This is a genomic window from Pseudomonas fulva, from assembly GCF_023517795.1.
Classification (GTDB): domain Bacteria; phylum Pseudomonadota; class Gammaproteobacteria; order Pseudomonadales; family Pseudomonadaceae; genus Aquipseudomonas; species Aquipseudomonas fulva_D.
In genome coordinates, this window is sequence record NZ_CP082928.1 from 2,962,101 (window position 1) to 3,019,262 (window position 57,162).

The following is a 57,162-nucleotide window of genomic DNA, read 5'->3' on the forward strand; positions in this document are numbered from 1 at the left end:
ACAGGACGACGGAGATCGACTGGATCGTCAGCAAGCACCTGTCCCCGGAGCAGCGGCAGGTCATCATCGCGCAGTATTGCAGCGACGAGCCCCAGCGCGAGAAATGGACGGCCTGCGGGTGCAGTCGGGCGCAGTTCTATCGACGGCTGGGGCAGGCCCGCCGGGCCATCGAATCACAACTCCTGAAGCGCGCTGCCTGAGCGCGCTTTTCATTTCTGCCGGCGGCGATTCTCGTCAATGGCTTGTTTCCTTCCCTGATAACACCGGGTTCCTGGATCGTCTTCCGGGCACTTCTATGGGCGTGTATCTGCGGTACTGCGCAGCCTGAAGCGGCTACGTGTCCGTTGTTTTCCCGGTGCGTTGCCGCTGATTACCGGGGTGCCCTTGAGAGGGTGAGAATCGGGGGTTATACATTCATCACCGTCACAGAGGTGGGCGAGCAGTCAGCCAGCCTCGTGACTTCATCCATTGATACCGAATGCGCTCAACGGCGCGCTGCAACAACCGACCTTCCTTTAACAGAGCCCCGCCACCTGCGGGGCTCTGTCGTTTCAGGGGGCGGCATAACCTCATGTCGTCGGGGCCATCGGCCTCGGGGAGTACGATAACAATGACTGAACTCAGCAGCGCCGTGCTGTTCGGCGTGCTCGGCGAGCATCTCGCCGCGCTGATCGCTCCAATCAATGGCGAGGCTGCACTCGGCGCCTTGTGCGGGGCCCTGGTGTATTTCACCACTACGCAGAACCTGCCCATGTGGAATCGGCTGGCGTTCTTTCTGACGTCGGCGGTGATGGGGTACCTCTGTGCCCCGGCCATCACCGACTTCCAGTTTCACGGCATCCACCCCTTCGCCTATCCGGGGCCTGCCGGTTTCGCCGGTGCCGGCCTGGTGGTGACGCTGATGCTGGCCGCCATTCGCCGCCGCGGCGGCAGCCTGAACGACAAGCCGCCAGGCGACCGGGATGTATGACCCGACGCGGCGCCTGACAACAACCGCTAACTGAACCCGTATGACGGCGCACTCCGCGCCGCCGTACTCACCCTGGCCCGCCGCTGCGCGGGCTTTTTCATGTCTGGAGGAAACACCATGGCTATCAAGACCTTTGACCAAATGGCCGCTGCCGGCGAATTCCCGCTGATCGGTTTCAACGCCGCGGGGCTCGGCAACAACCCCTACGTCGACGCCATCGCCACGGCGCGGCTGGACACCCACTACTTCACCGTTGCGCCGCGCGGCCATCAGCCGGACTACATCAAGTCCTACGCCGGCAGCCTGGGCGGCAAGCCCTTCGCCGTGCGCTTGCCGTTCGCCGGCGAGCGCATCGCCATCCTCGATGGTGCTGGCGGTTTCACGCTGCGGCAGAGCTACGTGGAGGAGATTCGCCGCGCCATCCGCCACATCCACAGCTGGGGCGGCTTCTCGCTGCTCGACATGCACAACTATTGCCGTTGGTACGTGCGCGCCAACGGGCCGGTCAGTGGCCGGGTGGTGCAGGCGTGGAACGGCGGCTTCGCCCTGTGGACGGCCATCGGCGCGCCGGATTGCCCGGTCAACTACCCGTTGCTGGCACGCATCTGGGCGGCCATCGCCCGTGAACTGCGCGACGAGCCCGGGCTGTTCGGCTACGGCCTGATGAACGAGCCGCACAACATGGGCAGCGTGCCCGATGGCGGCGTCAACGTCGAAACCCTGTGGAGCAACAACGTGCAGCGCCTGATCACCGCCGTGCGTGAGGTCGACCCGCGGCATTTCATCACCGTGGCCGGCAATGCGTTCGCCTCGGCCCTGTATTGGCCGCGCAGCTCCGACATGCTCAAGAATCTGCAGGATCCTGGGGGCCGTCTGCTCTACGAGGCGCACCAATACCCGGACAAGGACGGGCAGGGTGGCGGCAAGTGGAACCAGGCCGCCGATTCGATCACCTATCGCGACCGGGTGGCCGACTGGTACCCCTTCATCGACTGGCTCAAGGCCAATGGCAAGCGTGGCATCGCCGGTGAGTTCGGCGGGCCGGATCACGTGCCGGGCATGCGCACCTACTTCACCGAGTTGCACAAGTATTTCGATGCCAACCACATCCTGCGTTTCCAGTGGCTGGCCGGCCCCGGCGATGACGACGACAACCCGAACGGCATGGACCGCGACGACGGCACGCTGAAACCCAACACGCGTTCGCTGATGGCCCGCATCGGCAACACCACCACGGCCTACGGGCCCCGCTGAGCCACCCCAATGACCCGCTTCGGCGGGTCATTCCTTTCATGTGCTTGGAGAATTCCCATGGCCCGACTTACTGCCACCCAGGCGGGTGGCCACAACGTACTCGCCTTTCTCGACATGCTCGCCTGGAGCGAAGGCACCTCCACCGTCGCCAACAGCGACGACGGCTACAACGTGCTGGTGGGCGGCAGCCTGTTCGACGACTACAGCGCTCATCCGCGCCAGCTGGTCGAACTGCCGCGCCACGACATCCAGTCCACGGCGGCTGGCCGCTACCAGTTCCTGGCCCGTACCTGGGACGCCATCGTCGAGCTCTACAACTTTCGTGGCCGCTTCACGCCAGAGGCCCAGGACCTGGCCGCCGTGAAGCTGCTCGAAGAATGCGGTGCCCTCGCGCCCATTCAGGCCGGCCAGGTGGCCGAAGCGATCAGGGCGGCAGCGCCTATCTGGGCCAGCCTGCCGGGCGCCGGCTACGGCCAGCGCGAGCATGATCTTGGCGCGCTGCTGCGCATCTACCGCCAGGAGCTGGCAGCCCAGGCGCGCGATCAGGATGACCTGCTCGCCATGTTCATCGCCTGCGGCGGACAGGTGGCGGCATGAGCCTGCTCGCGCTGATTCCGGCCCGCTATCGCTGGCTGGCCGGCGGCAGCCTGGTCCTGACGCTAGTGCTCGGCGCCGCCAGCTTCGGTTGGGTGGTGCAGGGCTGGCGCCTGGGCCAGGCGCTGGCCGAACGTGACCAGGCCCATGCCGCCACCCTGGCTCGCCTGCATCACGCGGCCGCCCGTGAAACCCGCCGCGCCCAGGACAAGCGCCTGGCGCTCGAGCAGCGCTTGCAGGCGTCTTCCCAAACCCAATACAGGAGACTTGGCGATGCTGAACAAAAGGCTGCGCGCCTGCGCGATCGTCTTGCCACTGCTGAGCTACGGCTGTCAGTCCTTACCGCCGAGCCCGGAGCTGACAGCGCCGGTCATGACGTCCAACTGCCCACCGCCGCCCGTACCGGACGCCTGGTGGATGGCACCGGACGTGCCGACATTGACCGAAGAGTTGCTCAACGACTTGTCGCCATCACCCAGCGCGGTGACCGCGCCATAGTTGCCCTGGGTATGTGTCAGGACTATGTGCGAACCATCGGTGAAACGCTCTAGCGCAGGGCATGCAGCGTTGACAGTGGCAACCCTGTGGCGGAGAGTGCCCGCTCTCCGGCTCATTCACGTCGCCAGCGCATCACCTGCTCCGGGTGTCCGGTGTGCGGGTCGTTCTGCTCGGCCACCGCGGCAAAGCCGCAGGCCTGGTAGAAGGCGCACGCCTGGGCGTTGGCGCTGTACACGCTGAGTTCCAGCAGATCGCGCCGGCGCTTGGCCTCGTCGAGCAGTCGCTTGCCCAGGCCACGCCCCTGGGCGCATGGGGCGACGAACAGGGCGGCCAGGCGGTGCTCGTGCAATGACGCGAAGCCTTGGATCTGGCCGGCTTCCTCGAGCACCAGGGTCTCGGCCTGAGGCAGGTAGATCTCGCCCATGGCGCAGAGTTGGGCACGCCAGAACGACTCGTCGATAAAGGCATGGGCCTGGATCGAGGCGCTTAGCCAGATATCGAGCACGGCGTTGGCGTCATTGGCGTGATAGGGGCGAATCATGATGAATTCCTTTCGTGAAGGATGTTGATCCATGGCGGTACGGTTACATGTATTCGGCGCTTCCGGTGCCGGTACAACCACCTTGGCGGCGGCATTGGCTGAGCGCTGCGGTTGGCTGCACCTGGACACCGATAACTTCTACTGGCTGCCCAGCGAGCCACCTTATCGTTTCAAGCGCGAACCGCAACAGCGGGTGGAGCAGATCCGCGCGTGCGCGGCGCAGTCGAGTGATTGGATACTCAGCGGTTCGCTGTGCAGTTGGGGCGAGGCGCTGGCACCGCTGTTCACCCACGCCGTGTTCCTGCAACTGGACGACACCGAGCGCATGCAACGGTTGCGTGCCCGCGAACGGCAGCGCTATGGCGAAAGGGTGCAGCCGGGCGGGGATATGCACGCGCAGAGCCAGGCCTTTCTCGAGTGGGCCGCAGGCTACCAGCACGGCGATCTGCAGACCCGCAGCCTGCGCATGCACGAGGCATGGATTGCGCAGCAACTGCGCTGTCCGCTGCTGCGCCTGGACAGCAGCTGCGAGCCCCCCGAGCGTCTGGCCGAGAATGTGCTCGCCTGGCTGGCCGAGCAGCAGTGAGGTCGGCCGATAACGCTGGGTGGTTCAACTGCCTTGGAGCGCTGGTCTCCTGCCTGTCCGAAGCGCTGTGCCAGTTGCACGCCAAGGCTCTGCTGGGCTACTGTGCCGCTAGATAAACGCGAGACCTCCTTCGTGAACGCCAGCAGCACCCTTTTGATGCGCCTCATCAAAGCCCACGCCCGTTGGCGTTGGCGCGCCTGATCTTTTCTCCGGCCCAGCCGGACGATTCTCTCTGCTCCACTCGAACCCTCAACAGACATTCTCCAGGCCATAGGTGGCGTGTAAGGGAATAGGGGATCTCGAAACTGGAGTGACTGGCTAAAAAGCAGTTCATCAAAGGGTTATAGCCAACATGCTGCTGATGATCGACAACTACGATTCCTTTACCTACAACGTGGTGCAGTACCTGGGCGAGCTGGGTGCCGACGTCCACGTCATTCGCAATGACGAGCTGACCATCGCCGAGATCGAGGCGCTCAAGCCCGAGCGCATCGTCGTCTCGCCCGGCCCGTGCACGCCGACCGAAGCGGGCGTGTCCATCGAAGCCATCCTGCATTTTGCCGGCAAGCTGCCGATCCTCGGCGTCTGCCTGGGCCACCAAAGCATCGGCCAGGCCTATGGTGGCGACGTGGTTCGCGCTCGCCAGGTGATGCACGGCAAGACCAGCCCGGTGTTCCATGAGAACAAAGGCGTGTTCGCCGGCCTGGCGATGCCGGTGACCGTGACCCGTTACCACTCGCTGGTGGTCAAGCGCGAGACCCTGCCGGACTGCCTCGAGATTACCGCCTGGACGCAACATGAAGACGGCGCCGTCGACGAGATCATGGGCCTGCGCCACAAGACCCTGAACGTCGAGGGCGTGCAGTTCCACCCCGAATCGATCCTGACCGAGCAGGGCCACGAACTGTTCGCCAACTTCCTCAAGCAGACCGGAGGCGTGCGCCCATGAACATCAAGGAAGCCCTCAACCGCATCGTCGCCCAGCTCGACCTGAGCACCGAGGAAATGCGCGATGTCATGCGCGAGATCATGACCGGCCAGTGCACCGACGCGCAGATCGGCGCGTTCCTGATGGGCATGCGCATGAAGAGCGAGACCATCGACGAGATCGTCGGCGCCGCCAGCGTGATGCGCGAGCTGGCCTCGCCGGTGGAGATCGCCGCCGAGCGCCTGGTCGACACCTGCGGCACCGGTGGCGACGGCATGAATATCTTCAACGTCTCCACCGCCGCAGCCTTCGTCGTCGCGGCGGCTGGGGGCAAGGTGGCCAAGCACGGCAACCGTGCGGTGTCGGGCAAGAGCGGCAGCGCCGACCTGCTCGAAGCCGCCGGCATCTATCTGGGGCTCACCCCGGTACAGGTGGCGCGCTGCGTCGAGACCGTCGGCGTCGGCTTCATGTTCGCACCGTCCCACCATGGCGCCATGAAGCACGCCATCGGCCCGCGTCGCGAGCTGGGTTTGCGCACGCTGTTCAATATGCTTGGCCCCATGACCAACCCGGCCGGTGCCAAACACCAGGTGGTCGGCGTGTTCAGCCAGGCATTGTGCCGGCCGATGGCCGAGGTGCTGCAGCGCCTGGGCAGCGAACACGTGCTGGTGGTGCATGCCCAGGATGGTCTCGATGAAGTCAGCCTGGCGGCGCCGACCTTCGTTGCCGAGTTGAAGAATGGCGTGGTCAGCGAGTACCGCATCCAGCCAGAGGATTTCGGCATCAAGAGCCAGAGCCTGATCGGCCTGACCGTCGAGGGCGCCGGGCAATCCCTGGAGCTGATTCGCGATGCCCTGGGCCGTCGCCGGAGCGAGGCCGGCCAGAAGGCCGCCGAGATCATCGTGCTCAATGCCGGCGCGGCGCTCTATGCGGCCGACCACGCCGACAGCCTGCGTGACGGCATGAGCCTGGCCCACGACGCCCTGCACACCGGCCTGGCCCGGGAAAAGATGGAAGAACTGGTGTCCTTTACCGCGGTATTCAAACAGGAGAATGAAGGGTGAGCATTCCCACCGTTCTGGAAAACATCCTTGCCCGCAAGGCCGAGGAAGTAGCCGCCCGCCGTGCCGTGGTCAGCCTAGCCGAGGTCGAGCGCGAAGCCCGTGCTGCCGACCCGGTGCGTGGTTTCGCCAGCGCGCTGATCGAGCAGGCCAAGAGCAGGCAGCCGGCGGTGATCGCCGAGATCAAGAAGGCGTCACCGAGCAAGGGCGTGCTGCGCGAGAACTTCGTGCCGGCGGACATCGCTCGCAGTTATGAAGAGGGCGGTGCCACCTGCCTGTCGATCCTTACCGACATCGATTTCTTCCAGGGTGCCGACCGCTATCTGCAGCAAGCCCGCAGCGCCTGCTCGCTGCCGGTGATCCGCAAGGATTTCATGATCGACCCCTACCAGATCGTCGAGGCCCGGGCGCTGGGCGCCGACTGCGTGCTGCTGATCGTCTCGGCGTTGTCCGACGCGCAGATGGCCGAGCTGGCTGCGACCGCCAAGGCATTCGATCTCGACGTGCTGGTGGAGGTGCACGACGGCGACGAGCTCGAGCGTGCACTCAATGTGCTCGATACGCCGCTGGTGGGGGTCAACAACCGCAACCTGCATACCTTCGAAGTCAGCCTGGAAACCACCCTCGACCTGCTGCCGCGCATTCCCCGCGACCGCCTGGTGGTCACCGAGAGTGGCATCCTCAATCGCGCGGATGTGGAGCTGATGGAAATCAGCGAGGTGTATGCCTTCCTGGTTGGCGAAGCTTTCATGCGCGCCGAGAACCCCGGCTCCGAGCTGGAGCGCCTGTTCTTTCCCGAACGCAAGCGGCTGCTCGGCAGCCCGGATGTGGACTGAGAAGAAACGGCGCCCTCGAGGCGCCGTTTTTCATTCGCTGTGATCGTTACAGCGACAGGCGCATGGACAGATCCACCGCCTTGACGTCCTTGGTCAGGGTGCCGATGGAGATGTAGTCCACGCCGGTCTCGGCGATGCTGCGCAGGGTGCTGTCGTTGATCCCGCCCGAAGCTTCCAGCTTGGCGCGGCCTGCGGTGAGGGCCACCGCGCGGCGCATGTCGTCCAGCGACAATTCGTCGAGCATGACGATATCGGCACCGGCAACGAGGGCCTGCTGCAATTCGTCCAGGCTTTCCACCTCCACCTCGACCGGCTTGCCTGGCGCGATGGTCCGTGCGCTCGCCACCGCCGCCGCGATCCCGCCGCAGGCCGCGATATGGTTCTCCTTGATAAGGAAGGCGTCGAACAAGCCGATGCGGTGGTTGTGGCAGCCGCCCTGGGTGACCGCGTACTTCTGCGCCAGGCGCAGGCCGGGCAGGGTCTTGCGGGTGTCGAGCAGCTTCACCGCGGTGCCTTGAACCTGATCGGCGTAGTGCTGGCAACGCGTGGCCACAGCCGACAGCGTCTGCAGGAAATTCAATGCCGTGCGCTCACCACTGAGCAGCGCGCGTGCCGGCCCTTCGAGGTGCAAGAGCGCCTGGTTGGGTTCGGCCCGCTGCCCATCCTGTACCTGCCAGTGCACGGCGACCCGGGCATCGAGTTGGCGAAACACCTCGTCGACCCAGGCTGTGCCGCAGATCACCGCGCTGTCACGGGTGATCACGGTAGCATTGGCCAGGCGCGACTCGGGAATCAGCTGGGCGGTGATGTCCCCACTGCCAATGTCTTCGCGCAGGCTGCGGCGGACATTGGCCTCGATTTCGGCACGAAGCTCGGCGAGCAGTAAGTTCGGCATGGCGCCTCCGATTGGCTGAGGCGGCGAGTATAAGGGGCTGCGACTGCCACTGTTACGTTCATCGGGTAAAAATGAACCCTGACTGTAACGATCGGTCACATGCGCAGCTCGCCGGTAGCCCGACGGGTGGGCTGTGATGCATTTCATATCTGCAGGAAATTGCTTTGGCATCTCCTGTAGCAATCCGATATGTTTTAATACAGAACTGTTGACGTCATACTCTTGACGTTACGCGGTGCTCGCATTCCTGTTTCAGTTTGCTTCGCCAGCGCTCTGCGCAGGAGATCCTGATGAAGACCGATGCCAACGTGGTGCATCTGAACAAGATGGTTCCTGAAACGGCCCACCCGGCGGCCGCCAGGCTGCCTGCATCGCTCATTCAGGTTCGCGACCGTGCTGCCACCCAGCTCAAGCAGGCGCTGCAGGCATTGTTCGACAATGCCGACGACACCCTGTTCGACATGGCGGATCGCGCCACCAGCAATGCCGAGCAAAACGCCTTCTTCGAAGCCATGCGCGACCTGCGCCTCAAGCGCAAGGGCATCGAGCGTGGTTTCCTGCAGCGGGTCTTCGAGTCGTTCGCCAACCTGAACCAGCATGTGGTCGGCAAGGCGCCGAGCCTGGACGCAGTGTCCTTCGACAGCCTGTCGCTGGTGCAGAACGACGAGCTGGAAGAGACCGTCGCGCTGGACTCGATGATCGCCAAGGTACTGAGCCGCGACCACGTGGCACTCACTCACCTGACCACGCGGCTGAATGCCATTGTCAGCAAGAAGCTCGACGACAAGTCCAATCCCCTCGGCCCGGTCTCGCTCAGCGAGCTGTTCCTCGAGTCCTGCAGTGGCCTGGGTGTGGAAATCAAGGTCAAGCTGATCATCCTCAAGCTGTTCGAGAAGTACGTGCTCAGCGGCCTCGACCAGTTGTACAGCGACGCCAATGGCGTGCTGATCGAAGCCGGCGTATTGCCGGAGCTGAAGGCCGTACCAACCCGTCGCGCATCCGCCCACGGCCGCCCCGAGCGCAGTGACTCGGTGGATGGTTTCGAGCGCTCCGCCGGATTCGCCGACGACGAGGTGCGCGAGGTGTTCGGTGCGCTGCAGGAGCTGCTGTCGCAAACCCGTGACGGCGCTGCGCCGCGGCGTCAGGCGCCGGCCAATGCGATGCCGATTTCCACCAACGACCTGATGCGTCTGCTCTCCCATCTGCAGCAGCGTGCGCCGATCCAGGCGCCCATGGATGTCGACCTGCGCGCCCAGCTCGAGCACCTGCTGACCCGCGCCAGCGCCAAGAGCGGCCGTGTGCGGGTGGTGGGCGAGGTCGATGAAGACGTCATCAACCTGGTGTCGATGCTGTTCGAGTTCATCCTCGACGACCGCAGCCTGCCGGATTCCCTGAAGGCACTGATCGCCCGCCTGCAGATCCCCATGCTCAAGGTCGCGGTGCTCGACAAGACCTTCTTCAGCCGCGGCAGCCACCCGGCGCGGCGCCTGCTCAACGAGATCGCCACCGCCGCGCTTGGCTGGGGTGACCACGACAGCAATCAGCGCGACAGCCTGTATCAGAAGATCGAGCAAGTGGTTGGGCGTCTGCTCAACGATTTCACCGATGATCCGACGATCTTCTCCGAGTTGCTGGCCGATTTCCTGGCCTTCACCGGCGACGAGCGCCGCCGCAGCGAGTTGCTCGAACAGCGCACCCGCGACGCCGAAGAGGGCAGTGCACGCGCCGAGATGGCGCGCCGCGAAGTGGAGCAGGCGCTGAACGATCGGCTGCTCGGCAAGACCCTGCCCGAGGTGGTGGTGCGTCTGCTGCGCGAGGCCTGGAGCAAGGTCATGATGCTGACCTGCCTCAAGCACGGTACCGACTCCGAGCAGTGGCAGAGCACCCTCGCCACCATGGACGAGCTGATCTGGAGCGTGGAACCCCACGACAATCCGGAAGCGCGCCTGCGCCTGCTGGAGCTGGTGCCCGGCCTGCTCAAGGCGCTGCGCGAAGGCATGGCCAGCGCGGCGTTCGATCCGTTCTCCACCAGTGAATTCTTCAGCCAGCTCGAAGCCCTTCACGTACAGGCCTTCCAGCGCTTCAAGCGCGCCATCCCCGACGTCGAGCGCGCTGCGCCGACCGAGTCCGATGAAGTGCAGCGCTCGGCGCTGTCTGCCGTGGGTATCGAGCTGCCGTTGCTCGACCTGCAGCCGGAAGAGGAAAGCGGCATATCGGCGATGGTCGAGATCGTCGAGGAGATCGTGCTCGAAGCGCCGGGTCAGCCGCGCAGCGAGCCGCAGGACGAGCCGGTACTGGCCGACGACGATGAATCGCTGCTGCACGTCGATAGCTTGCGGGTCGGCAGCTGGGTCGAGTTCCAGGAAGACGACGAGCACAAGCTGCGCTGCAAGCTGGCGGCGATCATCAAGCCGACCGGCAAGTACATCTTCGTCAACCGTACCGGCATGAAGGTGCTCGAGAAGACCCGCATGGGCCTGGCGGTGGAGTTCCGCCGCAACGCGGTGCGGCTGCTCGACGATGCGCTGCTGTTCGACCGAGCCCTGGAATCGGTGATCGGCAACCTGCGCCGCCTCAAGGGCGCCTGAACCGCGCTGCCCGTTTGACCCATTCCTTTCTCACGGCCCGCCAGGGCCGTGAGTCGTTGTGGCCGCTGCAAACTGCCGTGCGCCATGCCATGGCTTGCATCCAACGCTGATCAGCCCCTAGAGTGTGCGCTCGTTCGAGGAGCACCTATGCGCAAGCAACTCGAAGACGGCTGGTATCAGGGGATTCAGCACTGTCCTTCGCCCAACTTCAACGAGCGTCCGCAGGGCGAGATTTCCCTGCTGGTCATTCACAACATCAGCCTGCCGCCGGGTCAGTTCGGCACCGGTCAGGTGCAGGCGTTCTTCACCAACCGGCTGCAGGCCGACGCGCACCCCTACTTCGCGGGGATCGCCAGCATGACGGTGTCCGCACACTTTCTGATCGAGCGCGACGGTACCCTGGTGCAGTTCGTGTCCTGCCTGGATAGGGCCTGGCACGCCGGTGTGTCCTGCTTCGAGGGGCGCGACAACTGCAACGATTTTTCCCTGGGCATCGAGCTCGAAGGCACGGATCATCTACCGTTCACGGACGCGCAGTACGCTGCCCTGACGCAGTTGACGCAAGCGCTGCAGGCGGCCTATCCGGCCATTACCCTGGCGCGCATCTGTGGGCACAGCGATATCGCCCCGGGCCGCAAGACCGACCCCGGGCCGGCATTCGACTGGGCGCGGCTGCGCTCGTCACTGATGACTGATAAGGAGGCATCATGAGTTTCCTGGTGTTGCTGTTGGTGCTGTGGGTGGAGAAGTTCTCCGCCTGGCGTCAGCGTATCCAGCAGGATGAACCCTGGCTGCGTGCCCTGGCGCGGATGGAGCGCGGTGGTACCACCAGCGATTCGCCCTGGCTGGCCATCGCGCTGCTGGTGGGTGTGCCGCTGCTGATTCTGGCTGCGCTGCTGAAGGTGCTGGCGCCCCTGGCGTACGGCTGGCTGCTGTTGCCGATCCATCTGCTGGTGGTGATCTACAGCCTGGGCCGTGGCGATCTGCTGGCTGCGCTCGGGCCGTTTCGCGACAGCTGGCGGCGCGGCGATGGCGAAGCGGCCTACCTGGTCGCCCAGCGCGACCTGGGCGTGCAGGCCGACAGTGAAGCGACGCTGCTACCGAACGTGCAGACCTACCTGGTCTGGCAGGCCTACCAGAGCTTTTTCGCGGTGATCTTCTGGTATGTGCTGCTCGGCCCGCTTGCCGCGCTGGCCTATCGCTTGCTGGCGCTGATCGTCGAGAACGGTCAGTCCGAGGCGCTGCGCGAGCGCGCCGGCCAGCTACGGCATGCGTTCGACTGGTTGCCGGTGCGGGTGTTGGCCGCCAGCTTCGCGCTGGTCGGCAATTTCATCGCAGTCAGCCGCGCGCTGTTGCACGAAGTGCTGAGCTGGGACATCTCGGCCGCGCAACTGGCCGTCGGTGCGGCGCGTGCCGCCGCCGAAACGCCGGAACCCGTGCTCGGCGAGGCGGGCGTGACGACGCTGGATGGCCTGTGGCAGTTGCTGGTGCGCGCGGCCATTCTCTGGTACGCCGCTATCGCACTGTGGACGTTGTTCTTCTAAGAACCTGCTCACGATCTGCTGCGCGTCGGCGCGCCTGCGTTGAAAACAAGCTGGATTGCCAGCCCCGTCGGAAAGCCGCTTGCGGCTAACGCGCTTTAGCGCGGCCCGAAGGGCGAGCGAAGCGAGTAATGCTCATTTACTACTCGTGTGCGAGCCCAGTCCTTTTGCGGGGGCGCCTAGCCCTTGTATCGCTCTAGCTCGCGAGGTCGTGAACAGATTCTAATTCCGCCAGCCGAACAGCGCTGCTGCATTGCGGCTGCTGGCGGCGGCCAGCACCTCTGGCTCCACCGCGAACAGTGTGGCCAGCTCGCGGCAGATCGCCGGCAGGTGAACCGGGCTGTTGCGAATGTGGGGATGCATCGCCGGCGCCATGTCCGGTGAGTCGGTTTCCAGCACCACGGCGTCGAGCGGCAGACGCGGCACCACCAGGCGCAGGCGCTTGGCCTGGGGCCAGGTGGCTGCGCCGCCAAGGCCCAGCCTGAAGCCCAGCTTGAGGTATTCCCGGGCCTCCTCGTAGCTGCCGGCGAAGGCATGAATGATGCCGGCGCGCTGCAGCTTGAAGCGCTTGAGGGTGGCGATCACCTGGGCATGGGCGCGCCGCACGTGCAGCAGCACGGGCAATTCGAGGCGCTGGGCAAGCTCCAGCTGCGCCTCGAAGAGCACCTGCTGGCGCTGGCGATCCAGCTCAGGCAGGTAGTAGTCCAACCCGAATTCGCCCACCGCACACAACTTCTCATGACCCTGCAGCTCCTCCAGCCATTGTTCCAGCGCCTGCAGGTGGGATGGCCGATGGCTGTCCAGGTACACCGGATGCAGGCCTAAGGCGGCGTACAGTCCCTCGTGCGCCAGCACCTGATCCCACACGCGCTGCCAGTTGCCGTGCTCGACGCCCAGTATTACCAGCTTTTCGACGCCCAGGGCGCGAGCATCGGCGAGCACCTTGGGGCGATCCTCGTCGAAGTCGGGGAAGTCGAGGTGGGTGTGGGTGTCGATCAGCTGCATGGGGCCCGCCCGGAGTCGAGGTTGTATGAACGGCAGGCGTGTACACCTGCGTGACAACATTCTGTGAGTCATTCCCGGCAATGGCCAGTCGAACGATCAGGGACGGCGGTTGTGGGGATCGCTGATAAAAAGGGGCCGCCGCATGACGCGTCTTCGCAAGATACTCGGCTGGTGCCTTGCCAGTCTTCTGCTGCTCATCGCAGCCCTGATGCTGTTTCTGGTGCTCTTCGATTGGAACCTGCTCAAGCCGACGATCAATGCGCGGGTTTCCGAAGCGCTCGATCGGCCCTTCGCGATCGAGGGCAATCTGGCCGTCACCTGGCAGCGCGAGCCCGACGAGCCCGGCCTGCGTGCCTGGGTGCCCTGGCCCCGGGTCTCCGCCGAGCAGCTTAGCCTGGGCAATCCCGAGTGGGCCAAGGGCGAGCATTTCGTTTACCTGGAGCGTGTCGAGGCCAGCCTGTCGCCCGTGCCGCTGCTGTGGAAGACCGTGTCCATCCCGCGCATCCATCTGACCGGCGCCGACGCCGTGCTGGAGCGCTTGGCCGACGGGCGGGCCAACTGGACCTTCGATCTTGGCAAGCAAGAGCAGGCGGAAGAGGAACCGGCCTCGCCCTGGGTGATGGACATCGGCACTATCGGCTTCGACAAGGCCCGGGTCAGTGTCGACGATCAGGTTTCCCAGGCCAGCGTGAACCTGCAGGTCGAGCCGCTTGGTGAGCCCATCGCCTTTGCCGAGATCGTCGGCACGTCCGCCAGCCAGTCGGATGAGCGGGCCACCCAGCCCCAGGATTACGCCTTTGCCTGGCAGGCCAAGGGGCGTTACAAGGCGCAGGCGCTCAGCGGCAGCGGTCGTATCGGCGGCCTGCTGGCATTGCAGGACGCCCGTTTGCCATTTCCGGTACAGGCCGATGTACGCGCCGGCACCACCCGGGTACAGGTGGCCGGCACCCTGACCGACCCGAAGAATCTGGGTGCCCTGGATCTGCGCCTGCGTCTGTCGGGTGCCAGTCTCGGCAACCTGTATCCACTGACTGGTGTAACGCTGCCCGATACCCCGGCCTATGCCACCGACGGACGATTGATCGCCCAGCTGCAGGACCCGGACGGCCCGCTGTTTCGCTACGAGAAATTCAACGGGCGTATCGGTGACAGCGACATCCATGGTGACCTCACCTTCGTGGCCCGCAAGCCGCGTCCCAAACTCTCCGGAACTCTGGTGTCCAACCAGCTGCGCTTCGCCGACCTGGCGCCGTTGATCGGCGCCGACTCCAACGCCGAGAAGAAGCAGCGCGGCGCGACCAGCGTCCAGCCGGCCGACAAGGCGCTGCCAGTCGAGGAATTTCGCACCGAACGCTGGCGTGACATGGATGCCGACGTCAGCTTCACGGGCAAGCGCATCGTGCACAGCGAGCAACTGCCCTTCACCGACCTGTTCACCCATGTGGTGCTCAATGACGGCAAGCTCAGCCTGGAGCCGCTACGTTTCGGGGTGGCGGGTGGCCGGCTGGATTCCACCCTGCGTCTGGACGGCAGCGCCACGCCGCTCAGGGCTCAGGCCCAGCTGCGCGCGCGCAATTTCCGCCTGCGCCAGCTGTTCCCCAACGTCGAGGTGATGCAGAGCAGCCTCGGCGCATTGAACGGCGATGCCGCCATCAGCGGTACCGGTAACTCGGTGGCGACCCTGCTGGGCGGTGCCAACGGGCACGTCAAACTGCTGATCAACGACGGTCGGGTCAGCCGTAACCTGATGGAGATTGCCGGCCTCAACGTCGGTAACTACCTGGTCGGCCGGCTGTTCGGTGACAACGAGGTGGAAATCAACTGCGCCGCCGCCAACCTGGACATCAAGCAGGGCGTCATGCGCCCGCAACTGATGGTGATCGACACCGAGAATGCACTGATCGGCGTGGACGGCACGGTGAATTTCGGCAATGAGCGGCTCGACCTGACCATTACCCCTGAATCGAAGGGGCTGCGGATCTTCTCGCTGCGCTCGCCGCTGTACGTACGCGGCACCTTCAAGAACCCCAATCCCGGCGTGAAGGCCGGCCCGCTGGCGCTGCGGGGTGCCGGCATGCTGGCGCTGGGCGCGCTGGTGGCACCAGCTGCCGGCCTGGTGGCACTGGTGGCGCCCAGTGGCGACCAGCCCAACGAGTGCGAACCGCTGCTGCAGCAGATTCGCCAGGGGCGCTAGGGGCTGGGGAGTGTCTACGTGCAGAGGCGCTTGGTGTCGAGCTACGGCAACAGACCCTAGGCCTTGAAGCGAATCTTCAAGCCCCGCTCGATGGCATCCAGGCCCGGGTGGTAACTGCCGTCCAGGGCATCGAGCAGCCGGTCGAACACCCGCTCGGCGATGCGCTCGTGCTGCTGGGAGATGGCGTTCACGCGCAGGGGCAGGAAGTCGAGCAGTTGCGCATCGCCAAAGGTGCCGAGGCGCAGATTGCGGGTGTCCAGCTCGGGGTGTTCGTACAGGGCATCGAGCACGCCTTCCAGCAATACGTAGGCGGTGGTTACCAATACGTCCGGCAAGCCATCGCTGGCCAGCAGCTGCTTCATTTGCCGGTAACCCCAGTGGCGACTGAACTGCTCGGCGTGGCTGACGTTGATCAGACCTCCGAAGCCGGCCAAAGCGTCCCGAAAACCCTGCTCGCGGGCCTGGCTGATCGGCAGTTCCAGGCGTGCGCCGATCAGCGCCGCATGCCGCTGGCCCGTCTGCACCAGACTACGGGTCAGTTGTTCGCCGGCCTGGCGGTCATCACTGACCACCGAATACAGGTAATCGGGATCCAGGGCGCGGTCGACGGCGACAACCGGGGTGCCGGCGGCGACCAACTGGCGGTAGTCGGCGGCGTCCTGGGGCAGGCAACTGGCGACGATCAGCGCGTCGCAGCGGCGCGAGCGGAACAGTTCGAGCAGTTGCCGTTCGCTGTCCGGCTGATCGTCGGAGCTGGCGATCAGCAGTTGGTAGCCCGACGCCCGGGCGCGCTGCTCGAGCAACTTGGCGAGGCGCGCATAGCTGGGGTTCTCCAGGTCCGGCAGGATGAACCCCAGGCAACGGCTTTCCCCACGGCGCAGGCCGGCGGCCTGGGTGTTGGGGCGGTAGTCGTGCTTCTCCACGATTTCCAGCACGCGCTGCACGGTGGCTGCGCTGATACGCCGCCTGGCCGCCTGGCCATTGATCACGTAACTGGCCGTGGTCACTGAAACGCCGGCCAGGCGGGCAATATCGGTCAATTTCAACTGGCTGTCTCCTCTGCCGGGCCTTCAAGGATTACCCATTATCAGGTAACGTGCCAGTGCTAGATGAAACGATTCAGCAAACGAGTCGACTAAGCTAACAAGAATGTCCGCCAAGCCCGCCTGCAGCCGGTCTTGCTTGAGGAGAAACGTCATGCTCGAACTACACCCTTCGCAAATCCAGATGGGCCGCCAGGCCGTCGACAAGCAGCAGGCGCTGGCCCAGCTTGCCGACAATCTGGTCACCGACGGGCTGGTGGCCGCCGGTTATCTGGATGGCATGCAGGCGCGTGAGCGTCAGGGGTCGACCTATCTGGGGCAGGGCATCGCCATCCCCCATGGCACGCCGGAAACCCGCGACCAGGTGTTCGAGACCGGCATGCGGCTGATCCAGTTTCCCGAGGGCGTGGACTGGGGCGACGGCCAGCGGGTGTACCTGGCCATCGCCATTGCCGCGCGCTCCGACGAGCACCTGCATCTGCTGCAACTGCTCACCCGCGCGCTGGGCGAGGGCGACCTGAGCCAGGCACTGCGCGAGGCGCCGAATGCCGAGGCGATTCTCGCGCTGCTGCAGGGGGCTGCGCCGGAGCTGGCGCTGGATGCGCAACTGGTGAACCTGGGCGTTGCGGCCGAGGACCTCGACGAGCTGACCTGGCAGGGCGCGCGCCTGCTGAAGAAGGCTGGCTGCGCGGCAGCCGGGTATGCGGCCAGCTTGGTGCAGGCCGAGCCGTTGCCACTGGGCAATGGGCTGTGGTGGCTGAGCAGTGAGCAGGGCGTCGAGCGCCCGGGCCTGGCCTTCGTCACTCCGGCGCAGCCGCTTCTGAATGGCGACCAGTCGGTGGCCGGCCTGTTCTGCCTGGCCTGCCTGGGCGAGGGGCACCGCCAGGTGCTCGAGCGCCTGTGTGACCTGCTGATCGCCGGGCAGGGCGATGTACTGACCCAGGCCACCAGCAGCCGCGGTGTGCTCGAGGCGCTGGGCGCCGAGTTGCCGGCCGATTGGCCGAGCCTGCGCATTACCCTGGCCAATGCCCATGGTTTGCATGCCCGGCCCGCCAAGACGCTCAGCGAAATTGCCCAAGGCTTCGAAGGGGAAATCCGCGTGCGACTGGCCGAAGGCGCCGCGGCAACGGTGTCGGCCAAGAGCCTGAGCAAGTTGCTGGCCCTTGGCGCGCGGCGTGGTCAGGTATTGGAATTCAGCGCCGATCCGGCCATCGCCGAGCAGGCGCTGCCAGCCATCGAGGCGGCAGTGCGGGCCGGCCTGGGCGAAGACGTCGAGCCGCTGCCGGAGCACGCCGAGAACACCGCCGAGCCGGCCCCCGAGACGCCGATCACCGACACTGTGGTCGCCCCGGTTGCCGGCTCGCGTGTGCACGCGGTGGCGGCCTCGCCCGGTATCGCCAGTGGCCCGGCGTTGGTGCGGCGCATGCCGAAACTCGACTACCCCGAGCGTGGAGAGGGCGTGGCCGCCGAGCGCCAGCGCCTGGACGCCGCCCTGCAGCACATCGATGGCGAAATCCAGCGTTTGGTCGAGCGCAGCGAAGAGGCCAGCATCCGAGAAATTTTCGTCACTCACCAGGCGATGCTCCGCGACCCGGCGCTGCGCGAGGATGTCGAGGCGCGCCTGGCCAGCGGAGCCAGCGCCCAGGCCGCGTGGATCGGCGAGATCGAAGCGGCCGCGGTGCAACAGGAATCCCTGCACGACGCCCTGTTGGCCGAGCGTGCGGCGGACCTGCGTGACGTCGGTCGGCGGGTGCTGGCGCAGCTGTGCGGCGTCGAGGCGCCGCAGGAGCCGGTCGAACCCTACATTCTGGTGATGGGCGAGGTCGGCCCGTCGGATGTCGCCAGCCTGGATCGCCAGCGCGTGGCCGGCATCGTCACCGCCCGGGGCGGGGCGACCGCCCACAGTGCGATCATCGCCCGGGCGTTGGGCATTCCCTGCGTAGTGGGTGCCGGTGAAAGTCTGCTGCTGCTGGAGCAGGGCTGCCACCTGCTGCTCGACGGTGACCGCGGCCAGCTGTGGGTGCAGCCGGACCAGGCCACCCTGGCCCAGGCCGAGCGCGAGCGGCAGGCCAGCGAGCAGCGTCGCCAGCGTGCCCATGGCGAACGCCTGCAGCCAGCGCATACCCGCGATGGTCACGCTGTCGAGGTGGCCGTGAATATCGGCGCCAGTGGCGAAGCGGCCGGTGCGGTCGAGCTGGGCGCCGAAGCGGTGGGCCTGCTGCGTACCGAACTGGTGTTCATGAACCATGGCCAGGCGCCCGATGTGGCCACCCAGGAAGCCGAGTACCGCCGAGTGTTCGATGCCCTGCAGGGCCGGCCGCTGGTGGTGCGCACGCTGGATGTCGGGGGCGACAAGCCACTGCCTTACTGGCCGATGCCCGAAGAGGAAAATCCCTTCCTCGGGGTGCGCGGCATCCGCCTGACCCTGCAGCGCCCGGACATCATGGAAACCCAGCTGCGCGCCCTGCTGCAGGCCGCCGAAGGGCGAGCGCTGCGCATCATGTTCCCGATGGTCGGGCAGGTCGAGGAATGGCGTGCCGCACGGGAGATGGTCGAGAAGCTGCGCGGCGAGATTCCCCTGAGCGACCTGCAGCTGGGCATCATGATCGAGGTGCCATCCGCCGCGTTGCTCGCACCGGTGCTGGCCCGCGAAGTGGACTTCTTCAGCATCGGCACCAACGACCTGACGCAGTACACCCTGGCCATCGACCGTGGCCACCCGACGCTTTCCGCTCAGGCCGATGGCGTGCACCCCTCGGTGCTACGGCTGATCGGCATGACGGTCGAGGCCGCCCATGCCGAGGGCAAGTGGGTCGGCGTATGCGGCGAGCTGGCCGCCGACATGCTCGCCGTGCCGCTGCTGGTTGGCTTGGGCGTCGATGAGCTGAGCGTGGCCGCGCGCAGTATCCCGCTGGTCAAGGCGCGGGTGCGCGAACTGGATTTCGAGCATTGCCAGGCCCAGGCCCGCCAGGCGCTGCTGCTGCCCAGCGCGACGGCGGTGCGGGCTTTGGTCGAGGAGGCGCACTGATGGCGCGGATTCTTACCCTGACCCTCAACCCGGCGCTGGACCTGACCGTCAGCCTCGATACCCTGCAGCCCGGCAACGTCAACCGCAGCCTGGGCATGACCAGCCATGCGGCGGGCAAGGGGCTCAACGTGGCGCAGGTACTGGCCGATCTCGGTCACAAGGTCACGGTCAGTGGCTTTCTTGGCCAGGCCAATGCGGCGCCGTTCGAGCAACTGATTCACCGCCGGGGTTTCAGCGATGCCTTCGTGCGCGTGCCGGGTGAGACGCGCAGTAACATCAAGCTCGCCGAGCGCGACGGCCGCATCACCGACCTCAACGGACCGGGCCCCGAGGTGGACGAGGCCCACCAGGCGCAACTGCTCGCTCGGCTGGAAGAGATCGCCGCGGGTCACGATGCGGTGGTGGTGGCCGGCAGCCTGCCGCGCGGGGTGACGGCCGAATGGTTCGCCGCCCTGCTGCGCCGTCTGGCGACGTCTGGCCTGCCGGTGGCGCTGGATACCAGTGGCGCGGCGCTGCGGGCCGGGCTGACGGTAAGCCCCTGGCTGATCAAGCCCAACGAAGAGGAGCTGGCCGAAGCCTGCGAGCTGGAACCCGCCTCTGCCGAGCAGTTGGACGCCGCCATCGGCATGCTGCGCGCGGCCGGTGTCGAGCATGTGCTGCTCTCGCGCGGCTCGCAAGGTGCCGATTGGTTCGGCCCCCATGGCGTGCTCAATGCCCGGCCACCTCGAGTGGAGGTGGCCAGCACCGTGGGCGCCGGCGATTCGCTGCTCGCTGCCACGCTGCACGGCCTGCTCAGTGATTGGCCCGCCGAGCGCACGCTGCGCCTGGCAACGGCGGTCGCCGCCCAGGCGGTCACGCAAATCGGTTTCGGAATTCACGATCGGCAACAGCTCGCCCGCCTGGAAGCGGCGGTGACTGTCACGTCGAAACAATAATTAGAGGTCGCTGCAAATGAATGTGCTGATCGTTACTGCCTGCCCCAACGGGCAGGTCACCAGCGTGCTGTGTTCCCGCCTGCTGCAGGCAGCGGCCGAACGCCTCGGCTGGTCCACCCAGGTCGAAGTGCACGATGCCAAGGCCATCGGCTCACCCTTGAGCGCAGCGGCCATCGAGGCCGCGGAGCTGGTGCTGGTGGTCAAGACCGGCGAGCTGGATCTGCAGCGCTTCGTGGGCAAGCGCGTGGTGCAGTCGACGCCTTCCGAGGCACTGGCCGACCCGCAACAGTTTCTGCGCAGTGCTGCCGAACGGGCACAGGTACTCGAGCAGGCGGCGCCGGTCGCTGCCGCGGCTTCGGGCAAGCCGAAGCTGGTGGCGATCACCGCCTGCCCCACCGGTGTAGCGCACACCTTCATGGCGGCCGAAGCGCTGCAACAGGCAGCCGAGCAACTGGGCTACGACTTGCAGGTCGAGACCCGCGGTTCCGTCGGCGCGCGCAACCTGCTCGACGAGGCGAGCATCGCGGCGGCCGATGTAGTGCTGCTGGCCACCGATATCGAAGTGGAAACCGACCGCTTCGCCGGTAAGAAGGTCTATCGGTGCGGTACGGGCATCGCCCTCAAGCAACCTAAGCAGACACTGCAGAAGGCGCTGGCCGAAGCTGTACTGCAGCAAGGCGGCGCACAGGCGCAGAGCGCCGAGAGCGGCAAGTCCGCCACCAGGAGCGGCCCCTACAAGCATCTGTTGACCGGGGTCTCCTTCATGCTGCCGATGGTGGTGGCGGGTGGATTGCTGATCGCCCTGTCGTTCGTGTTCGGCATCGAGGCCTTCAAGCAGGAAGGTACCCTTCCGGCAGCGTTGATGAAGATCGGTGGCGATGCCGCGTTCGCGCTGATGATCCCGGTGCTGGCAGGCTATATCGCCTACTCGATCGCCGACCGCCCCGGGCTTGCGCCCGGCATGATCGGCGGCATGTTGGCCAGTGCCCTGGGCACCGGTTTTCTGGGCGGCATCATCGCCGGCTTCCTGGCCGGTTACCTGGCCATGGGCCTGAACCGCTGGTTGCGCCTGCCGCAGAGCATCGAGGCGCTCAAGCCGATTCTGCTGATCCCGCTGCTGGCCAGCCTGGTAACCGGCCTGGCGATGATCTACGTGGTGGGGACCCCGGTTGCCGGCATCATGGCGTCGCTGGAGACCTTCCTGCAGAACATGGGCACCACCAACGCCATCCTGCTCGGGCTGCTGCTCGGCGGCATGATGTGCGTGGACCTCGGCGGGCCGATCAACAAGGCCGCCTATGCGTTCTCGGTTGGCCTGCTGGCCTCGCAGAGCTATGCGCCGATGGCCGCCACCATGGCTGCGGGCATGGTGCCGCCGATCGGCATGGCCATCGCCACCCTGCTGGCACGGCGCAAGTTCAGCCAGACCGAGCGCGAGGCCGGCAAGGCTGCCGGGGTGCTGGGGCTGTGTTTCATCTCGGAGGGTGCGATTCCCTTCGCCGCCAAGGATCCACTGCGGGTCATTCCGGCCAGCATCGCCGGCGGTGCACTGACCGGCGCGCTGTCGATGTACTTCGGCTGCAAGCTGATGGCGCCGCATGGCGGCTTGTTCGTGCTGCTGATCCCCAACGCCATCAACCATGCGCTGCTGTATCTGCTGGCCATCGTGGCGGGCAGCCTGGTGACCGGCGTGGTCTACGCGCTGATCAAGCGCCCGGAAGTCGAAACCCTGGCGGTCGCGGCCAAGGCCTGAAAGAACAAGGGGGGCATCGATCGATGCCCCCCTTGCGTTCAGCGAGTGCCGAACACCACCATGGTCTTGCCCTTCACGTACACCAGGCCCTGTTCTTCCAGGGACTTGAGGACACGACCGACCATCTCCCGCGAGCAGCCGACGATACGACCGATTTCCTGACGGGTGATCTTGATCTGCATGCCGTCCGGGTGGGTCATCGCATCGGGCTGCTTGCACAGGTCGAGCAGGGTGCGCGCCACGCGCCCGGTCACGTCGAGAAACGCCAGGTCGCCAACCTTGCGGGTGGTGTTGCGCAGGCGCTCGGCCATCTGCGAGCCCAGGGCGAACATGATGTCCGGGTCCTGCTGGGTCAGTTCGCGGAACTTGGTGTAGCTCAGCTCGGCCACTTCACATTCGGTTTTCGCACGCACCCAGGCGCTGCGCTCCTTCTCGGCGCCTTCCTTGCAGAACAGGCCCATCTCGCCGAAGAAATCACCCGGGTTGAGGTACGCGATGATCATCTCGCGGCCATCGTCGTCTTCGATCAGGATGGTGACCGAGCCCTTGACGATGAAGTACAGGGTTTCGCTGCGATCACCGGCGTAGATGATGGTGCTCTTGGCCGTATAGCGACGACGGTGGCAATGGGCCAGGAGCTTGTCGAAGTTCTTGACCTTTGGCGTGAGAGTAATAGCGACCATGCCTGGAATTCCAAATGGGTGAAGATGGGCCTGTGACAGGCGTGATTAGGTGACGCTGTCCAGTTCCGGTACGACCTGCGGCCCGGGTGAATACCTTGTTCTTGATTGTTATCGAGCGGGCACGTCGTCATACCTCATGACTGCGATTGTGCCACTAAAACGGCATCATCATGGGTGGTGATACCTACCGGTGGTCCGTTTTGTGAGTTGTTGCACGTTCTTGCGGGAACTCTAACAGTATCTGCGGCTCGCGGTGCAAATGCAGCGCTGTGATAAGCTGCCGGCCTTTTAAAAGGAGGGGCGGCAACGATGAAAGCTCGCGTTCAATGGGCCGGAGAAGCGCTGTTTCTCGGCGAGTCAGGCAGCGGCCACGCGGTGGTGATGGACGGGCCTCCCGAGAATGGCGGCCGCAATCTGGGCGTGCGCCCCATGGAAATGCTGCTGATCGGCCTGGGCGGCTGCAGCAACTTCGATGTGGTGAGCATCCTCAAGAAATCCCGCCAGCCGGTCGAGAGTTGCGAAGCCTTTCTGGAGGCCGAGCGCGCGTCCGAGGATCCCAAGGTCTTCACCAAGATCCACCTGCATTTCGTGGTCAAGGGCCGCGGCCTGAAGGAAGCCCGGGTCAAGCGGGCGGTTGAGCTGTCGGCGGAAAAGTACTGCTCGGCCTCGATCATGCTCGGCCGCGCCGGCGTGGAGATCACCCACGATTACGAAATCGTCGAGCTGGGTGCCTAAGCGAGCAGGGCGACTGGCATCGCCCTGTGATCGTCCGGGTCAGATGCGGTAAGTGGTTTTGGTCATGACCCTGGACAACAGTGTCATGCCCAGCTTGATCGGCGCAGGAAAACGCACGCCGCCGGCATCCAGCGCGCTGTTGGCGTGCTCCAGCTCGTCGCTGCGCATCTGCTCCAGAATCGCCCGGGACTTGGCGTCCTGTTCGGGGATCTGCTCCAGGTGCTCGTCCAGGTGCTTGACCACCTGATCCTCGGTCGCCGCGACGAAGCCCAGGCTGACCCGGTCGCTGACCAGGCCGGCTACCGCCCCCACGCCGAACGACAGCCCGTAGAACAGCGGATTGAGCACGCTGGGATGGCTGCCCAGTTGGCGAATGCGTTGCTCGCACCAGGCCAGGTGATCAATTTCCTCATCCGCCGCATGTTCCATGGCTTCGCGCACCCGCGGCAACCGCGCGGTCAGCGCCTGGCCCTGATACAACGCCTGGGCGCACACCTCGCCGGTGTGGTTGATGCGCATCAGCCCGGCGATATGGCGGGTCTGCCTGGCATCGAGCTCGGTTTCCTGCTCGACGATGGCGGGCGACGGGCGCGAGGGTTGCCCACTGAAGGGCAGTAGCGTGCGCAGCGCCATATCGGCTTGCAGCAGCAGGCGGTCGGCGGGCGAATAAAGGCGGTCGTTGGCCATGAGGGTTCTCCGGCGAGGACATGAGCGGCCAGTCTACCGCAAATGGGATTTCCAGGTCGCGACGCCCGACACGCAGGGGCAAATGTGCGGCATGTCCATTGCGCCGCATCCGTCACTTGCTCGCCCGCCGGGTTGGCAGGACTATGTGCTGCCGCTTGGGCATAAGGAGTTGCTGTGAAGAACGATATTCACGACCTGGGACTGGTGCTCGATTCCAAGGTCAAGCTGGTACTGATCGAGTCCTGGGACGAGCGGCGGGTGCTGGAAACCCTGACCGGCCTGGCGGTGCGCCGCGGCCTGAGCCTGTTCACCTGGTCGATCACCGATGGTTTGCGGCGCGGCGACTTCACCGGCGAGGCATTCACCGAGAGCGATAGCCACGAGCCCGAGGTGGCGTTGCGGCTGATCAAGGCCGACCCGCAGGCCAGTCTCTACGTGATGTGCGATCTGCATCCGTTTCTCGATGACAACCCCAAGCTGGTGCGCCTGCTCAAGGAGGTCGCCATGGCCGATGCAGCCCATGCGCCGACCCTGGTGCTGGTGTCCCATGCCTGCAAATTGCCGCCGGAGGTGCAGCGCTATGCCGCGCGTTTCAACCTGGCGCTGCCGGGTGAAGACGAGCTGCTGGCCATCGTGCGCGAAGAGGCGGCGCGCTGGAGCGAGCGCAACCGTAATCGTCGGGTGCGTACCGACAACCGCACCCTGCAGCAGGTGGTGAAGAACCTGCGCGGCATGAGCCATGCCGAGGCGAGGCTGCTGGCGCGCAACCTGATCTGCGATGACGGCGCCATCACCCAGGAAGACCTGCCGGAGTTGAACAAGGCCAAGTTCGAGCTGCTCGATCTCGACGGCGTGCTCAGCTATGAACATGACACGGCGCGGTTCGCCGATGTCGGGGGGCTGGCCAATCTGAAACGCTGGCTGGGCGAGCGCCAGCGCATGTTCTTCGCCGGCGAAGGTGTGGACACCCCCAAGGGCATGCTGCTGGTCGGGGTGCAGGGTTCGGGCAAGAGCCTGGCGGCCAAGGCGGTTGCCGGGCTGTGGGGGCTGCCGCTGCTGCGCCTGGACTTCGGCTGCCTGTACAACAAATTCTTCGGTGAGACCGAGCGCAATCTGCGCGAGGCGCTGGCGCTGGCCGAGCAGATGTCGCCCTGCGTGCTGTGGGTCGACGAGATCGAGAAGGGCCTGGCCAGCGGCGACCAGGATGGCGGCGTCAGCCAGCGCGTGCTGGGAACCCTGCTGACCTGGATGGCCGAGCGCAAATCCTCGGTGTTCATGGTGGCCACCGCCAACGTGATCGATCGCCTGCCGCCTGAGCTGGTGCGCAAGGGGCGTTTCGACGAGCTGTTCTTCGTCGACCTGCCCGAGGCGGAGATTCGCGCGGAAATCTTTCGCATTCACCTGCAGCGCCGCGAGCTGGAACCTTCGGCGTTCGACCTGGCGCAATTGGCGGCGGCCTCCGACGGCTTTTCCGGCGCCGAGATCGAGCAGGTGGTGGTCAGCGCCCTGTATGCGGCCCAGGCGCAACAGCAGGCGGTCGATAACGGCACGCTGCTCCGCGGTATTCAGGCCACCTCGCCGTTGTCGGTGATCATGGCCGAGCGGCTGGGCGAACTGCGGGCCTGGGCGCGTGGGCGGACGGTCAGCGCGAACTGAATCAGGCGCGGCCGAAGCGGCGATTGATGCGCGCCGCGATTCGCCGCACCAGCCAGCGCGGAAACAGCCGGGGCGCCATCGTCAGCAGGCGATTGCGCCAACCGGGCACGATGATCGCGCGGTTACGCTCCAGGCCACGCACGGCGATCAATGCCACCTCCTCGGCGCTGAGCATCAGCTTGCCGCGTTCGAGCGCCGTGGTATCGAGCTGCGCATTGCGGAAGAAGGCGCTGTGGGTCGGGCCGGGGCAGAGCACCGAGACCTTGACGCCATGGGGGCGCAGTTCCTCGCGCAGCCCCTCGGAGAAGTGCAGCACGTAGGCCTTGCTGGCGTAGTAGCTGCTCATCCAGGGGCCGGGCTGGAACGCGGCGACCGAGGCGATATTGAGAATCTGCCCGTGGCCGCGGGCTGCCATGACCGTGCCGATGGCGTGGCACAGGCGCGCCAGGGCCAGCACGTTGACTTCCAGCAGTTGCTGCTCACGGCGCCAGTCCTGGGCGACGAAGGCGCCACCACTGCCCAGCCCCGCATTGTTCACCAGCAGCTCGATGACCTGGCCGTTCTGCTCCAGCTCGTGCAGCAGACCGGAAAGCTGCAGCGGTTCGCTGAGGTCGCAGACCCGAAACAGCACGTCCACGGAAAAGCGCTGGGTCAGCTCATAGGCGATGCTTTCCAGCGCGTCGCGCTTGCGTGCCACGAGGATCAGGTTACGCCCGCGACGGGCCAGCGCTTCGGCCAACGCAAGGCCGATGCCGCTCGAGGCTCCCGTGACCAGGGCATAACGTGACATGAGGTTCTCCAGAGCACTTCGCGGGCAGGTGTATAGCCTATCCGCAACCGAGCTGTCAGCGCTGCATTCGCAGCGCCGGCGTAGAAAATAAAATGCTCGGGGCGCAGCGTATCAGCTGCCGCTCAGCAGTTCGCCGAACAGGCCACCGAAGATCGCCAGCATGGCAAAGCCGCTGAGGAACACCATCAACAGGCCGCCGATCAGCAGGATCAGGAAGATGCCCGCCACCAGGTTCACGCCGAGACTGTTGGGTGGCGGTGGCGGGCCGTAGCGGTTGCTGCCGGCGGGGCCCGGCACCACCAGCATGACGATCCAGAACACGCTGCTGATGATCGGCACCAGATTGAGCAGCCACAACCAGCCGGACCCGCCCATGTCATGCAGGCGCTGCACGCCGATCTGCGCGCTGACCACCAGCATGCCGATCACCGCGGCGATCAGCAGGATGCTGCCGAGGGTCTCGGCAACCACCGTGATGGCCGAGATACCGGCCATGATGGCGACGAAGATGAACAGCAAGGCGAGCGACCAGGCCAGGTAACGCATCCTGCCGATCCGGCCCTTGAACGAGTTGATCTTCAACTGGCCAACCTGGCCTGCATGGGGGGCGATATCCGCCTTGGGCGGCGAGTAGGGCGTCTGTGGCTGAGCGGCGGCAGCCGAGCTGGGACGAGGTTCCTTGCTCTCTGGCGCTGCTGCCTGGCGAGCCAGGTACTTCTCGATGATCACACCACAGGCCGAGCACTCGGCGGCCGTGAACTGCTGGTGACCGCACTTGGGGCAGGTCATGGACGTCTGCGGCTGTCCCGCTGGCTCCACCTTGGCGGCCTTCTCCTCATCCGTTTCCACGAGGCTCAGCGCCGCGGCCAGGTCCGGCTCCTTGCGGGCGCGGGCACCGGCACGCTGCAGCACGTTCAGGTACTGCTCGGCCTGGGCTTCTTCCAGGTCACGTTTGATGGCCACCGGGCCGCGGCCGAACAGGGCGTCGATGCGTGCGCGATCGCTTTTGAACAGGCTGGCCAGGTTGGCCTTGACCTCGTCCAGCGAGGTGTCGGGCATCAGGCTGCCATCGAAGACGATCTTGTAGCGGAGCTGGCTCATGCGCGTCCTTGTCTGCACGGAAAGATGTGGTCGCCGACCCTATCCCGCCGCCATCGGTTCGGCAAGTGGGCGCGGCGCGGTTTTCGGTGCTGCTGAGCGGTGGTTCTCAGCTTGCCAGCAGGCGCGCTGGCGGCGGATCAGAATGGCCTGACCACGACCAGGATGACGATGGCGATCAACATCAGCACCGGCACCTCGTTGAACCAGCGGTAGAACACGTGGCTGCGCCTGTTCTCGCCGCGGGCCAGGCGCTTGTACATGGCGCCGCACACGTGGTGGTAACCCACCAGCAGAATCACCAGGGTCAGCTTGGCATGCATCCAGCCCTGGCTCATCCAGCCGGGGGCGAGCATCAACAGACCCACGCCCAGTACCAGTGTGGCGATCATCGCTGGTGTCATGATGCCGCGGTACAGTTTGCGCTCCATGGTGCTGAAGCGTTCACGGCTCGGTGCGTCCTCGCTCATGGCGTGGTACACGAACAGCCGGGGCAGGTAGAACAGACCGGCAAACCAGCAGACCATGGCGACGATGTGCAGGGCTTTGATCCACAGATAAAGCATGGCCGTTCCTTTTCGTAGTTTGGGCTTGCGATACTAGTGCCCATGATGGCAATAGTCATCAAGACGGTTGGCCGCAGGCGGGGTGGGCCTTATCATCGAATTTTCCGTCGAACAGTTTCGAGGCACCCGATGCACCCATCTCCTCCCTTAGCGATTACGCTGCGGCCCTGCGGCTGCAGCGTGCCTGGGCATCGGTCCTGATGTCGGGGTGGGAGGTTCGCCCCAGCAACCGTGCCCAGGAGCGGCGTCTCCGGGTTGCGCTGGTGCTGCTGCTTGTCGCGGTGCCGCTTGCCTTCTACGCGGGCAACTGGTGGCAGGGCAGGTCCACGCAGCAGCAGGCACTGGCATTCGAGCAGACCCAGGCGCAGGTCGAGGTACAGGCGCGCGAGCTCGACGAGCTGCGCCAGCGCATGGCGGTGCTCAGCAGCGGTGAACAGCTGGCACAGCAATCCAACGAGCAGAGCCGCCTGACCATCAAGCTGCTGGAGGAGCAGAACTTCAAGCAGCAGCAGGAACTGGCCTTCTACAAAGGGGTATTGGCGCCGGACAGCAAGGTCACTGGCCTGCTGATCCGCAGCTTCGATGTCCACGCAACGGAAACACCGGGCGTCTATCGTTTCAAGCTCATGCTCAGCCGCATCGGCAAGGATGACAAGCCGCTGCAGGGGCGTTTGAACGTGCAGCTGGAAGGCAGCATGAACGGCAAGGCGAAGAGCCTGCCGCTGAGCCAGTTGAGCGGCGATCTCCCGGAAGGCTCGACCGAGAAGGCGATCCCCTTCGCGTTCAAGCACCTGCAGGCAATCCCCGAAGGGGGGCGGCTGGGTGAACTGCGAATACCCGAGGGTTTCGTGCCCAAGCGCATAGGTATCAAGGCTGATGTCGAGGGTGGAAAAGCCGTCGAGCGTCAAATCGATTGGACTGACGGATAGGTGATGTTCGCCATGTGGAATAAAGGCAAGGGCAAGGCAGACATGCAGCGCTTCGCGGGCAAGACCAGCCTGATCGCGGCAGGCGCGGTATTTCGTGGCGACCTGGAGTTTCAGGGTGCGGTGCAGATCGACGGCAAGGTGCTCGGCGACATCCTGACCGAGCAGGGGTTGGTGCGGGTCAGCGTCGAAGGGCAGGTTGAAGGCGAGGTGCGCGCCCCCCATGTAGTGATCGATGGCGAGATCGTTGGCGACGTCTACGCCAGCCAGCACGTCGAGCTGGGCCCCAAAGCCCGGGTTCGCGGCAACCTCTATTACGGGCTGATGGAAATGGCCATGGGCGCCCAGGTCGAAGGTGGCCTGCGGCCGATCAAGGAGCAGGACAGACCATTGGAGCTGCCCGAGAGCGTGGATGACGCTCAATAGTTGACCAATTTTCTAGGGTAAGCGGATAATACAGCGCTACCACGCAGTATGGGCGCCTGGCGCCGGGAGAGAGAACATGAGCGTCGAAACCTTCACCCCAGCCGCTGCGATGCAGTTCACGCAGGGAGCGGCCAGCAAGGTTAAGAGCCTGGTTGATGAAGAGGGCAACCCGCGCCTGAAGCTGCGCGTGTTCGTGACCGGGGGCGGTTGCTCGGGCTTCCAGTATGGCTTCACCTTCGATGAGGAGGTGGCCGATGACGACACCATCGTCGAACGCGAGGGCGTCAGCCTGGTCGTCGACCCGATGAGCTTCCAATACCTGGTGGGTGCGGAAGTGGATTATCAGGAAGGGCTCGAGGGCTCTCGCTTCGTCATCAAGAACCCCAATGCGACCACCACCTGCGGTTGCGGTTCGTCGTTCTCGATCTGAGTTCTGCCCTTGCATGAAAACGCCGCGCATTTGCGCGGCGTTTTCGTTTGTGCCTCGGCTCAAGCCGGGTAGATGGCGCCAAGCACCCGTAGACCCCGAGCACCGGTGACTTCGGGCCGGTTGGCGGGGATGCCGTTGAGGCAGCAGTGAGCCAGCCAGGCAAACGCCATGGCCTCGACCCAGTCGGCAGGCACGCCATGGTCGTCGGTACTGCTCACCTGCGCTGCGGGCAACAACGCCTGCAAACGTGCCAGCAGCGCCTTGTTATGGGCGCCGCCGCCGCAGACCAGCAACTCAGCGCAGCCTGGCTGCGCGTGCTGCAGCGAAGCCGCGATGCTGGTGGCCGTGAGCTCTAGCAGGGTGGCCTGCACGTCCTGTGGCTCGAAGGCAGGCTGCGCGCTCAGGTGCCGCAGCAGCCAGGGCAGGTTGAATAGTTCACGCCCGGTACTCTTCGGCCCGGTGGCCCGGAAGAACGGATCCGCCAGCAGCGCCGCCAGCAATTCAGGTTGCACCGCTCCGCTGGCAGCCCAGGCACCCTCCCTGTCGTAGGCATGGCCGAGATGATGGTGGATCCAGGCATCCATCAGCACGTTGCCCGGCCCGCAGTCGAAGCCCTTGGCGGGCTTGCCCTGTTCCAGCAGGCTGAGGTTGCTGAAACCGCCCACGTTGAGGATCGCTCGGGCAGCGCCGGGGCTGGCGAAAAGCGCCTCATGGAAGGCCGGCACCAGCGGGGCGCCCTGGCCACCGGCTGCCACGTCGCGGCGGCGAAAGTCGGCCACTACGGTGATACCGGTCAGTTCGGCCAGCAGAGCAGGGTTGCCGATCTGGATGGTGAAGCCCCGCGCGGGTTCATGCCGTACGGTCTGGCCGTGGCTGCCGATGGCGCGAATGGCGTCCGGCTGCAGGTTCTGCTGGCGCAGCAGGCTGTTGATGCCTTCGGCGACCAGCTGCGCCCACTGCTGCTCGGCAAGAGCCGCGCGGGCGAGTTCGTCCACGCCAGAGCTGCACAGCTCGAGCAGTTGCTGGCGAAGCGAATCGGGAAGGGCCTGGTAGTGATGGGCGAGCAATCGAGTGCGCTCGCCCTGCTCGATCAGGGCGATGTCCAGCCCGTCGAGACTGGTACCGGACATCACGCCGAGATAGAGCACGGGATCAGCGCTTGTTGAGAGCGAGCATGGTGGCTTTTTCCTGATCCATGCGCGCCATGAGCGGCTTGCTCATCTGCAGGAAACGTTGCTTTTCCTGGCGAGCGATCGGATCGGACATCGGCAGCTTCTGGCTCAGCGGGTCGACGTGGGTCCCGTTGACCTGGAACTCGTAGTGCAGGTGCGGGCCGGTCGACAGGCCGGTGGTGCCGATGTAGCCGATGATCTGGCCCTGCTTGACGCTGCCGCCGGTGCGCACGCCCTTGGCGAAGCCCTGCATGTGCGCATACAGGGTGCGGTAGCGGCTACCGTGTTGCAGTACCACGGTATTGCCGTAGCCGCCCTTGCGGCCGGCAAGGATGACCTTGCCATCGCCGGCAGCCTTGATCGGCGTGCCGCGCGGGGCGGCATAATCGACGCCCTTGTGAGCACGGATCTTGTTGAGGATAGGGTGCTTGCGGCCATTGGAGAAGCGCGAGCTGATGCGGGCGAAGTCTACCGGGGTACGAATGAACGCCTTGCGCATGCTGTTGCCGTCGGCATCGTAGTAGCTGACGTTGCCTTGCTTGTCGGTATAGCGAACGGCGGTGTAGGTCTTGCCACGGTTGGTGAAACGCGCGGAGAGAATGTTGCCGGTGCCGACCGATTTATCGCCGACCTTTTTGTTCTGGTAGATCACCTCGAACTCGTCGCCTTCACGAATATCCATGGCGAAGTCGATGTCGTAGCCGAAGATGTTGGCCAGATCCATGGTCAGGTTGTGGGACAGGCCGGCACGCTTGGCCGCCACGAACAGCGAGCTGTTGATCACCCCGTGGGCGTAGGACTCGTGCACATCCGGCTTGACCATCTCACGCTTGAAGTCGTAACCGCCGTCGGTCTTTTTCAGGCTGACGCTTTCCAGGTCGCTGAGCTGGCTGTGCAGGCTTTCCAGCTGCCCCGCTTCGCTCAGCTGGAACTGCAGTTCCTGGCCGACCTTGAGGCGGGTCAGCTGCTTGGCTTCCTTGCTGCTGTTGATCACCTCATGCAGGGTATTGGAACTCAGGCCCACCTTGCTGAACACCGTGGAGAGCGTGTCGCCATTGGCCACGGTGACCGTCTTGTTGCGTGGATCTTCGGGCGGCTGCTCGGCAATTTCCGGCTCTGCCTCGATCTCGGCGTTCTGCGATTCGTCGCTGCCTTCTATTTGCGCAAACGGCGAGTCGAGGTTTTCCTCGGTTGCAGCCCCTGCCTGATTGTCGGGCAGGTTCTGTTGGATCTGCTCGGAACCATTGTCCATGTCCAGGTTGAGGAAGGTCTTCTTGGCTTCTACTTCGCGGGAGGGAAACACCAGGAGTGCGAGGCTGAGGAGGGCGGCGACGCCGCTGGCTGCGATGATGTGTGTCTTGGGATAGAGCGGCGGCGCTTTAGTTGTAGAGGTCATAGGGCTGCTTTTTGGTGAAGTGAAAAGATGAAGAGGAAAAAGAAGAAACTGATGAATATGCAGTAACTGTATAAAATATAACCAAATCTACCTCGAGGCAACCCCGCAGGTGATGGTCGGCGCCTGGAGTAAGCGATGCAGGGCAAAACTTGTCATTTGTGGGCGATCTTGTATGGTTGGAGCCCTTTTGAATCTGGTGGCTGTGAGTCCTATGAAGTCGGTTGAAGAGCAGCTCGCGCTGATCAAGCGCGGTGCGGAGGAAGTCCTTGTTGAAGCTGAGCTGATCGAGAAGCTCAAGCGCGGTGAGCCGCTGCGTATCAAGGCAGGCTTCGATCCGACTGCACCGGATCTGCACCTGGGACATACCGTGCTTATTAATAAGCTGCGCCAGTTCCAGGAACTGGGGCATCAGGTGATCTTCCTGATCGGCGACTTCACCGGGATGATCGGTGACCCCAGTGGCAAGAGTGCCACGCGCCCACCCCTGACCCGCGAGCAGGTCCTGGAAAATGCCGAGACCTACAAGGCTCAGGTGTTCAAGATCCTCGACCCGGCCAAGACCGAGGTCGCCTTCAACTCCACCTGGATCAACGAGCTGACGCCGGCCGACTTCATCCGCCTGGCCTCCCAGTACACCGTGGCGCGCATGCTCGAGCGCGACGACTTCGACAAGCGCTATACCGGTAACCAGCCGATCGCCATCCACGAGTTCCTGTACCCGCTCGTGCAGGGCTACGACTCGGTGGCGCTGCGCGCCGATGTCGAGCTCGGTGGTACCGATCAGAAATTCAACCTGCTGATGGGGCGTGAGCTTCAGCGCGCGTACGGTCAGCCCTCCCAGTGCGTCGTCACCATGCCGCTGCTCGAGGGGCTGGATGGCGTGAAGAAGATGTCCAAGTCTCTGGGCAACTACATCGGTATCCAGGAAGCGCCGGGGGTCATGTACAACAAGCTGGTGTCCATGCCCGATGCGCTGATGTGGCGTTACTTCGAATTGCTCAGCTTCCGCAGCATGGAGGAGATCGAGCAATTCAAGAAGGATGTCGAGGCCGGGGCGAACCCGCGCGACATCAAGATCAAGCTGGCCGAAGAAATCGTCGCCCGTTTCCATGGCGAAGAGGCGGCAGCCAATGCCCACCGTTCTGCCGGTAACCGCATGAAGGAGGGTGAGCTGCCCGAGGACCTGCCGGAGGTCGAGCTGGTCGCGGCCGATGACATGCCCATCGCTGCACTCCTTAATAAGGCAGGCTTGGTGAAGAACGCAGCGGTCGCACGTGATCTGCTCGGCAGCAATGGCGTGCGGGTGGATGGCCAGGTGGTCGATCGCAGCTTCGTTTTCAAGCTGGGTGCGACCCACGTTTGCCAGGCCGGCAAGAAGGCTTTTGCACGAATCACGCTGAAATCCGAATAAAGCCTGAATAAACGGTTGACCTGAGTTTCAGGGGGCCTATAATGCGCACCACTTCCGGCGCAGCCTGATCTGAAAACTCCTTGTAGATCAACGAGTTAGACGAAAATAAAGGTTGCACGGACGGCGAATTCGAGTAGAATGCGCCGGCATCGACAGGGCGGTTTGAGTGGTCTTGTTGGTGGTTCGATCAGGTTTGATCGAAGGCGGTAAAAGAGGGTGTTGACAGCGGTTTGTAACGCTGTAGAATGCGCCTCCCGCTGGAGAGAAGATGATCTGGTCGGGCGCTGCAAGGTGTTGAGAAGAAAGAAAAAATTCTTCAAAAACAGCTTGACAGCAAATGAGGGTGCTGTAAGATGCGCGCCTCGGTTGAGACGAAAGCCTCAGCCAACCGTTCTTTAACAACTGAATCAAGCAATTCGTGTGGGTGCTTGTGAGTTAAGACTGACAGATCGCAAGATTATCAGCATCACAAGTAACACTCGTGAATTCGAGAGTTTTTTGCGATTGCTGAGCCAAGTTTAGGGTTTTCTCAAAACCCAAGCAGTATTGAACTGAAGAGTTTGATCATGGCTCAGATTGAACGCTGGCGGCAGGCCTAACACATGCAAGTCGAGCGGTTGAGGGGAGCTTGCTCCCTGATTCAGCGGCGGACGGGTGAGTAATGCCTAGGAATCTGCCTATTAGTGGGGGACAACGTTTCGAAAGGAACGCTAATACCGCATACGTCCTACGGGAGAAAGCAGGGGACCTTCGGGCCTTGCGCTAATAGATGAGCCTAGGTCGGATTAGCTAGTTGGTGGGGTAAAGGCTCACCAAGGCGACGATCCGTAACTGGTCTGAGAGGATGATCAGTCACACTGGAACTGAGACACGGTCCAGACTCCTACGGGAGGCAGCAGTGGGGAATATTGGACAATGGGCGAAAGCCTGATCCAGCCATGCCGCGTGTGTGAAGAAGGTCTTCGGATTGTAAAGCACTTTAAGTTGGGAGGAAGGGTTGTAGATTAATACTCTGCAATTTTGACGTTACCGACAGAATAAGCACCGGCTAACTCTGTGCCAGCAGCCGCGGTAATACAGAGGGTGCAAGCGTTAATCGGAATTACTGGGCGTAAAGCGCGCGTAGGTGGTTTGTTAAGTTGGATGTGAAAGCCCCGGGCTCAACCTGGGAACTGCATCCAAAACTGGCAAGCTAGAGTACGGTAGAGGGTGGTGGAATTTCCTGTGTAGCGGTGAAATGCGTAGATATAGGAAGGAACACCAGTGGCGAAGGCGACCACCTGGACTGATACTGACACTGAGGTGCGAAAGCGTGGGGAGCAAACAGGATTAGATACCCTGGTAGTCCACGCCGTAAACGATGTCAACTAGCCGTTGGAATCCTTGAGATTTTAGTGGCGCAGCTAACGCATTAAGTTGACCGCCTGGGGAGTACGGCCGCAAGGTTAAAACTCAAATGAATTGACGGGGGCCCGCACAAGCGGTGGAGCATGTGGTTTAATTCGAAGCAACGCGAAGAACCTTACCTGGCCTTGACATGCTGAGAACTTTCCAGAGATGGATTGGTGCCTTCGGGAACTCAGACACAGGTGCTGCATGGCTGTCGTCAGCTCGTGTCGTGAGATGTTGGGTTAAGTCCCGTAACGAGCGCAACCCTTGTCCTTAGTTACCAGCACCTCGGGTGGGAACTCTAAGGAGACTGCCGGTGACAAACCGGAGGAAGGTGGGGATGACGTCAAGTCATCATGGCCCTTACGGCCAGGGCTACACACGTGCTACAATGGTCGGTACAAAGGGTTGCCAAGCCGCGAGGTGGAGCTAATCCCATAAAACCGATCGTAGTCCGGATCGCAGTCTGCAACTCGACTGCGTGAAGTCGGAATCGCTAGTAATCGTGAATCAGAATGTCACGGTGAATACGTTCCCGGGCCTTGTACACACCGCCCGTCACACCATGGGAGTGGGTTGCACCAGAAGTAGCTAGTCTAACCTTCGGGAGGACGGTTACCACGGTGTGATTCATGACTGGGGTGAAGTCGTAACAAGGTAGCCGTAGGGGAACCTGCGGCTGGATCACCTCCTTAATCGAAGATCGCAGCTTATTCATAAGCTCCCACACGAATTGCTTGATTCATTGTAGAAGACGATGCTGTAACGCCTAGGCTAGGCCGGTGCTCAGTTGGTTGGAGCGCACCCCACGCTGTTGTAGAGAGTAGGGTGAGGTCGGCTTGGTGCCGCCCTGTTATAGGTCTGTAGCTCAGTTGGTTAGAGCGCACCCCTGATAAGGGTGAGGTCGGCAGTTCAAATCTGCCCAGACCTACCAATTCAGGTGCAGATGATACGGGGCCATAGCTCAGCTGGGAGAGCGCCTGCCTTGCACGCAGGAGGTCAGCGGTTCGATCCCGCTTGGCTCCACCACTATCTGGTTGCAGTCGTTGCGTTGAGAGCTCAGAAATGAGCATTCCTGTTTAGGCAGTGTGAATGTTGATTTCTGGTCTTTGACCAGTCGAAACATCGTTCTTTAAAAATTTGGGTATGTGATAGAAGTGACTGATTGATTACTTTCACTGGTAGTCAATCTGGTCAAGGTAAAATTTGCGTTGTTCTCAAGTGCAAATTTTCGGCGAATGTCGTCTTCACGTTATAGACAGTAACCAGATTGCTTGGGGTTATATGGTCAAGTGAAGAAGCGCATACGGTGGATGCCTTGGCAGTCAGAGGCGATGAAAGACGTTGTAGCCTGCGATAAGCTTTGGGGAGTCGGCAAACAGACTGTGATCCAGAGATCTCTGAATGGGGGAACCCACCTAGCATAAGCTGGGTATCATGCACTGAATACATAGGTGCATGAGGCGAACCAGGGGAACTGAAACATCTAAGTACCCTGAGGAAAAGAAATCAACCGAGATTCCCTTAGTAGTGGCGAGCGAACGGGGACTAGCCCTTAAGTTGATTAGAGTGTAGTGGAAGGCTCTGGAAAGTGCCGCCGTAGTGGGTGATAGCCCCGTACACGAAATGCTCTTATCAATGAAATCGAGTAGGACGGAGCACGAGAAACTTTGTCTGAATATGGGGGGACCATCCTCCAAGGCTAAATACTACTGACTGACCGATAGTGAACCAGTACCGTGAGGGAAAGGCGAAAAGAACCCCGGAGAGGGGAGTGAAATAGAACCTGAAACCGTATGCGTACAAGCAGTGGGAGCCTACTTTGTTGGGTGACTGCGTACCTTTTGTATAATGGGTCAGCGACTTATATTCAGTGGCGAGCTTAACCGAATAGGGGAGGCGTAGCGAAAGCGAGTCTTAATAGGGCGTTTAGTCGCTGGGTATAGACCCGAAACCGGGCGATCTATCCATGGGCAGGTTGAAGGTTAGGTAACACTGACTGGAGGACCGAACCGACTACCGTTGAAAAGTTAGCGGATGACCTGTGGATCGGAGTGAAAGGCTAATCAAGCTCGGAGATAGCTGGTTCTCCTCGAAAGCTATTTAGGTAGCGCCTCGTGTATCACTGCTGGGGGTAGAGCACTGTTTCGGCTAGGGGGTCATCCCGACTTACCAAACCGATGCAAACTCCGAATACCAGCAAGTGTCAGCACGGGAGACACACGGCGGGTGCTAACGTCCGTCGTGAAAAGGGAAACAACCCAGACCGTCAGCTAAGGTCCCAAAGTTATGGTTAAGTGGGAAACGATGTGGGAAGGCTTAGACAGCTAGGAGGTTGGCTTAGAAGCAGCCACCCTTTAAAGAAAGCGTAATAGCTCACTAGTCGAGTCGGCCTGCGCGGAAGATGTAACGGGGCTCAAACCATACACCGAAGCTACGGGTTCAACGTAAGTTGAGCGGTAGAGGAGCGTTCTGTAAGCCTGTGAAGGTGAGTTGAGAAGCTTGCTGGAGGTATCAGAAGTGCGAATGCTGACATGAGTAACGACAATGCGAGTGAAAAACTCGCACGCCGAAAGACCAAGGTTTCCTGCGCAACGTTAATCGACGCAGGGTGAGTCGGCCCCTAAGGCGAGGCAGAAATGCGTAGTCGATGGGAAACGGGTTAATATTCCCGTACTTCTAATTACTGCGATGGAGGGACGGAGAAGGCTAGGCCAGCACGGCGTTGGTTGTCCGTGTTTAAGGTGGTAGGCTGGTTTCTTAGGTAAATCCGGGAGATCAAGGCCGAGAGCTGATGACGAGTTGTCCTTTAGGACGATGAAGTGGTTGATGCCATGCTTCCAGGAAAAGCTTCTAAGCTTCAGGTAATTAGGAACCGTACCCCAAACCGACACAGGTGGTTAGGTAGAGAATACCAAGGCGCTTGAGAGAACTCGGGTGAAGGAACTAGGCAAAATGGCACCGTAACTTCGGGAGAAGGTGCGCCGGTGAGTGTGAAGGGTTTACCCCGTAAGCACATGCCGGTCGAAGATACCAGGCCGCTGCGACTGTTTATTAAAAACACAGCACTCTGCAAACACGAAAGTGGACGTATAGGGTGTGACGCCTGCCCGGTGCCGGAAGGTTAATTGATGGGGTTAGCTAACGCGAAGCTCTTGATCGAAGCCCCGGTAAACGGCGGCCGTAACTATAACGGTCCTAAGGTAGCGAAATTCCTTGTCGGGTAAGTTCCGACCTGCACGAATGGCGTAACGATGGCGGCGCTGTCTCCACCCGAGACTCAGTGAAATTGAAATCGCTGTGAAGATGCAGTGTATCCGCGGCTAGACGGAAAGACCCCGTGAACCTTTACTATAGCTTTGCACTGGACTTTGAGCTTGCTTGTGTAGGATAGGTGGGAGGCTTTGAAGTGGGGACGCCAGTTCTCATGGAGCCATCCTTGAAATACCACCCTGGCAACCTTGAGGTTCTAACTCTGGTCCGTTATCCGGATCGAGGACAGTGTATGGTGGGTAGTTTGACTGGGGCGGTCTCCTCCTAAAGAGTAACGGAGGAGTACGAAGGTGCGCTCAGACCGGTCGGAAATCGGTCGCAGAGTATAAAGGCAAAAGCGCGCTTGACTGCGAGACAGACACGTCGAGCAGGTACGAAAGTAGGTCTTAGTGATCCGGTGGTTCTGTATGGAAGGGCCATCGCTCAACGGATAAAAGGTACTCCGGGGATAACAGGCTGATACCGCCCAAGAGTTCATATCGACGGCGGTGTTTGGCACCTCGATGTCGGCTCATCACATCCTGGGGCTGAAGCCGGTCCCAAGGGTATGGCTGTTCGCCATTTAAAGTGGTACGCGAGCTGGGTTTAGAACGTCGTGAGACAGTTCGGTCCCTATCTGCCGTGGACGTTTGAGATTTGAGAGGGGCTGCTCCTAGTACGAGAGGACCGGAGTGGACGAACCTCTGGTGTTCCGGTTGTCACGCCAGTGGCATTGCCGGGTAGCTATGTTCGGGAAAGATAACCGCTGAAAGCATCTAAGCGGGAAACTTGCCTCAAGATGAGATCTCACTGGAACCTTGAGTTCCCTAAAGGGCCGTCGAAGACTACGACGTTGATAGGCTGGGTGTGTAAGCGTTGTGAGGCGTTGAGCTAACCAGTACTAATTGCCCGTGAGGCTTGACCATATAACACCCAAACAATTTGGCTGTTAGACGGTTGAAGTCGACAGTAATGCCGAAGATTTGCGAGAACACGTAATACCAACCGATATCACATACCCAATTCGCTGCAGCGGCTAAACCCCGAAGCAGCAACCCGTTTGCTTGACGACCATAGAGCGTTGGAACCACCTGATCCCATCCCGAACTCAGTAGTGAAACGACGCATCGCCGATGGTAGTGTGGAGCTTCTCCATGTGAGAGTAGGTCATCGTCAAGCTTCTACCCGAAAGCCCTGATCAGGTAACTGATCAGGGCTTTCTCTTTTTCGCTCGAATGATGGTGTGGCTGTGAGAGTCCCGGAGTGCCGGCCAGATCATCGTCAAGCTTCTATAAGAAACCCCAGGTCTCGACAGAGATCTGGGGTTTCGTCTTTTCGGCTCACAAAAACCGAAAGATGCAGGGCAGGCAGGTGGCAGAAAGCTGCCCCGGGTATCACTTCGTTCAACCCAGGCTATGGACGATATAGCCCAAAGGCTCGGGCTCCACCGCGGCAGAGTTGCTGGAGGGCGCGGCGGCACCGCCCTGGTGTCGTCGAGTGCTGCCCGGTAGCCTCGGTCCCGCTCATGCAGCTGTTTGTGCCCGGCATCAGCATCCACACAGCTCCTGGTCCCACCCCTTTCTATCCTGATGAATGCGCCCTGGCCGTGTAGGCAGCAGGCGAGTGCATCGTTATCATGCGCTCCTTGAAGCAGGGCAGGTCAGGCATGCAGTCTTTATTGCGACTTCTACAGGATGGGCAGTTTCATTCGGGTGAGGAGCTCGGCGCAGCTGTGGGTGTGAGTCGGGCGGCTATCTGGAAGCGCCTGCAGGCGCTCGAGGCCGAGTTCGATCTGCAGGTTCACAAGGTTCGCGGGCGTGGGTACCGGCTCGAGACGCCGTTGTCTCTGCTGGACATCGACTTGCTGACCGCTTCGTCCTCGTTCCCGGTCATCCTGCTGCAGCAAGTCGATTCAACCAATGCGCAGGCCCTTCGCCATCTGGCGTCCGGCGCCGTTCCGCCATTTCTGGTGATTGCCGAGCAGCAGACCGCGGGCCGTGGCCGGCGTGGCCGCAGTTGGGCCAGTCCATTCGGTGAGAACCTGTATTACAGCCTGGTGTTGCGGGTCAGCGGCGGAATGCGCCAGCTCGAAGGCCTCAGTCTCGTGGTGGGGCTCGCGCTCCTGCAGGCGCTTCGTGAGGCGGGTGTCGAGAATGCCGGTTTGAAATGGCCCAACGATTTGCTGGTCGACGGTCGCAAGGTTGCCGGAATCCTGTTGGAGCTCTCTGGGGATCCGGCCGACATCTGCCACGTGGTCATCGGTATCGGCGTGAACATCAACATGCGGGTTGCACCGCGCGACGAGGCCATCGATCAGCCCTGGACCTCGCTGCGTCAGGTGGTGGGCGGTCAGGTCGATCGCAACGGGTTCGTTGCCAGCCTCAACCGCCAGTTGCAGCACTATCTGCAACTGCACCAGACCCATGGTTTCGCCTCGCTGCGTGAGCAGTGGGAGGCCAATCACCTGTGGCAGGGCCGCGCGGCAGTGCTCGCCGCCGGGCTGCAATCCGTTCAGGGGCGTGTTCTCGGGGTTGATGACACGGGGGCGCTGCGCCTGGAAGTCGAGGGGCAGGAAAAGGTGTTCAGCGGTGGTGAGCTCAGTCTGAGGTTGCGTGATGATTCTTGAGCTTGACTGCGGTAACAGTTTCATCAAGTGGCGTGTCCTGCCGCGTGCGGGCGTGGGCGCGGCGCTCGCCAGTGGCGTTGCGGATAACGGTGAGGTGCTCATAGCGGCGCTGGCGGATCGTTTTCCGCAGCAGCTATCGACTTGTCGTCTGGTGAGTGTACGCGCCGATGATGAAACGCGTCTGCTCTGTGCCGCCCTGAGCGAGCGCTTCGCGATCGAATGCCAGGTGGCGGCTCCTGCACAGACGCTCGCCGGCGTACAGAACGGCTACGGGGATTATCAGCGGTTGGGGCTCGATCGATGGCTTGCCGTCGTCGGTGCCTACAGTCTGGAGCAGGGCGCCTGTCTGGTGCTGGATCTCGGTACGGCGATCACCTCGGACTTCATCGCCGCTGAGGGGGCGCATCTGGGCGGTTTCATATGCCCGGGGATGCCGCTGATGCGCAGCCAATTGCTCACCCACACGCGCCGGATTCGCTATGACAGTGCTGCCGTGGAGCAGGCCAGCGACAGCCTGATGCCGGGACGCTGCACCGCAGAGGCGGTAGAGCGTGGCTGTCGACTGATGTTGCGCGGTTTCGTGAGCACTCAGCTCGAGCTCGCTCGTCAGCAGTGCGGAGATGATGTGGCTGTGTTTCTGACCGGTGGGGATGCAGCGATGGCGGCGGAGTGGGTGCCGGCGGCGCGTGTGGTGCCTGATCTGGTCTTTATCGGTTTGGCGATCGCCTGTCCGGTGGTGGGGGAGAAGTGATGCGCTGGATTTTCATGCTGTTGGTGGTGCTCAACGCCTTCTACTACGTATGGCACCAGCAGCAGGTGCCCATGCAGGCAAAGGAGGTTGCTCCGTTGTCCCTGTACCAGGACAGCCGACGCGACATCCAGTTGCTGAGCGAATCCGAGCCGCGGGAGCGACGTACGCCTGCTGTCAGAGAAGAGGCGCCCGAGCAGGCCGTGTGTCTGTTCCTGGGCCGCTTCGATGATCCGGCGCAGGCTGAGCAGGTGGAGCAGCGGCTGCTGAGCCTGGATATTCGTTCGCAGAGCCAGGTGGTCGAGTCGGCGGGCGCCGTGGATTACTGGGTCTATCTTCCGCCCCTGGCCTCGCGTCAGGCCTCGCTGAGGCAGCTGCGTGAGCTGCAGGCGCGCAAGATCGACAGCTACATCATCAGCCAGGGCGACCTGGCCAATGGTATTTCGCTGGGCATCTTTCCTCGCCATGATTCGGCCGACAGTGTGATCTCGCGGCTGCGCCGCGCCGGTTACGAGCCGCTGCTGCGCGAGTTGCCGCGCGCCAACCGCAGTCACTGGGTGCGCATCGCCCCGGAAAGCCGGCGTTTGGTCGATGATTCGCTGCTCGAGCGTTTGTCTTTGGACTTCAATGGCTTACAACATCAATTAATGCCATGTGAGGGGGTTGCAAGCGTTCGATAGAATGCATAGAATGGCGCCCGCTTCGCAGGGTGGTCATCTCCAGGGATGAAATGCGAAATTGCTGTTAGTGACGCTAAGCTCAGGTTTTTAAATGAGAAAGTGCTTGACAGCAGGGTGGCAGATAAAGAGAATGCCGCCTCCTTATGGAGGGATTCCCGAGCGGCCAAAGGGATCAGACTGTAAATCTGACGTCATAGACTTCGAAGGTTCGAATCCTTCTCCCTCCACCAGATTTAAGCGCGAGCTGCAGGCTCCGCGGGCATAGTTCAGTGGTAGAACCTCAGCCTTCCAAGCTGATGATGCGGGTTCGATTCCCGCTGCCCGCTCCAGCTTTTGTTGTTCGCGCAATGTGTTTCGCTCATGTAGCTCAGTTGGTAGAGCACACCCTTGGTAAGGGTGAGGTCAGCGGTTCAAATCCGCTCATGAGCTCCATTTAATAAAGGCAGATATGAAAGTATCTGCCTTTGTTTTAATGGCGGTATCGCTAGCTGAATTCTTCGTTCGGGGACGGTCAAAATGGCTAAAGAAAAGTTTGAACGTAACAAACCGCACGTCAACGTTGGCACCATCGGTCACGTTGACCATGGCAAAACCACTCTGACCGCTGCTCTGACTCGCGTCTGCTCCGAAGTATTCGGTTCGGCTCGCGTCGACTTCGACAAGATCGACAGCGCTCCGGAAGAGAAGGCTCGTGGTATCACCATCAACACTGCCCACGTAGAGTACGATTCCAACATTCGTCACTACGCGCACGTTGACTGCCCGGGTCACGCTGACTACGTCAAGAACATGATCACTGGTGCTGCCCAGATGGACGGCGCGATCCTGGTTTGCTCGGCCGCTGATGGTCCGATGCCGCAGACCCGTGAGCACATCCTGCTGTCCCGTCAGGTAGGCGTTCCGTACATCGTTGTCTTCCTGAACAAGGCTGACATGGTAGACGACGCTGAGCTGCTGGAACTGGTCGAGATGGAAGTTCGCGATCTGCTGAGCACCTACGACTTCCCGGGCGACGACACCCCGATCATCATCGGTTCGGCGCTGATGGCTCTGAACGGCCAGGACGACAACGAGATGGGCACCACTGCCGTCAAGAAGCTCGTCGAGACTCTGGATACCTACATCCCTGAGCCGGTTCGTGCCATCGACCGTCCGTTCCTGATGCCGATCGAAGACGTATTCTCGATCTCCGGCCGCGGTACCGTTGTTACCGGTCGTGTAGAGCGCGGTATCGTCAAGATCCAGGAAGAAATCGAGATCGTTGGTCTGCGTGCTACCACCAAGACCACCTGCACCGGTGTCGAGATGTTCCGCAAGCTGCTCGACGAAGGTCGTGCTGGTGAGAACTGTGGCGTTCTGCTGCGCGGCACCAAGCGTGACGACGTAGAGCGTGGTCAGGTTCTGGCCAAGCCGGGCACCATCAAGCCGCACACCAAGTTCGAAGCTGAAGTGTACGTTCTGTCCAAGGAAGAAGGTGGTCGTCACACCCCGTTCTTCAAGGGCTACCGTCCGCAGTTCTACTTCCGTACCACTGACGTGACCGGTTCGTGCGAACTGCCGGAAGGCGTTGAGATGGTAATGCCGGGCGACAACATCAAGATGGTTGTCACCCTGATCAAGCCGATCGCCATGGAAGACGGCCTGCGCTTCGCAATTCGCGAAGGTGGTCGTACCGTTGGTGCCGGTGTTGTAGCAAAGATCGTCGAATAATCGATTGATCTGTCCCCCTCAGGCCGGCATAATGGTCGGCCTGATTTTGTTCTAGGTCAGTAGCTCAATTGGCAGAGCGGCGGTCTCCAAAACCGCAGGTTGGGGGTTCGATTCCCTCCTGACCTGCCATTTTCTAACGAATTTGGCGTGTCTTCTCACAGGATCCTTGTTCATGAATGTTAAGGCTGAAGCCAAAGACTCTCGTTTTGATCTGCTCAAGTGGATCGCGGTGGCCCTGCTTGTGGTCGCTGGAGTGGTCGGTAATCAGTACTTTTCCGGTGAGCCGATCCTGTATCGTGTCGTTGCTCTGCTCGTGCTGGCGGTCGTCGCCGCACTGATCGCCCTGCAGACGGCAAAAGGTCAGTCCTTCTTCGGTCTGGCAAAGGAAGCGCGCGTCGAAATTCGCAAGGTTGTCTGGCCGACCCGTCAGGAAACCACGCAAACCACGCTGATCGTCGTCCTGGTCGTGCTCGTCATGGCTCTGGTGCTCTGGGGGCTCGATTCGCTCCTCGGTTGGCTTGTGTCGTTTATTGTAAGTTGAGATAGGGTGTCCCGTGGCTAAGCGTTGGTACGTTGTGCATGCTTACTCGGGTTACGAGAAGCATGTAATGCGTTCGCTGATCGAGCGCGTAAAGTTCGCCGGAATGGAAGATGAGTTCGGCGAGATTCTGGTCCCCACCGAAGAAGTGGTGGAGATGCGTAACGGCCAGAAGCGCAAGAGTGAGCGCAAGTTCTTTCCAGGCTACGTGCTGGTGCAGATGGAAATGAACGAGGCGACTTGGCACTTGATCAAGGATACGCCGCGGGTGATGGGCTTTATCGGTGGTACTGCCGACAAGCCGGCACCGATCACCGAGAAAGAAGCCGACGCCATTCTGCGTCGCGTCGCCGATAGCGGTGACAAGCCCAAGCCGAAGACGCTGTTCGAGCCGGGCGAGATGGTTCGTGTTATCGATGGTCCGTTCGCTGATTTCAGCGGCGTCGTCGAAGAAGTGAATTACGAGAAGAGCCGTATCCAGGTGGCAGTGACCATTTTCGGTCGTGCCACTCCGGTCGAGCTGGAGTTCAGTCAGGTCGAGAAGTCGTAACTGACACACGCATCCCATACCCCGCAGTCATAGGCTGCGGGGTTTTGTTGTCACTGGGATAAACAGGCAATAGTCGGGGAGCCGAAAGGCGCTAGAACCCGTAACTGGAGTAGCTAATGGCTAAGAAAATCACGGCTTATATCAAGCTGCAAGTAAAGGCCGGTCAGGCCAACCCGTCGCCACCCGTCGGTCCCGCTCTGGGCCAGCACGGCGTCAACATCATGGAATTCTGCAAGGCGTTCAACGCCAAGACCCAGGGCATGGAACCTGGTCTGCCGACTCCAGTGATCATCACTGTTTACAGTGACCGTAGCTTCACGTTCGAAACCAAGAGCACCCCGGCTTCCGTGCTGCTGAAGAAAGCAGCAGGCCTGACCAGCGGTTCGGCCCGTCCGAACACTGTCAAGGTTGGCACCGTTACCCGTGCCCAGCTCGAAGAGATCGCCAAGACCAAGCAGGCCGATCTGACTGCAGCTGATATGGATGCAGCCGTGCGCACCATCGCCGGTTCTGCTCGTAGCATGGGCCTCAACGTGGAGGGTGTGTAATGGCTAAGCTGACCAAGCGCCAAAAGGCTATCGCAGCCAAGATCGAGCCGGGCAAAGCCTACAGCTTCAACGATGCTGCTGCGCTGCTGGCCGAAATTTCCGCCGTCAAGTTCTCCGAGTCGGTCGATATCTCGATCAACCTCGGCGTCGACCCGCGTAAATCCGATCAGGTCGTTCGTGGTGCCACCGTTCTGCCCAACGGCAGCGGCAAAACCGTTCGCGTTGCCGTGTTCACCCAGGGTCCGGGCGCTGAAGCTGCTCTGGCTGCCGGTGCTGACCGCGTAGGCATGGACGACCTGGCTGCCGAAATGAAAGGCGGCGACCTGAACTACGACGTGGTCATCGCTTCCCCGGACGCCATGCGCGTTGTTGGCCAGCTGGGCCAGGTACTCGGCCCGCGCGGCCTGATGCCCAACCCGAAAGTCGGCACCGTGACCCCGGACGTCGCCACTGCAGTGAAGAATGCCAAGGCTGGTCAGGTACGTTTCCGTACCGACAAGAACGGCATCATCCACGGTTCCGTCGGCAAGGTTGGCTTCGAAGCCGACAAGCTGAAGCAGAACGTGGAAGCTCTGCTGGCCGATCTCAAGCGCCTGAAGCCGTCGACCTCGAAAGGCGTCTACGTCAAGCGCGTGACCCTGAGCACCACCATGGGCCCGGGTCTGCTGATCGACCAAGGTTCGCTGGACGCTTAATGCATAACGGCGCACGCACCTGGTGCGTGTGCCGCGAAAAAATTGGGGTCCCTGCCTGGCGGGGGCTATCCAAGACCGTAGGGGGCGCAAGCCTCAAACCCGAAGAGCGATCTTCAGCCCTACGCAGATGGTGCTCCCGATTCTTACCGAATCAGACACCAAAACGCCGTCCGGCTCAGGCCGGGCGAAACGGTAACATCCAGGAGTAAACCCGTGGCAATTAAACTCGAAGACAAGAAGGCCATCGTCGCTGAAGTCAACGAGGCTGCCAAAGCTGCCCTGTCCGCTGTCGTGGCTGATGCCCGTGGCGTGACCGTAAGCGCTATGACCGGACTCCGTAAAGAGGCCCGCGAAGCTGGCGTATACGTACGTGTCGTACGTAATACCCTGCTCAAGCGCGCCGTTGAAGGCACTCAGTACGACGTGCTCAACGACGTGTTCAAAGGCCCGACCCTGATTGCGTTCTCCAACGAGCACCCGGGCGCTGCTGCCCGTCTGTTCAAGGACTTCGCCAAGGGTCAGGACAAGTTCGAGATCAAAGCCGCTGCGTTCGAGGGCAAGTACCTTGCAGCCAATCAGATCGACGTACTGGCAAGCCTGCCGACCCGCGACGAGGGTATCGCACAGCTGATGAGCGTTATCCAAGGCGCCACCAGCAAGCTCGCTCGCACCCTGGCAGCCATTCGCGACCAGAAAGAAGCCGCTGCTGCCTAAGGCCGCATAAGCACTTTCGAAATCACATGTTTAATTTGATGGTCGCGTAGGCCGTCACCCCAATACAGGAATTCATAGTCATGTCTCTGACTAACGAGCAAATCATCGAAGCGATCGGCCAGAAATCCGTTATGGAAATCGTCGAGCTGATCAAGGCGATGGAAGAAACCTTCGGCGTTACCGCTGCTGCCGCTGTTGCTGCTGGCCCGGCTGCTGGTGCTGCTGCCGCTGCTGAAGAGCAAACCGAGTTCACCGTTGTCCTGGCTGAAGCTGGCGACAAGAAAGTGAACGTGATCAAGGCCGTTCGCGAGCTGACCGGTCTGGGCCTGAAAGAAGCCAAAGCAGTGGTTGACGGCGCTCCTGGCGTGGTCAAAGAAGGCGTGTCGAAAGACGAAGCCGAAGCTGCCAAGAAAGCTCTGGAAGAAGCAGGCGCCAAAGTCGAGCTCAAGTAAGCGACGACCTTGCGTCTACAGCCCGCGCGACTCGCACAAGGCTGACGGCTGGTGGCTATTGCCACCGGCCTTTTTCCGTTCTAGCTCGGCTGTTCCACAGCCCCGGCCCAGGACGTGAAAGACCCACCAACGAGGTGGCGCAAACCTAGGGTTTGCACGAGTTTCTGGCTGCTCCCGTCGGAGAAGCCAAATAAGCAGGTGACCAAGCTGGGGAACGCTGATGGCTTACTCATACACTGAGAAAAAACGTATCCGCAAGGACTTTAGCAAGTTGCCGGATGTCATGGATGTGCCTTACCTCCTGGCCATCCAGCTGGATTCGTACCGCGAATTCCTGCAGCAAGGCGCGAGCAAGGAACAGTTCCGCGACATCGGCCTGCATGCGGCCTTCAAATCTGTATTCCCGATCATCAGCTACTCCGGCAACGCTGCTCTGGAATACGTCGGCTACCGCCTGGGTGAGCCGGCGTTCGACGTCAAAGAGTGCGTGCTGCGCGGCGTGACCTTTGCCGTTCCGCTGCGCGTGAAAGTGCGCCTGATCATTTTCGACAAAGAATCGTCGAACAAAGCGATCAAGGACATCAAAGAGCAGGAAGTGTACATGGGCGAAATTCCGCTCATGACCGAGAACGGTACCTTCGTCATCAACGGTACCGAGCGTGTGATCGTTTCCCAGCTGCACCGTTCCCCGGGTGTGTTCTTCGACCACGACCGTGGCAAGACGCACAGCTCGGGCAAGCTGCTGTATTCCGCGCGCATCATTCCTTACCGTGGCTCCTGGCTGGACTTCGAGTTCGACCCGAAGGACGCGGTATTCGTGCGTATCGACCGTCGCCGCAAGCTGCCGGCCTCGGTGCTGCTGCGCGCGCTGGGCTACAGCACCGAAGAAGTGCTCGATGCCTTCTACACCACCAACGTTTTCCATGTGAAAGCCGAAGGCCTGAGCCTGGAGCTGGTGCCACAGCGCCTGCGCGGTGAGATTGCCAGCCAGGACATCAAGGATGGCAGCGGCAAGGTGATCGTCGAGCAGGGTCGTCGTATTACCGCTCGCCACATCAACCAGCTGGACAAGGCTGGCATCAAGGAGCTGGACGTACCGTTCGACTACCTGATCGGCCGCACCACCGCCAAGGCGATCGTGCACCCGGCCACCGGCGAAATCCTCGCCGAGTGCAACACCGAGCTGAGCGTCGAGCTGCTGGCCAAGATCGCCAAGGCTCAGGTCGTTCGCATCGAGACCCTGTACACCAACGATATCGACTGTGGTCCGTTCATCAGCGACACGCTGAAGATCGACAGCACCACCAACCAGCTCGAAGCGCTGGTCGAGATCTATCGCATGATGCGTCCTGGCGAGCCACCCACCAAGGATGCCGCCGAGACCCTGTTCAACAACCTGTTCTTCAGCGCCGAGCGTTACGACCTGTCCGCCGTTGGCCGCATGAAGTTCAACCGTCGTATCGGTCGTACCGAAATCGAAGGTTCGGGCGTGCTGAGCCGCGAAGACATCGTCGAAGTGCTCAAGACCCTGGTCGACATCCGTAACGGCAAAGGCATCGTCGATGACATCGACCACCTGGGTAACCGCCGTGTACGTTGCGTCGGCGAGATGGCCGAGAACCAGTTCCGCGTTGGCCTGGTGCGTGTCGAGCGCGCGGTCAAGGAACGTCTGTCGATGGCCGAAAGCGAAGGCCTGATGCCGCAGGACCTGATCAACGCCAAGCCGGTTGCGGCGGCGGTGAAGGAGTTCTTCGGTTCCAGCCAGCTTTCCCAGTTCATGGACCAGAACAACCCGCTCTCCGAGATCACCCACAAGCGCCGCGTCTCCGCACTCGGCCCGGGCGGTCTGACCCGTGAACGCGCCGGCTTCGAAGTCCGTGACGTACACCCGACCCACTACGGCCGCGTGTGCCCGATCGAAACGCCGGAAGGTCCGAACATCGGTCTGATCAACTCCCTGGCGGCCTACGCCCGCACCAACCAGTACGGCTTCCTGGAAAGCCCGTACCGTGTGGTCAAGGAAGGTCAGGTCACCGACGAGATCGTGTTCCTGTCCGCCATCGAAGAAGCCGACCACGTGATCGCCCAGGCGTCCGCGACCCTGAACGACAAGGGTCAGCTGATCGACGAGCTGGTTGCCGTGCGTCACCTGAACGAGTTCACCGTCAAGGCGCCGGAAGACGTCACCCTGATGGACGTTTCGCCGAAGCAGGTCGTTTCCGTCGCTGCCTCGCTGATCCCGTTCCTCGAGCACGACGACGCCAACCGTGCTCTCATGGGCTCGAACATGCAGCGTCAGGCCGTGCCGACCCTGCGTTCGGACAAGCCGCTGGTCGGTACCGGCATGGAGCGCAACGTCGCCCGTGACTCCGGTGTCTGCGTGGTCGCTCGTCGCGGTGGTGTGATCGACTCCGTCGACGCCAGCCGTATCGTGGTTCGTGTTGCCGATGACGAAGTCGAAACCGGTGAAGCCGGTGTGGACATCTACAACCTGACCAAATACACCCGCTCCAACCAGAACACATGCATCAACCAGCGTCCGCTGGTGCAGAAGGGTGACGTGGTTGCGCGTGGCGACATCATGGCCGACGGCCCGTCCACCGACATGGGTGAACTGGCGCTGGGTCAGAACATGCGCGTCGCGTTCATGCCGTGGAACGGTTACAACTTCGAAGACTCCATCCTGCTCTCCGAGCGCGTGGTTCAGGAAGACCGCTTCACCACGATCCACATCCAGGAACTGACCTGTGTGGCCCGTGACACCAAGCTCGGCCCAGAGGAAATCTCTGCGGACATCCCGAACGTGGGTGAGGCTGCACTGAACAAGCTCGACGAAGCCGGTATCGTCTACGTCGGCGCCGAAGTCGGCCCGGGCGACATCCTGGTCGGTAAGGTCACCCCGAAAGGCGAGACCCAGCTGACCCCGGAAGAGAAGCTGCTGCGCGCGATCTTCGGCGAGAAGGCCAGCGACGTTAAGGACACCTCCCTGCGTGTGCCGACCGGCACCAAGGGTACCGTCATCGACGTACAGGTCTTCACCCGTGACGGCGTGGAGCGCGATGCGCGCGCCCTGTCGATCGAGAAGAGCCAGCTGGACGAGATCCGCAAGGACCTGAACGAAGAGTTCCGCATCGTCGAAGGCGCGACCTTCGAGCGTCTGCGCGCGGCCCTGGTCGGCAAGGTCGCCGAAGGCGGCGCTGGCCTGAAGAAAGGCGCCGAGATCACTGACGAAGTGCTCGACGGCCTGGAGCGTGGCCAGTGGTTCAAGCTGCGCATGGCCGACGATGCCCTGAACGAGCAGTTGGAAAAGGCCCAGGCCTACATTTCCGACCGCCGTCAGCTGCTCGACGACAAGTTCGAAGACAAGAAGCGCAAGCTGCAGCAGGGCGATGACCTGGCACCGGGCGTCCTGAAGATCGTCAAGGTCTACCTGGCCATCCGCCGTCGCATCCAGCCGGGTGACAAGATGGCCGGTCGTCACGGTAACAAGGGTGTGGTCTCGGTGATCATGCCGGTCGAAGACATGCCACACGATGCCAATGGCACGCCGGTGGACATCGTCCTCAACCCGCTGGGCGTACCGTCGCGTATGAACGTCGGTCAGATCCTCGAAACCCACCTGGGCCTGGCGGCCAAGGGCCTGGGCGAGAAGATCAACCTGATGCTCGAGGAGCAGCGCAAGATCGCTGAACTGCGCGGCTTCCTGAACGAGATCTACAACGAGATCGGTGGTCGTCAGGAAAGCCTCGACGAGCTGAGCGACCAGGAAGTGCTGGCTCTGGCCAACAACCTGCGCAAGGGCGTGCCGATGGCGACCCCGGTGTTCGACGGTGCCAAGGAAAGCGAAATCAAGGCCATGCTGAAGCTGGCTGATCTGCCGGAGAGCGGCCAGATGCGCCTGTTCGACGGCCGTACCGGCAACCAGTTCGAGCGCCCGACCACGGTCGGTTACATGTACATGCTGAAACTGAACCACCTGGTGGACGACAAGATGCACGCGCGTTCCACGGGCTCCTACAGCCTGGTTACCCAGCAGCCGCTGGGTGGTAAGGCGCAGTTCGGTGGTCAGCGCTTCGGGGAGATGGAGGTCTGGGCGCTGGAAGCCTACGGCGCCGCCTACACCCTGCAGGAGATGTTGACCGTCAAGTCGGACGACGTGAACGGCCGTACCAAGATGTACAAGAACATCGTGGATGGCGATCACCGCATGGAGCCGGGCATGCCCGAGTCCTTCAACGTGTTGATCAAAGAGATCCGTTCGCTCGGTATCGACATCGATCTGGAAACCGAATAACACGACGTGAATCGGCAGCGGGGCGAAAATCCCGCTGCCTGCTCCGCCAGGAGGAAAGGCCTTGAAAGACCTACTGAATTTGCTGAAAAACCAGGGTCAAGTCGAAGAGTTCGATGCCATTCGCATCGGTCTTGCTTCGCCTGAGATGATCCGTTCGTGGTCGTTCGGTGAAGTTAAAAAGCCGGAAACCATCAACTACCGTACGTTCAAGCCCGAGCGTGACGGCCTGTTCTGCGCCAAGATCTTTGGCCCGGTCAAGGATTACGAGTGCCTGTGCGGCAAGTACAAGCGCCTCAAGCACCGTGGTGTGATCTGTGAGAAGTGCGGCGTCGAAGTCGCCCTGGCCAAGGTTCGTCGTGAGCGCATGGCGCACATCGAACTGGCATCTCCCGTTGCCCACATCTGGTTCCTGAAGTCCCTGCCGAGCCGTATCGGCCTGCTGATGGACATGACCCTGCGTGACATCGAACGTGTGCTCTACTTCGAGAGCTACGTGGTGATCGATCCGGGCATGACCACCCTCGAGAAGGGCCAGCTGCTCAACGACGAGCAGTACTTCGAAGCGCTGGAAGAGTTCGGTGACGACTTCGACGCCCGCATGGGTGCCGAGGCCGTTCGCGAGCTGCTGCACGCTATCGACCTGGAGCACGAGATCGGTCGCCTGCGCGAAGAGATTCCGCAGACCAACTCGGAAACCAAGATCAAGAAGCTGTCCAAGCGTCTGAAGTTGATGGAAGCCTTCCAGGGTTCCGGCAACCTGCCAGAGTGGATGGTGCTGACCGTTCTGCCGGTTCTGCCGCCAGACCTGCGTCCGCTGGTTCCGCTGGACGGCGGCCGCTTCGCGACCTCCGACCTGAACGACCTGTATCGCCGCGTCATCAACCGTAACAACCGTCTCAAGCGCCTGCTCGATCTGTCCGCGCCGGACATCATCGTGCGCAACGAAAAGCGCATGCTGCAGGAAGCGGTCGACGCCCTGCTCGACAACGGTCGTCGCGGTCGCGCCATCACCGGTTCGAACAAGCGTCCTCTGAAATCCCTGGCCGACATGATCAAGGGTAAGCAGGGTCGTTTCCGTCAGAACCTGCTCGGTAAGCGCGTTGACTACTCCGGCCGTTCGGTAATTACCGTAGGTCCGGCTCTGCGCCTGCACCAGTGCGGTCTGCCGAAGAAGATGGCTCTGGAACTGTTCAAGCCGTTCATTTTCGGCAAGCTGGAAATGCGTGGTCTGGCGACCACCATCAAGGCAGCCAAAAAGATGGTCGAGCGCGAGCTGCCGGAAGTGTGGGACGTTCTCGCCGAAGTGATTCGCGAACACCCCGTACTGCTCAACCGTGCACCGACTCTGCACCGTCTGGGTATCCAGGCGTTCGAGCCGGTCCTGATCGAAGGTAAAGCCATCCAGCTGCACCCGCTGGTTTGTGCGGCTTACAACGCCGACTTCGACGGTGACCAGATGGCCGTGCACGTGCCGCTGACGCTGGAAGCCCAGCTCGAAGCGCGCGCGCTGATGATGTCGACCAACAACATCCTGTCGCCCGCCAACGGTGAGCCAATCATCGTGCCGTCGCAGGACGTGGTACTGGGTCTGTACTACATGACCCGTGAAGCCATCAACGCCAAGGGCGAAGGTCGCGTGTTCGCCGACCTGCAGGAAGTCGATCGCGTATTCCGCGCTGGCGAAGCCTCGCTGCACGCCAAGGTCAAGGTGCGCATCAACGAGACCGTCAAGCAGAAGGACGGCAGCCTGGTCAAGAACACCCGCATCGTCGACACCACTGTCGGCCGCGCGCTGCTGTTCCAGGTTGTGCCGGCTGGCCTGTCGTTCGACGTGGTCAACCAGTCGATGAAGAAGAAGGCGATCTCCCGTCTGATCAACCAGTGCTACCGCACCGTGGGTCTGAAGGACACCGTCATCTTCGCCGACCAGCTGATGTACACCGGTTTCGCCTACTCGACCATCTCCGGTGTGTCGATCGGCGTGAACGACTTCGTCATCCCGGACGAGAAGGCGCGCATCATCGACGCCGCCACCGAGGAAGTGAAGGAAATCGAATCGCAGTACGCCTCCGGCCTGGTTACCCAGGGCGAGAAGTACAACAAGGTGATCGACCTCTGGTCGAAGGCCAACGACGAAGTCTCCAAGGCGATGATGGCCAACCTCTCGAAAGAGAAGGTCATCGACCGCGAAGGTAACGAAGTCGACCAGGAGTCCTTCAACTCCATGTACATGATGGCCGACTCCGGTGCGCGTGGTTCCGCTGCGCAGATCCGCCAGCTGGCCGGTATGCGTGGCCTGATGGCCAAGCCGGACGGCTCGATCATCGAGACGCCGATCACCGCGAACTTCCGTGAAGGCCTGTCGGTACTGCAGTACTTCATCTCCACTCACGGTGCGCGTAAAGGTCTGGCGGATACCGCACTGAAGACCGCGAACTCCGGTTACCTGACCCGTCGCCTGGTCGACGTGGCCCAGGATCTGGTCGTGACCGAGATCGACTGCGGCACCGACCAGGGTCTGCACATGACCCCGCACATCGAAGGCGGCGATGTGGTCGAGCCGCTGGGTGAGCGCGTACTGGGCCGTGTCATCGCCCGTGACGTGTTCAAGCCGGGCACCGAGGACGTCATCGTTCCGGCCGGTACCCTGGTCGACGAGCAGTGGGTCGAGTTCATCGAGCTGAACAGCATCGACGAAGTGGTCGTGCGTTCGCCGATCAGCTGTGAAACCCGCTACGGCATCTGCGCCAAGTGCTACGGTCGCGACCTGGCTCGTGGTCACCAGATCAACATCGGTGAAGCCGTCGGCGTTATCGCGGCCCAGTCGATCGGTGAGCCGGGTACCCAGCTGACCATGCGTACCTTCCACATCGGTGGTGCCGCCAGCCGTACATCGGCTGCCGACAGCGTCCAGGTGAAGAACGGTGGTGCGATTCGTCTGCACAACCTCAAGCACGTCGAGCGTCTGGACGGCAACCTGATCGCGGTTTCGCGTTCCGGTGAGCTGGCCGTTGCCGACGAGTTCGGTCGCGAGCGCGAGCGCTACAAGCTGCCGTACGGTGCGGTCATTTCCGTGAAGGAAGGTGACAAGGTCGAAGCCGGCGCCATCGTTGCCAAGTGGGACCCGCACACCCACCCGATCGTGACCGAAATGAAGGGTACCGTGACCTTCGTCGGCATGGAGGAGGGCATCACCATCAAGCGCCAGACCGACGAACTGACCGGTCTGACCAACATCGAGGTCCTCGATCCGAAGGATCGTCCGGCTGCTGGCAAGGACATTCGTCCGGCGATCAAGATGGTCGACGCCAACGGCAAGGAACTGCTGCTGCCGGGTACCGACGTACCGGCCCAGTACTTCCTGCCTGCCAACGCCCTGGTCGGCGTGGCGGACGGTGCGCAGATCGCGGTCGGTGACGTTATCGCCCGTATCCCGCAGGAAACCTCGAAGACCCGTGACATCACCGGTGGTCTGCCGCGCGTTGCCGACCTGTTCGAGGCACGTCGTCCGAAGGAAGCTTCGATCCTGGCGGAAATCAGCGGCACCATCTCGTTCGGCAAGGAGACCAAGGGCAAGCGCCGTCTGGTCATCACCCCGACCGATGGCAGCGATCCGTACGAAGAGCTGATCCCGAAATGGCGTCACCTCAACGTGTTCGAAGGTGAGCAGGTCAACAAGGGCGAAGTCATCTCCGACGGCCCGAGCGATCCGCACGACATCCTGCGTCTGCTGGGCGTCAGCGCGCTGGCCAAGTACATCGTCAACGAGATCCAGGACGTTTACCGTCTGCAGGGCGTGAAGATCAACGACAAGCACATCGAGACCATCCTGCGTCAGATGCTGCGCAAGGTCGAGATCAGCGAAGCCGGCGACTCCAGCTTCATCAAGGGCGACCAGATGGAGCTGACTCAGGTACTGGGCGAGAACGAGCGCCTGGTCGAAGAGGACAAGTTCGTGGCCAAGTACACCCGCGTACTGCTGGGTATCACCAAGGCGTCGCTGTCCACCGAGTCGTTCATCTCGGCGGCATCCTTCCAGGAAACCACCCGCGTCCTTACCGAAGCGGCGGTCACTGGCAAGCGCGACTTCCTGCGTGGCCTGAAGGAGAACGTGGTCGTGGGTCGTCTGATCCCGGCGGGTACCGGTCTGGCCTATCACAGCGAGCGCAAGCGCAAGCGTGATGCCGAGAAGCCGATGCGCGTCAGCGCCAGCGAAGTGGAAGCAGCGCTGACCGAAGCGCTGAACTCCAGCGAAAATTGAGAGCGCGACCCGGCTGCCTGGCGGCCGGGTCACGTATCTTGACTGGGGTGACGAGTCTCTTTAGACTCATGCACCCCTAAATATGGCAGGGCTTCAGCCCTGCCATTTATTTATGGTGTAAATAAATAGCGTCGAAAGACGGACAGTGGAGCTAGTAGATGGCAACTATCAACCAGCTGGTGCGTCAGCCGCGCAAGCGTATCGTCGAGAAATCCGACGTACCTGCGCTGCAGAACTGCCCCCAGCGTCGTGGCGTATGCACTCGCGTGTATACCACCACGCCGAAAAAACCTAACTCGGCACTGCGTAAAGTTTGCCGTGTACGCCTGACCAACGGTTTCGAGGTTTCCTCGTACATCGGCGGTGAAGGCCACAACCTGCAAGAGCACAGCGTCGTGCTGATCCGTGGCGGTCGTGTAAAAGACTTGCCAGGTGTGCGTTACCACACCGTTCGCGGCTCGCTGGACACCTCGGGTGTC

General features: G+C 62.2%; 46 protein-coding genes, 6 tRNA genes and 3 rRNA genes (2 of these 55 running past the window's edge). 44 read left to right on the plus strand and 11 right to left on the minus strand.

Going from position 1 to position 57,162, the window contains the following annotated elements; all coding sequences use genetic code 11:
• The 5 genes from K8U54_RS13435 to K8U54_RS13455 all read left to right on the plus strand — a co-directional run.
• Positions 1-200 carry the 3' portion of a hypothetical protein gene (locus K8U54_RS13435; RefSeq protein WP_249906332.1) on the plus strand. Its footprint begins 160 nt before the window's first position, so only the last 200 of its 360 coding nucleotides appear in the window; its start codon lies off the left edge, out of view; its stop codon occupies positions 198-200.
• A gap of 410 nt (positions 201-610) precedes the next feature.
• Positions 611-970, plus strand: coding sequence for a putative holin (locus K8U54_RS13440; protein ID WP_249906333.1), 360 nt, complete (start codon positions 611-613; stop codon positions 968-970).
• 117 nt (positions 971-1,087) lie between these two features.
• Complete coding sequence (locus K8U54_RS13445) at positions 1,088-2,224, plus strand: glycoside hydrolase family 5 protein (RefSeq protein ID WP_249906334.1); 1,137 nt, start codon at positions 1,088-1,090, stop codon at positions 2,222-2,224.
• Positions 2,225-2,281: 57 nt separating this feature from the next.
• The gene (locus tag K8U54_RS13450; RefSeq protein ID WP_249906335.1) at positions 2,282-2,821 is read left to right on the plus strand and encodes a glycoside hydrolase family 24 protein; all 540 of its coding nucleotides are present in this window, start codon (positions 2,282-2,284) and stop codon (positions 2,819-2,821) included.
• The gene (locus K8U54_RS13455) at positions 2,818-3,369 is read left to right on the plus strand and encodes a lysis protein (protein WP_249906336.1); all 552 of its coding nucleotides are present in this window, start codon (positions 2,818-2,820) and stop codon (positions 3,367-3,369) included. Before K8U54_RS13450 ends, K8U54_RS13455 begins: the two co-directional genes overlap by 4 nt.
• A gap of 59 nt (positions 3,370-3,428) precedes the next feature.
• Here the strand turns inward: K8U54_RS13455 and K8U54_RS13460 are convergent, their stop codons facing one another.
• Positions 3,429-3,857 (minus strand): N-acetyltransferase, encoded by a 429-nt coding sequence (locus K8U54_RS13460; protein WP_249906337.1) that lies wholly within the window; start codon positions 3,855-3,857, stop codon positions 3,429-3,431.
• Positions 3,858-3,888: 31 nt separating this feature from the next.
• On the opposite strand from K8U54_RS13460, the gene K8U54_RS13465 reads away from it, so the two are divergent.
• From K8U54_RS13465 to trpC, 4 genes are all read left to right on the plus strand, one after another.
• Positions 3,889-4,443 carry an AAA family ATPase gene (locus K8U54_RS13465; protein WP_249906338.1) on the plus strand — a complete coding sequence of 185 codons (555 nt, stop codon included), beginning with the start codon at positions 3,889-3,891 and terminating at the stop codon, positions 4,441-4,443.
• A 352-nt stretch (positions 4,444-4,795) separates the two neighbouring features.
• Complete coding sequence (locus K8U54_RS13470; protein ID WP_147177435.1) at positions 4,796-5,392, plus strand: aminodeoxychorismate/anthranilate synthase component II; 597 nt, start codon at positions 4,796-4,798, stop codon at positions 5,390-5,392.
• Positions 5,389-6,435 (plus strand): anthranilate phosphoribosyltransferase, encoded by a 1,047-nt coding sequence (gene trpD / locus K8U54_RS13475; RefSeq protein ID WP_249906339.1) that lies wholly within the window; start codon positions 5,389-5,391, stop codon positions 6,433-6,435. Before K8U54_RS13470 ends, trpD begins: the two co-directional genes overlap by 4 nt.
• Positions 6,432-7,268, plus strand: a complete 837-nt coding sequence (trpC, locus tag K8U54_RS13480; RefSeq protein WP_249906340.1) for an indole-3-glycerol phosphate synthase TrpC — start codon at positions 6,432-6,434, stop codon at positions 7,266-7,268. The genes trpD and trpC overlap by 4 nt, the downstream gene beginning before the upstream one ends.
• A gap of 46 nt (positions 7,269-7,314) precedes the next feature.
• Here the strand turns inward: trpC and nadC are convergent, their stop codons facing one another.
• Positions 7,315-8,163, minus strand: coding sequence for a carboxylating nicotinate-nucleotide diphosphorylase (gene nadC, locus K8U54_RS13485; RefSeq protein WP_249906341.1), 849 nt, complete (start codon positions 8,161-8,163; stop codon positions 7,315-7,317).
• Positions 8,164-8,453: 290 nt separating this feature from the next.
• On the opposite strand from nadC, the gene K8U54_RS13490 reads away from it, so the two are divergent.
• The 3 genes from K8U54_RS13490 to ampE all read left to right on the plus strand — a co-directional run bounded on the left by K8U54_RS13490 (position 8,454) and on the right by ampE (position 12,295).
• Positions 8,454-10,751: a DUF1631 domain-containing protein gene (locus K8U54_RS13490; protein WP_249906342.1), complete on the plus strand. Its 2,298-nt coding sequence runs from the start codon at positions 8,454-8,456 to the stop codon at positions 10,749-10,751.
• A gap of 147 nt (positions 10,752-10,898) precedes the next feature.
• Positions 10,899-11,462, plus strand: coding sequence for a 1,6-anhydro-N-acetylmuramyl-L-alanine amidase AmpD (gene ampD / locus K8U54_RS13495; RefSeq protein ID WP_249906343.1), 564 nt, complete (start codon positions 10,899-10,901; stop codon positions 11,460-11,462).
• Positions 11,459-12,295, plus strand: a complete 837-nt coding sequence (gene ampE / locus K8U54_RS13500; protein ID WP_249906344.1) for a regulatory signaling modulator protein AmpE — start codon at positions 11,459-11,461, stop codon at positions 12,293-12,295. The genes ampD and ampE overlap by 4 nt, the downstream gene beginning before the upstream one ends.
• Positions 12,296-12,514: 219 nt before the next feature.
• Here ampE and K8U54_RS13505 read toward each other — a convergent pair whose 3' ends face one another.
• Positions 12,515-13,297: a TatD family hydrolase gene (locus K8U54_RS13505; RefSeq protein ID WP_249906345.1), complete on the minus strand. Its 783-nt coding sequence runs from the start codon at positions 13,295-13,297 to the stop codon at positions 12,515-12,517.
• 142 nt (positions 13,298-13,439) lie between these two features.
• Between K8U54_RS13505 and K8U54_RS13510 the strand changes: the two genes are divergently transcribed.
• On the plus strand, positions 13,440-15,491 hold the full coding sequence (locus tag K8U54_RS13510; RefSeq protein ID WP_249906346.1) for an AsmA family protein: 2,052 nt from the start codon (positions 13,440-13,442) through the stop codon (positions 15,489-15,491).
• Positions 15,492-15,547: 56 nt separating this feature from the next.
• Here K8U54_RS13510 and cra read toward each other — a convergent pair whose 3' ends face one another.
• Entirely contained in the window at positions 15,548-16,537 is a 990-nt protein-coding gene (cra, locus tag K8U54_RS13515; protein ID WP_249906347.1) for a catabolite repressor/activator, read from the minus strand.
• A 151-nt stretch (positions 16,538-16,688) separates the two neighbouring features.
• On the opposite strand from cra, the gene ptsP reads away from it, so the two are divergent.
• The 3 genes from ptsP to K8U54_RS13530 are packed head-to-tail and all read left to right on the plus strand — an operon-like array spanning position 16,689 to position 22,250.
• Entirely contained in the window at positions 16,689-19,562 is a 2,874-nt protein-coding gene (gene ptsP, locus K8U54_RS13520) for a phosphoenolpyruvate--protein phosphotransferase (protein WP_249906348.1), read from the plus strand.
• Positions 19,562-20,497 (plus strand): 1-phosphofructokinase, encoded by a 936-nt coding sequence (gene pfkB / locus K8U54_RS13525; RefSeq protein WP_249906349.1) that lies wholly within the window; start codon positions 19,562-19,564, stop codon positions 20,495-20,497. Before ptsP ends, pfkB begins: the two co-directional genes overlap by 1 nt.
• A 16-nt stretch (positions 20,498-20,513) precedes the next feature.
• Positions 20,514-22,250, plus strand: coding sequence for a PTS fructose-like transporter subunit IIB (locus K8U54_RS13530; RefSeq protein ID WP_249906350.1), 1,737 nt, complete (start codon positions 20,514-20,516; stop codon positions 22,248-22,250).
• A 38-nt stretch (positions 22,251-22,288) separates the two neighbouring features.
• On the opposite strand, the gene crp is transcribed toward K8U54_RS13530, so the two are convergent.
• Positions 22,289-22,933 (minus strand): cAMP-activated global transcriptional regulator CRP, encoded by a 645-nt coding sequence (crp, locus tag K8U54_RS13535; RefSeq protein ID WP_070886171.1) that lies wholly within the window; start codon positions 22,931-22,933, stop codon positions 22,289-22,291.
• Positions 22,934-23,242: 309 nt separating this feature from the next.
• On the opposite strand from crp, the gene K8U54_RS13540 reads away from it, so the two are divergent.
• Complete coding sequence (locus K8U54_RS13540; protein WP_249906351.1) at positions 23,243-23,668, plus strand: OsmC family protein; 426 nt, start codon at positions 23,243-23,245, stop codon at positions 23,666-23,668.
• 39 nt (positions 23,669-23,707) lie between these two features.
• Here K8U54_RS13540 and coq7 read toward each other — a convergent pair whose 3' ends face one another.
• Positions 23,708-24,355 carry a 2-polyprenyl-3-methyl-6-methoxy-1,4-benzoquinone monooxygenase gene (gene coq7, locus K8U54_RS13545; RefSeq protein WP_249906352.1) on the minus strand — a complete coding sequence of 216 codons (648 nt, stop codon included), beginning with the start codon at positions 24,353-24,355 and terminating at the stop codon, positions 23,708-23,710.
• Between the two features lie 174 nt (positions 24,356-24,529).
• Here coq7 and K8U54_RS13550 point away from each other — a divergent pair, with 174 nt between their 5' ends.
• Positions 24,530-26,011, plus strand: a complete 1,482-nt coding sequence (locus tag K8U54_RS13550; protein WP_249906353.1) for an AAA family ATPase — start codon at positions 24,530-24,532, stop codon at positions 26,009-26,011.
• A gap of 1 nt (position 26,012) precedes the next feature.
• On the opposite strand, the gene K8U54_RS13555 is transcribed toward K8U54_RS13550, so the two are convergent.
• The 3 genes from K8U54_RS13555 to hemJ all read right to left on the minus strand — a co-directional run bounded on the left by K8U54_RS13555 (position 26,013) and on the right by hemJ (position 28,465).
• The gene (locus K8U54_RS13555; RefSeq protein ID WP_249906354.1) at positions 26,013-26,801 is read right to left on the minus strand and encodes an SDR family NAD(P)-dependent oxidoreductase; all 789 of its coding nucleotides are present in this window, start codon (positions 26,799-26,801) and stop codon (positions 26,013-26,015) included.
• Positions 26,802-26,912: 111 nt separating this feature from the next.
• Positions 26,913-27,902: a DUF805 domain-containing protein gene (locus K8U54_RS13560; RefSeq protein ID WP_249906355.1), complete on the minus strand. Its 990-nt coding sequence runs from the start codon at positions 27,900-27,902 to the stop codon at positions 26,913-26,915.
• A 137-nt stretch (positions 27,903-28,039) separates the two neighbouring features.
• Positions 28,040-28,465 (minus strand): protoporphyrinogen oxidase HemJ, encoded by a 426-nt coding sequence (hemJ, locus tag K8U54_RS13565; protein ID WP_249906356.1) that lies wholly within the window; start codon positions 28,463-28,465, stop codon positions 28,040-28,042.
• A gap of 263 nt (positions 28,466-28,728) precedes the next feature.
• Between hemJ and K8U54_RS13570 the strand changes: the two genes are divergently transcribed.
• The 3 genes from K8U54_RS13570 to erpA all read left to right on the plus strand — a co-directional run bounded on the left by K8U54_RS13570 (position 28,729) and on the right by erpA (position 30,247).
• Positions 28,729-29,394: a DUF6776 family protein gene (locus K8U54_RS13570; protein WP_249906357.1), complete on the plus strand. Its 666-nt coding sequence runs from the start codon at positions 28,729-28,731 to the stop codon at positions 29,392-29,394.
• A 12-nt stretch (positions 29,395-29,406) separates the two neighbouring features.
• A complete protein-coding gene (locus K8U54_RS13575; protein WP_249910446.1) occupies positions 29,407-29,817 on the plus strand; it encodes a bactofilin family protein in 411 nt (136 codons plus the stop codon).
• Between the two features lie 76 nt (positions 29,818-29,893).
• Positions 29,894-30,247, plus strand: a complete 354-nt coding sequence (erpA, locus tag K8U54_RS13580; RefSeq protein ID WP_013789740.1) for an iron-sulfur cluster insertion protein ErpA — start codon at positions 29,894-29,896, stop codon at positions 30,245-30,247.
• Between the two features lie 59 nt (positions 30,248-30,306).
• Here the strand turns inward: erpA and K8U54_RS13585 are convergent, their stop codons facing one another.
• Together K8U54_RS13585 and K8U54_RS13590 are read right to left on the minus strand one after the other, a co-directional pair.
• Entirely contained in the window at positions 30,307-31,377 is a 1,071-nt protein-coding gene (locus K8U54_RS13585; RefSeq protein ID WP_249910447.1) for an anhydro-N-acetylmuramic acid kinase, read from the minus strand.
• Between the two features lie 22 nt (positions 31,378-31,399).
• Positions 31,400-32,815: a peptidoglycan DD-metalloendopeptidase family protein gene (locus tag K8U54_RS13590; RefSeq protein WP_249906358.1), complete on the minus strand. Its 1,416-nt coding sequence runs from the start codon at positions 32,813-32,815 to the stop codon at positions 31,400-31,402.
• Positions 32,816-33,026: 211 nt separating this feature from the next.
• Between K8U54_RS13590 and tyrS the strand changes: the two genes are divergently transcribed.
• The 23 genes from tyrS to rpsL all read left to right on the plus strand — a co-directional run.
• Positions 33,027-34,226, plus strand: a complete 1,200-nt coding sequence (gene tyrS, locus K8U54_RS13595) for a tyrosine--tRNA ligase (protein ID WP_249906359.1) — start codon at positions 33,027-33,029, stop codon at positions 34,224-34,226.
• Positions 34,227-34,774: 548 nt separating this feature from the next.
• Positions 34,775-36,310: ribosomal RNA gene (locus K8U54_RS13600) — 16S ribosomal RNA — on the plus strand.
• A 162-nt stretch (positions 36,311-36,472) separates the two neighbouring features.
• A tRNA-Ile gene (locus K8U54_RS13605) sits at positions 36,473-36,549 on the plus strand.
• A 19-nt stretch (positions 36,550-36,568) separates the two neighbouring features.
• Positions 36,569-36,644 (plus strand) — tRNA-Ala (locus tag K8U54_RS13610).
• Between the two features lie 257 nt (positions 36,645-36,901).
• Positions 36,902-39,793 (plus strand): 23S ribosomal RNA (locus tag K8U54_RS13615).
• A gap of 137 nt (positions 39,794-39,930) precedes the next feature.
• Positions 39,931-40,046: ribosomal RNA gene (gene rrf / locus K8U54_RS13620) — 5S ribosomal RNA — on the plus strand.
• Together the 16S, 23S and 5S rRNA genes with 2 tRNA genes alongside form the textbook arrangement of a ribosomal RNA operon.
• A 487-nt stretch (positions 40,047-40,533) precedes the next feature.
• A complete protein-coding gene (gene birA, locus K8U54_RS13625) occupies positions 40,534-41,493 on the plus strand; it encodes a bifunctional biotin--[acetyl-CoA-carboxylase] ligase/biotin operon repressor BirA (protein ID WP_249906360.1) in 960 nt (319 codons plus the stop codon).
• Positions 41,483-42,244, plus strand: a complete 762-nt coding sequence (locus K8U54_RS13630; RefSeq protein WP_249906361.1) for a pantothenate kinase — start codon at positions 41,483-41,485, stop codon at positions 42,242-42,244. The genes birA and K8U54_RS13630 overlap by 11 nt, the downstream gene beginning before the upstream one ends.
• Entirely contained in the window at positions 42,244-42,921 is a 678-nt protein-coding gene (locus K8U54_RS13635) for an SPOR domain-containing protein (protein ID WP_249906362.1), read from the plus strand. The genes K8U54_RS13630 and K8U54_RS13635 overlap by 1 nt, the downstream gene beginning before the upstream one ends.
• Before the next feature lie 145 nt (positions 42,922-43,066).
• A tRNA-Tyr gene (locus K8U54_RS13640) sits at positions 43,067-43,151 on the plus strand.
• A gap of 25 nt (positions 43,152-43,176) precedes the next feature.
• A tRNA-Gly gene (locus K8U54_RS13645) sits at positions 43,177-43,250 on the plus strand.
• A gap of 27 nt (positions 43,251-43,277) precedes the next feature.
• Positions 43,278-43,353 (plus strand) — tRNA-Thr (locus K8U54_RS13650).
• 84 nt (positions 43,354-43,437) lie between these two features.
• A complete protein-coding gene (gene tuf, locus K8U54_RS13655; protein ID WP_013789746.1) occupies positions 43,438-44,631 on the plus strand; it encodes an elongation factor Tu in 1,194 nt (397 codons plus the stop codon).
• A 53-nt stretch (positions 44,632-44,684) separates the two neighbouring features.
• A tRNA-Trp gene (locus K8U54_RS13660) sits at positions 44,685-44,760 on the plus strand.
• A gap of 43 nt (positions 44,761-44,803) precedes the next feature.
• Positions 44,804-45,172 (plus strand): preprotein translocase subunit SecE, encoded by a 369-nt coding sequence (gene secE / locus K8U54_RS13665; RefSeq protein ID WP_075933571.1) that lies wholly within the window; start codon positions 44,804-44,806, stop codon positions 45,170-45,172.
• A 13-nt stretch (positions 45,173-45,185) separates the two neighbouring features.
• Positions 45,186-45,719, plus strand: a complete 534-nt coding sequence (gene nusG / locus K8U54_RS13670; protein WP_013789748.1) for a transcription termination/antitermination protein NusG — start codon at positions 45,186-45,188, stop codon at positions 45,717-45,719.
• A 116-nt stretch (positions 45,720-45,835) separates the two neighbouring features.
• A complete protein-coding gene (rplK, locus tag K8U54_RS13675) occupies positions 45,836-46,267 on the plus strand; it encodes a 50S ribosomal protein L11 (protein WP_013789749.1) in 432 nt (143 codons plus the stop codon).
• On the plus strand, positions 46,267-46,962 hold the full coding sequence (gene rplA, locus K8U54_RS13680; RefSeq protein WP_070887121.1) for a 50S ribosomal protein L1: 696 nt from the start codon (positions 46,267-46,269) through the stop codon (positions 46,960-46,962). The genes rplK and rplA overlap by 1 nt, the downstream gene beginning before the upstream one ends.
• Before the next feature lie 213 nt (positions 46,963-47,175).
• The gene (gene rplJ / locus K8U54_RS13685; protein ID WP_070887122.1) at positions 47,176-47,676 is read left to right on the plus strand and encodes a 50S ribosomal protein L10; all 501 of its coding nucleotides are present in this window, start codon (positions 47,176-47,178) and stop codon (positions 47,674-47,676) included.
• Between the two features lie 80 nt (positions 47,677-47,756).
• Complete coding sequence (gene rplL, locus K8U54_RS13690) at positions 47,757-48,128, plus strand: 50S ribosomal protein L7/L12 (RefSeq protein WP_027904610.1); 372 nt, start codon at positions 47,757-47,759, stop codon at positions 48,126-48,128.
• A gap of 220 nt (positions 48,129-48,348) precedes the next feature.
• Positions 48,349-52,422 carry a DNA-directed RNA polymerase subunit beta gene (gene rpoB / locus K8U54_RS13695; RefSeq protein WP_249906363.1) on the plus strand — a complete coding sequence of 1,358 codons (4,074 nt, stop codon included), beginning with the start codon at positions 48,349-48,351 and terminating at the stop codon, positions 52,420-52,422.
• Between the two features lie 61 nt (positions 52,423-52,483).
• A complete protein-coding gene (gene rpoC, locus K8U54_RS13700; protein ID WP_249906364.1) occupies positions 52,484-56,683 on the plus strand; it encodes a DNA-directed RNA polymerase subunit beta' in 4,200 nt (1,399 codons plus the stop codon).
• Between the two features lie 158 nt (positions 56,684-56,841).
• Positions 56,842-57,162, plus strand: the 5' portion of a protein-coding gene (rpsL, locus tag K8U54_RS13705; protein WP_003186084.1) for a 30S ribosomal protein S12. The gene runs 51 nt beyond the window's last position; only the first 321 of its 372 coding nucleotides appear in the window; the start codon lies at positions 56,842-56,844; its stop codon lies beyond the right edge, outside the window.

Bases quoted from the DNA above. Each gene is read 5' to 3' on its own strand.
- K8U54_RS13440 (WP_249906333.1), top strand. From the start codon at position 611: ATGACTGAACTCAGCAGCGCCGTGCTGTTCGGCGTGCTCGGCGAGCAT.
- K8U54_RS13445 (WP_249906334.1), top strand. From the start codon at position 1,088: ATGGCTATCAAGACCTTTGACCAAATGGCCGCTGCCGGCGAATTCCCG.
- K8U54_RS13450 (WP_249906335.1), top strand. From the start codon at position 2,282: ATGGCCCGACTTACTGCCACCCAGGCGGGTGGCCACAACGTACTCGCC.
- K8U54_RS13455 (WP_249906336.1), top strand. From the start codon at position 2,818: ATGAGCCTGCTCGCGCTGATTCCGGCCCGCTATCGCTGGCTGGCCGGC.
- K8U54_RS13460 (WP_249906337.1), bottom strand. From the start codon at position 3,857: ATGATTCGCCCCTATCACGCCAATGACGCCAACGCCGTGCTCGATATC.
- K8U54_RS13465 (WP_249906338.1), top strand. From the start codon at position 3,889: ATGGCGGTACGGTTACATGTATTCGGCGCTTCCGGTGCCGGTACAACC.
- K8U54_RS13470 (WP_147177435.1), top strand. From the start codon at position 4,796: ATGCTGCTGATGATCGACAACTACGATTCCTTTACCTACAACGTGGTG.
- trpD (WP_249906339.1), top strand. From the start codon at position 5,389: ATGAACATCAAGGAAGCCCTCAACCGCATCGTCGCCCAGCTCGACCTG.
- nadC (WP_249906341.1), bottom strand. From the start codon at position 8,163: ATGCCGAACTTACTGCTCGCCGAGCTTCGTGCCGAAATCGAGGCCAAT.
- K8U54_RS13490 (WP_249906342.1), top strand. From the start codon at position 8,454: ATGAAGACCGATGCCAACGTGGTGCATCTGAACAAGATGGTTCCTGAA.
- ampD (WP_249906343.1), top strand. From the start codon at position 10,899: ATGCGCAAGCAACTCGAAGACGGCTGGTATCAGGGGATTCAGCACTGT.
- ampE (WP_249906344.1), top strand. From the start codon at position 11,459: ATGAGTTTCCTGGTGTTGCTGTTGGTGCTGTGGGTGGAGAAGTTCTCC.
- K8U54_RS13505 (WP_249906345.1), bottom strand. From the start codon at position 13,297: ATGCAGCTGATCGACACCCACACCCACCTCGACTTCCCCGACTTCGAC.
- K8U54_RS13510 (WP_249906346.1), top strand. From the start codon at position 13,440: ATGACGCGTCTTCGCAAGATACTCGGCTGGTGCCTTGCCAGTCTTCTG.
- ptsP (WP_249906348.1), top strand. From the start codon at position 16,689: ATGCTCGAACTACACCCTTCGCAAATCCAGATGGGCCGCCAGGCCGTC.
- pfkB (WP_249906349.1), top strand. From the start codon at position 19,562: ATGGCGCGGATTCTTACCCTGACCCTCAACCCGGCGCTGGACCTGACC.
- K8U54_RS13530 (WP_249906350.1), top strand. From the start codon at position 20,514: ATGAATGTGCTGATCGTTACTGCCTGCCCCAACGGGCAGGTCACCAGC.
- crp (WP_070886171.1), bottom strand. From the start codon at position 22,933: ATGGTCGCTATTACTCTCACGCCAAAGGTCAAGAACTTCGACAAGCTC.
- K8U54_RS13540 (WP_249906351.1), top strand. From the start codon at position 23,243: ATGAAAGCTCGCGTTCAATGGGCCGGAGAAGCGCTGTTTCTCGGCGAG.
- coq7 (WP_249906352.1), bottom strand. From the start codon at position 24,355: ATGGCCAACGACCGCCTTTATTCGCCCGCCGACCGCCTGCTGCTGCAA.
- K8U54_RS13555 (WP_249906354.1), bottom strand. From the start codon at position 26,801: ATGTCACGTTATGCCCTGGTCACGGGAGCCTCGAGCGGCATCGGCCTT.
- K8U54_RS13560 (WP_249906355.1), bottom strand. From the start codon at position 27,902: ATGAGCCAGCTCCGCTACAAGATCGTCTTCGATGGCAGCCTGATGCCC.
- hemJ (WP_249906356.1), bottom strand. From the start codon at position 28,465: ATGCTTTATCTGTGGATCAAAGCCCTGCACATCGTCGCCATGGTCTGC.
- K8U54_RS13575 (WP_249910446.1), top strand. From the start codon at position 29,407: ATGTGGAATAAAGGCAAGGGCAAGGCAGACATGCAGCGCTTCGCGGGC.
- erpA (WP_013789740.1), top strand. From the start codon at position 29,894: ATGAGCGTCGAAACCTTCACCCCAGCCGCTGCGATGCAGTTCACGCAG.
- K8U54_RS13585 (WP_249910447.1), bottom strand. From the start codon at position 31,377: ATGTCCGGTACCAGTCTCGACGGGCTGGACATCGCCCTGATCGAGCAG.
- K8U54_RS13590 (WP_249906358.1), bottom strand. From the start codon at position 32,815: ATGACCTCTACAACTAAAGCGCCGCCGCTCTATCCCAAGACACACATC.
- tyrS (WP_249906359.1), top strand. From the start codon at position 33,027: ATGAAGTCGGTTGAAGAGCAGCTCGCGCTGATCAAGCGCGGTGCGGAG.
- birA (WP_249906360.1), top strand. From the start codon at position 40,534: ATGCAGTCTTTATTGCGACTTCTACAGGATGGGCAGTTTCATTCGGGT.
- K8U54_RS13630 (WP_249906361.1), top strand. From the start codon at position 41,483: ATGATTCTTGAGCTTGACTGCGGTAACAGTTTCATCAAGTGGCGTGTC.
- K8U54_RS13635 (WP_249906362.1), top strand. From the start codon at position 42,244: ATGCGCTGGATTTTCATGCTGTTGGTGGTGCTCAACGCCTTCTACTAC.
- tuf (WP_013789746.1), top strand. From the start codon at position 43,438: ATGGCTAAAGAAAAGTTTGAACGTAACAAACCGCACGTCAACGTTGGC.
- secE (WP_075933571.1), top strand. From the start codon at position 44,804: ATGAATGTTAAGGCTGAAGCCAAAGACTCTCGTTTTGATCTGCTCAAG.
- rplK (WP_013789749.1), top strand. From the start codon at position 45,836: ATGGCTAAGAAAATCACGGCTTATATCAAGCTGCAAGTAAAGGCCGGT.
- rplA (WP_070887121.1), top strand. From the start codon at position 46,267: ATGGCTAAGCTGACCAAGCGCCAAAAGGCTATCGCAGCCAAGATCGAG.
- rplL (WP_027904610.1), top strand. From the start codon at position 47,757: ATGTCTCTGACTAACGAGCAAATCATCGAAGCGATCGGCCAGAAATCC.
- rpoB (WP_249906363.1), top strand. From the start codon at position 48,349: ATGGCTTACTCATACACTGAGAAAAAACGTATCCGCAAGGACTTTAGC.